The organism is Citrobacter sp. wls710, assembly GCF_005281115.1.
In the GTDB taxonomy this organism is placed as follows: Bacteria; Pseudomonadota; Gammaproteobacteria; order Enterobacterales; family Enterobacteriaceae; genus Citrobacter; species Citrobacter werkmanii.
The window spans coordinates 1-57,671 of record NZ_SZXD01000030.1; the positions used below are offsets into that span (position 1 = coordinate 1).

At 52.1% G+C, this 57,671-nt stretch carries 52 protein-coding genes (1 of these 52 running past the window's edge); 32 read left to right on the forward strand and 20 right to left on the reverse strand.

Features of this window, described 5'->3' with window-relative positions:
* From FDX14_RS12835 to FDX14_RS12915, 17 genes are all read left to right on the forward strand, one after another.
* Positions 1 to 380: fimbrial protein (locus FDX14_RS12835; protein WP_349290310.1), on the forward strand; the 380-nt coding region annotated here is incomplete at its 5' end.
* Between the two features lie 78 nt (positions 381 to 458).
* Entirely contained in the window at positions 459 to 1,202 is a 744-nt protein-coding gene (locus FDX14_RS12840) for a fimbrial chaperone (protein WP_061382978.1), read from the forward strand.
* A gap of 35 nt (positions 1,203 to 1,237) precedes the next feature.
* Complete coding sequence (locus FDX14_RS12845) at positions 1,238 to 3,841, forward strand: outer membrane usher protein (RefSeq protein WP_137349655.1); 2,604 nt, start codon at positions 1,238 to 1,240, stop codon at positions 3,839 to 3,841.
* A 16-nt stretch (positions 3,842 to 3,857) separates the two neighbouring features.
* Positions 3,858 to 4,430, forward strand: coding sequence for a fimbrial protein (locus FDX14_RS12850; RefSeq protein WP_170973593.1), 573 nt, complete (start codon positions 3,858 to 3,860; stop codon positions 4,428 to 4,430).
* A gap of 16 nt (positions 4,431 to 4,446) precedes the next feature.
* Positions 4,447 to 5,037 (forward strand): fimbrial protein, encoded by a 591-nt coding sequence (locus FDX14_RS12855; protein ID WP_042312234.1) that lies wholly within the window; start codon positions 4,447 to 4,449, stop codon positions 5,035 to 5,037.
* 6 nt (positions 5,038 to 5,043) lie between these two features.
* Positions 5,044 to 5,619 (forward strand): fimbrial-like protein, encoded by a 576-nt coding sequence (locus FDX14_RS12860; RefSeq protein WP_137349657.1) that lies wholly within the window; start codon positions 5,044 to 5,046, stop codon positions 5,617 to 5,619.
* 47 nt (positions 5,620 to 5,666) lie between these two features.
* Positions 5,667 to 6,923 (forward strand): fimbrial protein, encoded by a 1,257-nt coding sequence (locus FDX14_RS12865; protein WP_157716792.1) that lies wholly within the window; start codon positions 5,667 to 5,669, stop codon positions 6,921 to 6,923.
* Between the two features lie 110 nt (positions 6,924 to 7,033).
* Positions 7,034 to 7,828 carry a 3-methyl-2-oxobutanoate hydroxymethyltransferase gene (gene panB / locus FDX14_RS12870; protein ID WP_137349658.1) on the forward strand — a complete coding sequence of 265 codons (795 nt, stop codon included), beginning with the start codon at positions 7,034 to 7,036 and terminating at the stop codon, positions 7,826 to 7,828.
* Between the two features lie 11 nt (positions 7,829 to 7,839).
* Positions 7,840 to 8,694, forward strand: a complete 855-nt coding sequence (gene panC, locus FDX14_RS12875; protein WP_042312241.1) for a pantoate--beta-alanine ligase — start codon at positions 7,840 to 7,842, stop codon at positions 8,692 to 8,694.
* A gap of 95 nt (positions 8,695 to 8,789) precedes the next feature.
* Positions 8,790 to 9,170 carry an aspartate 1-decarboxylase gene (gene panD / locus FDX14_RS12880; protein WP_000621526.1) on the forward strand — a complete coding sequence of 127 codons (381 nt, stop codon included), beginning with the start codon at positions 8,790 to 8,792 and terminating at the stop codon, positions 9,168 to 9,170.
* Between the two features lie 572 nt (positions 9,171 to 9,742).
* Positions 9,743 to 10,345: a fimbrial protein gene (locus FDX14_RS12885; RefSeq protein WP_042312249.1), complete on the forward strand. Its 603-nt coding sequence runs from the start codon at positions 9,743 to 9,745 to the stop codon at positions 10,343 to 10,345.
* Between the two features lie 77 nt (positions 10,346 to 10,422).
* The gene (locus FDX14_RS12890; RefSeq protein ID WP_042312250.1) at positions 10,423 to 11,163 is read left to right on the forward strand and encodes a fimbrial chaperone; all 741 of its coding nucleotides are present in this window, start codon (positions 10,423 to 10,425) and stop codon (positions 11,161 to 11,163) included.
* Positions 11,164 to 11,239: 76 nt separating this feature from the next.
* Entirely contained in the window at positions 11,240 to 13,843 is a 2,604-nt protein-coding gene (locus FDX14_RS12895; RefSeq protein WP_137349659.1) for an outer membrane usher protein, read from the forward strand.
* Positions 13,844 to 13,869: 26 nt separating this feature from the next.
* Positions 13,870 to 14,463, forward strand: coding sequence for a fimbrial protein (locus FDX14_RS12900; protein WP_137349660.1), 594 nt, complete (start codon positions 13,870 to 13,872; stop codon positions 14,461 to 14,463).
* Between the two features lie 27 nt (positions 14,464 to 14,490).
* On the forward strand, positions 14,491 to 15,057 hold the full coding sequence (locus FDX14_RS12905) for a fimbrial protein (protein ID WP_042312256.1): 567 nt from the start codon (positions 14,491 to 14,493) through the stop codon (positions 15,055 to 15,057).
* A gap of 19 nt (positions 15,058 to 15,076) precedes the next feature.
* Entirely contained in the window at positions 15,077 to 15,688 is a 612-nt protein-coding gene (locus tag FDX14_RS12910; RefSeq protein ID WP_061382972.1) for a fimbrial-like protein, read from the forward strand.
* 14 nt (positions 15,689 to 15,702) lie between these two features.
* Positions 15,703 to 16,791 (forward strand): fimbrial protein, encoded by a 1,089-nt coding sequence (locus tag FDX14_RS12915; RefSeq protein WP_061382971.1) that lies wholly within the window; start codon positions 15,703 to 15,705, stop codon positions 16,789 to 16,791.
* Positions 16,792 to 16,793: 2 nt separating this feature from the next.
* Here the strand turns inward: FDX14_RS12915 and FDX14_RS12920 are convergent, their stop codons facing one another.
* From FDX14_RS12920 to FDX14_RS12935, 4 genes are all read right to left on the reverse strand, one after another.
* Positions 16,794 to 18,023, reverse strand: coding sequence for a polysaccharide deacetylase family protein (locus tag FDX14_RS12920; RefSeq protein WP_137349661.1), 1,230 nt, complete (start codon positions 18,021 to 18,023; stop codon positions 16,794 to 16,796).
* A gap of 66 nt (positions 18,024 to 18,089) precedes the next feature.
* Positions 18,090 to 18,530 carry a PTS sugar transporter subunit IIA gene (locus FDX14_RS12925; RefSeq protein ID WP_038637318.1) on the reverse strand — a complete coding sequence of 147 codons (441 nt, stop codon included), beginning with the start codon at positions 18,528 to 18,530 and terminating at the stop codon, positions 18,090 to 18,092.
* Positions 18,531 to 18,633: 103 nt separating this feature from the next.
* On the reverse strand, positions 18,634 to 19,404 hold the full coding sequence (locus FDX14_RS12930) for an ABC transporter permease (RefSeq protein WP_042312267.1): 771 nt from the start codon (positions 19,402 to 19,404) through the stop codon (positions 18,634 to 18,636).
* Positions 19,401 to 20,327 carry an ABC transporter ATP-binding protein gene (locus FDX14_RS12935; protein WP_042312269.1) on the reverse strand — a complete coding sequence of 309 codons (927 nt, stop codon included), beginning with the start codon at positions 20,325 to 20,327 and terminating at the stop codon, positions 19,401 to 19,403. Before FDX14_RS12935 ends, FDX14_RS12930 begins: the two co-directional genes overlap by 4 nt.
* Positions 20,328 to 20,435: 108 nt before the next feature.
* On the opposite strand from FDX14_RS12935, the gene can reads away from it, so the two are divergent.
* Positions 20,436 to 21,098 (forward strand): carbonate dehydratase, encoded by a 663-nt coding sequence (gene can / locus FDX14_RS12940; protein ID WP_038637306.1) that lies wholly within the window; start codon positions 20,436 to 20,438, stop codon positions 21,096 to 21,098.
* A 93-nt stretch (positions 21,099 to 21,191) separates the two neighbouring features.
* On the opposite strand, the gene hpt is transcribed toward can, so the two are convergent.
* Positions 21,192 to 21,728 (reverse strand): hypoxanthine phosphoribosyltransferase, encoded by a 537-nt coding sequence (gene hpt, locus FDX14_RS12945; RefSeq protein WP_042312274.1) that lies wholly within the window; start codon positions 21,726 to 21,728, stop codon positions 21,192 to 21,194.
* A 203-nt stretch (positions 21,729 to 21,931) separates the two neighbouring features.
* On the opposite strand from hpt, the gene FDX14_RS12950 reads away from it, so the two are divergent.
* Positions 21,932 to 24,322 (forward strand): glucose/quinate/shikimate family membrane-bound PQQ-dependent dehydrogenase, encoded by a 2,391-nt coding sequence (locus FDX14_RS12950; protein ID WP_137349662.1) that lies wholly within the window; start codon positions 21,932 to 21,934, stop codon positions 24,320 to 24,322.
* A gap of 85 nt (positions 24,323 to 24,407) precedes the next feature.
* On the opposite strand, the gene cueO is transcribed toward FDX14_RS12950, so the two are convergent.
* Positions 24,408 to 26,018, reverse strand: coding sequence for a multicopper oxidase CueO (cueO, locus tag FDX14_RS12955; protein WP_137349663.1), 1,611 nt, complete (start codon positions 26,016 to 26,018; stop codon positions 24,408 to 24,410).
* A 153-nt stretch (positions 26,019 to 26,171) separates the two neighbouring features.
* Between cueO and FDX14_RS12960 the strand changes: the two genes are divergently transcribed.
* A complete protein-coding gene (locus FDX14_RS12960) occupies positions 26,172 to 26,519 on the forward strand; it encodes a YacC family pilotin-like protein (protein WP_003018667.1) in 348 nt (115 codons plus the stop codon).
* Positions 26,520 to 26,552: 33 nt separating this feature from the next.
* On the opposite strand, the gene yacL is transcribed toward FDX14_RS12960, so the two are convergent.
* Both yacL and acnB read right to left on the reverse strand, forming a co-directional pair.
* On the reverse strand, positions 26,553 to 26,915 hold the full coding sequence (gene yacL / locus FDX14_RS12965) for a protein YacL (RefSeq protein ID WP_003018670.1): 363 nt from the start codon (positions 26,913 to 26,915) through the stop codon (positions 26,553 to 26,555).
* A gap of 174 nt (positions 26,916 to 27,089) precedes the next feature.
* Positions 27,090 to 29,687 (reverse strand): bifunctional aconitate hydratase 2/2-methylisocitrate dehydratase, encoded by a 2,598-nt coding sequence (acnB, locus tag FDX14_RS12970; RefSeq protein ID WP_072277008.1) that lies wholly within the window; start codon positions 29,685 to 29,687, stop codon positions 27,090 to 27,092.
* Between the two features lie 448 nt (positions 29,688 to 30,135).
* Here acnB and FDX14_RS12980 point away from each other — a divergent pair, with 448 nt between their 5' ends.
* Together FDX14_RS12980 and FDX14_RS12985 are read left to right on the forward strand one after the other, a co-directional pair.
* The gene (locus FDX14_RS12980) at positions 30,136 to 31,731 is read left to right on the forward strand and encodes a DUF3300 domain-containing protein (protein WP_137349665.1); all 1,596 of its coding nucleotides are present in this window, start codon (positions 30,136 to 30,138) and stop codon (positions 31,729 to 31,731) included.
* A gap of 10 nt (positions 31,732 to 31,741) precedes the next feature.
* Positions 31,742 to 32,536: a DUF2950 family protein gene (locus FDX14_RS12985; protein ID WP_042312284.1), complete on the forward strand. Its 795-nt coding sequence runs from the start codon at positions 31,742 to 31,744 to the stop codon at positions 32,534 to 32,536.
* A gap of 61 nt (positions 32,537 to 32,597) precedes the next feature.
* Here FDX14_RS12985 and traT read toward each other — a convergent pair whose 3' ends face one another.
* The 6 genes from traT to pdhR form a co-directional block, all read right to left on the reverse strand.
* Complete coding sequence (traT, locus tag FDX14_RS12990) at positions 32,598 to 33,329, reverse strand: conjugal transfer complement resistance protein TraT (RefSeq protein WP_061382962.1); 732 nt, start codon at positions 33,327 to 33,329, stop codon at positions 32,598 to 32,600.
* A 197-nt stretch (positions 33,330 to 33,526) separates the two neighbouring features.
* Entirely contained in the window at positions 33,527 to 33,811 is a 285-nt protein-coding gene (locus FDX14_RS12995) for a hypothetical protein (protein WP_060855471.1), read from the reverse strand.
* A 269-nt stretch (positions 33,812 to 34,080) separates the two neighbouring features.
* The gene (lpdA, locus tag FDX14_RS13000) at positions 34,081 to 35,505 is read right to left on the reverse strand and encodes a dihydrolipoyl dehydrogenase (protein ID WP_003018686.1); all 1,425 of its coding nucleotides are present in this window, start codon (positions 35,503 to 35,505) and stop codon (positions 34,081 to 34,083) included.
* Positions 35,506 to 35,680: 175 nt separating this feature from the next.
* Positions 35,681 to 37,573 carry a pyruvate dehydrogenase complex dihydrolipoyllysine-residue acetyltransferase gene (gene aceF, locus FDX14_RS13005; protein WP_137349666.1) on the reverse strand — a complete coding sequence of 631 codons (1,893 nt, stop codon included), beginning with the start codon at positions 37,571 to 37,573 and terminating at the stop codon, positions 35,681 to 35,683.
* A gap of 14 nt (positions 37,574 to 37,587) precedes the next feature.
* Positions 37,588 to 40,251, reverse strand: a complete 2,664-nt coding sequence (aceE, locus tag FDX14_RS13010) for a pyruvate dehydrogenase (acetyl-transferring), homodimeric type (RefSeq protein WP_137349667.1) — start codon at positions 40,249 to 40,251, stop codon at positions 37,588 to 37,590.
* Between the two features lie 162 nt (positions 40,252 to 40,413).
* Complete coding sequence (gene pdhR, locus FDX14_RS13015; RefSeq protein WP_003018699.1) at positions 40,414 to 41,178, reverse strand: pyruvate dehydrogenase complex transcriptional repressor PdhR; 765 nt, start codon at positions 41,176 to 41,178, stop codon at positions 40,414 to 40,416.
* Between the two features lie 564 nt (positions 41,179 to 41,742).
* Between pdhR and aroP the strand changes: the two genes are divergently transcribed.
* From aroP to FDX14_RS13035, 3 genes are all read left to right on the forward strand, one after another.
* On the forward strand, positions 41,743 to 43,116 hold the full coding sequence (gene aroP / locus FDX14_RS13020) for an aromatic amino acid transporter AroP (RefSeq protein ID WP_165406846.1): 1,374 nt from the start codon (positions 41,743 to 41,745) through the stop codon (positions 43,114 to 43,116).
* A gap of 157 nt (positions 43,117 to 43,273) precedes the next feature.
* Positions 43,274 to 44,680, forward strand: coding sequence for a glycoside-pentoside-hexuronide (GPH):cation symporter (locus FDX14_RS13030; protein ID WP_042312300.1), 1,407 nt, complete (start codon positions 43,274 to 43,276; stop codon positions 44,678 to 44,680).
* Positions 44,680 to 45,630 (forward strand): glycoside hydrolase family 43 protein, encoded by a 951-nt coding sequence (locus FDX14_RS13035; RefSeq protein WP_137349668.1) that lies wholly within the window; start codon positions 44,680 to 44,682, stop codon positions 45,628 to 45,630. Before FDX14_RS13030 ends, FDX14_RS13035 begins: the two co-directional genes overlap by 1 nt.
* A gap of 91 nt (positions 45,631 to 45,721) precedes the next feature.
* Here the strand turns inward: FDX14_RS13035 and ampE are convergent, their stop codons facing one another.
* Positions 45,722 to 46,576, reverse strand: coding sequence for a beta-lactamase regulator AmpE (gene ampE, locus FDX14_RS13040; protein WP_137349669.1), 855 nt, complete (start codon positions 46,574 to 46,576; stop codon positions 45,722 to 45,724).
* Positions 46,573 to 47,136 (reverse strand): 1,6-anhydro-N-acetylmuramyl-L-alanine amidase AmpD, encoded by a 564-nt coding sequence (gene ampD, locus FDX14_RS13045; protein ID WP_061382950.1) that lies wholly within the window; start codon positions 47,134 to 47,136, stop codon positions 46,573 to 46,575. Before ampD ends, ampE begins: the two co-directional genes overlap by 4 nt.
* An 87-nt stretch (positions 47,137 to 47,223) precedes the next feature.
* Here ampD and nadC point away from each other — a divergent pair, with 87 nt between their 5' ends.
* The 4 genes from nadC (at position 47,224) to hofC (ending at position 51,370) form a co-directional block, all read left to right on the forward strand.
* Positions 47,224 to 48,117, forward strand: a complete 894-nt coding sequence (nadC, locus tag FDX14_RS13050; protein ID WP_042312634.1) for a carboxylating nicotinate-nucleotide diphosphorylase — start codon at positions 47,224 to 47,226, stop codon at positions 48,115 to 48,117.
* A gap of 231 nt (positions 48,118 to 48,348) precedes the next feature.
* On the forward strand, positions 48,349 to 48,786 hold the full coding sequence (gene ppdD, locus FDX14_RS13055; protein WP_042312306.1) for a prepilin peptidase-dependent pilin: 438 nt from the start codon (positions 48,349 to 48,351) through the stop codon (positions 48,784 to 48,786).
* Between the two features lie 9 nt (positions 48,787 to 48,795).
* Positions 48,796 to 50,178: a type II secretion system protein GspE gene (gene gspE / locus FDX14_RS13060; RefSeq protein ID WP_137349670.1), complete on the forward strand. Its 1,383-nt coding sequence runs from the start codon at positions 48,796 to 48,798 to the stop codon at positions 50,176 to 50,178.
* The gene (gene hofC / locus FDX14_RS13065) at positions 50,168 to 51,370 is read left to right on the forward strand and encodes a protein transport protein HofC (protein WP_137349683.1); all 1,203 of its coding nucleotides are present in this window, start codon (positions 50,168 to 50,170) and stop codon (positions 51,368 to 51,370) included. Before gspE ends, hofC begins: the two co-directional genes overlap by 11 nt.
* 34 nt (positions 51,371 to 51,404) lie before the next feature.
* Here the strand turns inward: hofC and FDX14_RS13070 are convergent, their stop codons facing one another.
* Entirely contained in the window at positions 51,405 to 52,448 is a 1,044-nt protein-coding gene (locus FDX14_RS13070; protein WP_042312312.1) for a GMP reductase, read from the reverse strand.
* 225 nt (positions 52,449 to 52,673) lie between these two features.
* Here FDX14_RS13070 and coaE point away from each other — a divergent pair, with 225 nt between their 5' ends.
* The 3 genes from coaE to yacG are packed head-to-tail and all read left to right on the forward strand — an operon-like array spanning position 52,674 to position 54,241.
* A complete protein-coding gene (coaE, locus tag FDX14_RS13075) occupies positions 52,674 to 53,294 on the forward strand; it encodes a dephospho-CoA kinase (RefSeq protein ID WP_137349671.1) in 621 nt (206 codons plus the stop codon).
* Entirely contained in the window at positions 53,294 to 54,037 is a 744-nt protein-coding gene (gene zapD, locus FDX14_RS13080; protein ID WP_038637234.1) for a cell division protein ZapD, read from the forward strand. Before coaE ends, zapD begins: the two co-directional genes overlap by 1 nt.
* Positions 54,038 to 54,046: 9 nt before the next feature.
* Positions 54,047 to 54,241 carry a DNA gyrase inhibitor YacG gene (gene yacG, locus FDX14_RS13085; protein WP_003018740.1) on the forward strand — a complete coding sequence of 65 codons (195 nt, stop codon included), beginning with the start codon at positions 54,047 to 54,049 and terminating at the stop codon, positions 54,239 to 54,241.
* Between the two features lie 90 nt (positions 54,242 to 54,331).
* Here the strand turns inward: yacG and mutT are convergent, their stop codons facing one another.
* The 3 genes in view from mutT to secM are tightly spaced (at most 60 nt apart) and all read right to left on the reverse strand, a layout consistent with a single transcriptional unit that may run on beyond the window.
* Positions 54,332 to 54,721, reverse strand: coding sequence for an 8-oxo-dGTP diphosphatase MutT (gene mutT / locus FDX14_RS13090; protein ID WP_061382989.1), 390 nt, complete (start codon positions 54,719 to 54,721; stop codon positions 54,332 to 54,334).
* A gap of 56 nt (positions 54,722 to 54,777) precedes the next feature.
* The gene (gene secA / locus FDX14_RS13095; RefSeq protein ID WP_042312318.1) at positions 54,778 to 57,483 is read right to left on the reverse strand and encodes a preprotein translocase subunit SecA; all 2,706 of its coding nucleotides are present in this window, start codon (positions 57,481 to 57,483) and stop codon (positions 54,778 to 54,780) included.
* 60 nt (positions 57,484 to 57,543) lie between these two features.
* Positions 57,544 to 57,671 carry the 3' end of a secA translation cis-regulator SecM gene (gene secM / locus FDX14_RS13100; RefSeq protein WP_038637228.1) on the reverse strand. It continues 379 nt past the right edge of the window, so only the last 128 of its 507 coding nucleotides appear in the window; the start codon falls outside the window, past its right edge; its stop codon occupies positions 57,544 to 57,546.

The window sequence follows — 57,671 nt, forward strand, 5'->3', positions numbered from 1 at the left end:
GCAGTGCCGTCGGTATTCAGCCAGAACCGTTTTATATTACCGTTGACTGCGGAAAAACTAACACAAATACGAATGCGCACCTGAGCATGGCCTCGACGTTCTTCAGCAACAGCAATGGAACGCTCAACAACGATGACTCCATCACCAACCCGGCAACTGGCGTTAACCTGGCGATCCACCAGGTCGATAACTCCGGCGCCGCGCTGGCCTATACCCAGGTCAAAGTAAATGACGCTGCCGACATTCACAATACAACTTTTAATACTGACGGCGTGGCGAAATTTAACTTTGTCGTTTCTTACGTTAAGCAGTCTGGTGCTGTCCCTGTAACCGCAGGCTACGTCAAATCTAACACAGCATATACCGTTACCTACGACTAATCATTTGTGTTTCACAGGAGGAAGAGCGTGTGCTTCAACATGATCCTCCTCCTTATTTACCCTCATGGAGGAACAATTATGACCAGGACGTGTCGCTCTCTTTTTTGTGTCATCTTTACCATTACTTCACTATCAGCTATTCAACCCGTGTTCGCAGATATTGTCCTTTCCGGCACTCGTATTGTTTATAAAGAGTCACAAAAGGACACCACCATCCGTCTGGAGAATAAAGGTTCAACTCCAGCGCTGGTACAAAACTGGCTGGATGACGGCGACTCAAATGCAGACCCCAGCACCATTAATGTGCCTTTTAACGCAACTCCACCGGTGTCCCGCATCGAACCAGGACGCGGACAGACGGTAAAATTAACCTACACTGGCAGTCGTGCATTACCGAAAGATCGCGAAAGCATCTACTGGTTTAACGTGCTTGAAGTGCCGCCCAAAATGAAAGACGCTGACGTGAATGAAAAAAACGTCCTGCAATTAGCTTTTCGTACACGTATTAAACTGTTTTATCGCCCGGAAGGACTGGAGGGTGCCGCGTCAGAAGCGCCGCAGAAATTACAGTGGCGTATACAACAGAATGCGGGAAAAACGGTACTTCACGTCGCAAATCCCACTGGTTATTACATTTCGTTTAATAAAGTCGAAGCCGTTGTCAGCGGGCGAAAATATGCCGTTTCCTCTTCAATGGTTGCTCCCAAAGGAGAAGCCGACTTCATCATTCCTGGCTTAACAGGCGCGCCCGCCAAATCAAGTATTAACTATATCGCGATTAGTGATTTCGGCGGTGCAATCAACGGCAAGGTGGATATTTAACGCTTACCTATACCTATAAACTTTCGGATGCGCCAATGAAACAGCTGTCAAAAAATTTCAGGGTCACTTTCCTGGCTCGCTTTATTGTCTTTACGCTATTATCCGGCAGCGTCTGTGCCTGGGCCGAAAACGAAACGATTGAATTTGACAGCTCCTTTTTAATGGGCCCAGGTTCCAGTAAAGTCGACCTTAGTCGTTATTCCGACGGTAATACCATTGCTCCCGGCTTCTATGATGTCAGCGGCTATGTCAATAACGATCTGGTGACCACACTAAAGGTCGAATTTATTGATATTGCGAATAATGGCAAAACGCAGGCGTGTATTACACCCAAAATATTAAGCCAGTTGCATATCCGCATACCTGACGATCTGCCCGAAAAGGCGCTACTGTTGAAACGCGAAGAAAGCGTTAACAACTGCCTTGACCTGGCAAAAGCGATTCCTCTGTCGAAAAGCCATTACGACGGCGGCGACCAACGACTGGATATTGGCGTCCCGCAAATGTGGGTACAAAAAGGCTTCGCCAACTATGTCGATCCCTCTCTATGGGATGATGGCATCCCTGCTGCAATGCTGTCCTACAACATCAGCGCCTGGAAAAATGAAAACAACTATGGTACTGAAGACAGCGTTTACGCTGGTTTTAACAGTGGCATTAACCTTGGCGCATGGCATTTTCGCGCCCAAGGCAACTACTCCTGGCAAAAAGACGGCGACAGCAATATTGAGTATCAGAACCGCTATGTTCAGCGGGATATCGCCGCACTGCGTTCCCAACTGGTCATCGGTGAATCCGGTACCAGCGGCGAAGCTTTCGACACTGTCAATATACGCGGTGTTCGCCTGTATAGTGAATCACAGATGCTGCCACCACAGCTTGCCAGCTATGCGCCAACAATCCGTGGCGTAGCCAACAGTAACGCCAAAGTTACCATCACGCAGAACGGCTATAAAATTTACGAAACCACAGTACCACCAGGACCATTTGTCATTGATGACCTTTCGCCATCCGGGTATGGCGCCGATTTAGAAGTCACCATTACTGAAGCCGACGGCTCGAAACACAGCTTTAGCCAGGCGTTTTCATCGCTGGTGCAAATGATGCATCCCGGAGTCGGCAAATGGGACCTCAGTTTAGGCCAGGTCAATGACGACAGCCTGCATGATGAGCCGGGTCTGGCTCAGGGCACCTTCTATTACGGTTTTAACAGTACCTTCACCGGTTTTAGCGGTATTCAGGCCACAGATAATGGCTATTTTGCCGGGTTACTGGGACTGGGAATGAACACTCTAATCGGCGCCGTATCTTTTGACATAACCCAATCTCAGACCGACATTCCTGACGATAAAACCTATCGCGGTCAGAGCTATCGCGTATCGTGGAATAAATTCTTCGCGCCGACGGACACCTCGTTAAACATCGCCGCTTATCGCTATTCGACAAAAGACTATCTCGGTCTGAACGATGCGCTAAGCATTATTGATGATGTCAAACACAGTAACGATAACACTGATCACGGCATGAACAGCTATTCGCGAATGAAAAATCAGTTCACGATCAGCCTCAATCAAAGTCTGCAAAGCGAAGACACAAACTACGGCTCACTCTATCTGAATGGCAGTTGGGCCGACTACTGGGTGACCAATGATTCCCGCAGCAGTTTCTCAGCGGGCTACAGCAACAGCCTGGGCTGGGCCAGCTATAGCATCAACCTGCAACGGACATATGATGAAAACGATAAACGTGATGACTCCATCTATCTGAGCGTGACTATCCCCCTGGATAAATTGCTCGGTACTGACAGAGACAAGGGCGGCTTTCACACCCTAAACAGCAGCATCAGCAGTGATTTCGATGGCAGTAATCAGTTCAATACCAGCGCCAATGGTTACAGCGCCGATAACCGATGGAGCTACAGCGTCAGTACCGCCTACGACATGGAGAAAGAGGAGAAAGATCTCTCCACCATCAGCTCCTACGTCAGCTACGACTCCGACTATGGCAGTATCGCCGCGTCAGCTTCCGCCAGCAACGACAGCTCGCGTCAGTATTCCTTAAATACCGACGGGGGCTTTGTGCTGCACAGCGGAGGACTCACCTTCAGCAACCAGAGCTTTGGCGATAGCGATACGCTGGTCCTTATTGATGCACCAGGCGCGGAGGGTGCGCGCATCGATTATGGTAACAGCACTATCGACCGTTTCGGTTACGGTATTGGCAGTTCGTTAACACCGTACAGGGAAAATCTCGTCTCGCTCGATATTAACGAGCTGGATAATGATATTGAAATGAAAAGCACCAGTGCGACCGTGATTCCACGGCGTGGTGCGGTGGTGGTGAGTCAGTTCGAAACTGACCAGGGGCGCTCTGCAATTATTAACCTTATCCGTAGTGATAGCCAGCCGGTTCCTTTTACCGCCGAAGTCTTCGATATGAACAATACTCTGCTGGGAACCGTTGGTCAGGGTAGCCAGGCATTTGTTCGCGGAATCAATGAGAGCGGCGAGCTGGAGGTGCGCTGGAATCAGCAGAATAAAATGCAGAGCTGCCGATTGCACTACCAGACCACATCAGGCAATGAAAAGGTGGTGGGTAAAACCACCATTTTCAACGCCGTCCCTTGCAAGATGCAATAGATTACGAGGACACAGGATGAGAACACACCACGTAGTCAACTCACTGGCACTCACCAGCGCGCTGCTGACGCAGTCAGCCTTTAGCAGTACTCAGGGATTGAGTCTTAACTTCACCGCCGTCATTGAAGAAACGACCTGTCTCATGAAGGTCAGCCCCCTTAGTAATGCATCGCTCAGCGGTAGCGACGCACAGTATGCGCTCACTATTTCCAATATCGGGATCGCCGAACTGCTTAAGGCCACCACCAGCACCGAGGGCAGCTTTAAGCTCAAGCCGGAGGAGTGCAACAACGCAATCGCTTCAATCGCGATGACCATCAAAGGCGTCACGCTGTCGACGACCAACTTCATGATAAAAAACGACCTGACCGAGGGAAACGCTGAAAACGTTGGGCTAGGCTTTAAGCCCGCCGGCAGTGACGACAGCAGCCGCCTGAGACTCGATGGCACGCAACAAACCGACTGGAGCCAGAGCCAAATTGCCGACGGTATGGAGCTAAGCGCCTTTTTCCGCCGCGCAAGTACCTCAGTGACACCGACAACCGGTGATTTTCAGGCTAAGGCCATTTTTACCTTTACTTATAAATAAGCGGGAGGCTGCGTTGATGCGATATCTCATTCGGCTATGTAGCACACTGTCTGTTCTCCTTGCCGCCGCACCGGGCTACGCGGGCACAAACTCACTGGAAATGACGGTATCCACTACCATTACGCCGTCAACCTGCCAGGCCACGCTGCACGACGACAGCGGCAAAGCGAACGGGATTGTTGATATTGGCGACGTTTATATTCCGCAGGTTGTGAATAAAACCAACTCACGCGCCTTTTCGCTGGTATTCAGCGACTGCGTAGGTCTGGCTAAAAAGCAGGCGAATGTCACCCTGACGGCAAAAACCGGCTGCGATGGCGCTTCCGGCGGCGGCAATGGATTCCGCAATGCCTTAAACGGTAGCAACGACGCGGCAAACGTCTCTGCCGAGGTGTGGACCACCTCAACGCCGGGTAGCAGCGGCAGCAAACAGCTAAGCTGCGCCAACCCGGCGCAGCAACTGATCGATCTGGCGCAGGCCAGCGATGAAACCACGGTCGTCATGCCGCTCAGCGCCCGCATCGTGCTCGCCTCCGGCAGCACCGTCGCGGATTTACACACCGGCTCCTTCTCTACCCAGGGCCTGTTCACCATTACCTATGAGTAACATGTGATGAGCAAATTATTGTATGGCGCTGTCAGCATCGGCTTATCGTTGCTGGCCTCGCTAAGTCAGGCTGATACCGATGTGGAAATCAAAGCCAATATTGTCAATACCAGCTGTGAAGTCTCGCTTGACAATAATGGGCTCGTTGAGTTGGGCACCAAAGGCTATGACTACTTCGCCAGCGGCATCACCGCCGAAGATCTATACGATGGCGGCAGCACCTTCTATGTGCACGTGAAAGACTGCATGCCGGTCAGCGGCAAAGATCCGTCGAAAATTATCCTGCATTTCTCCCCATTGTCCGGCAGCTTTGCCCCCGGCTCTATGCAAATTTTCGCCAACGATGAAAGTAATGGAGCAGAAAATGTGGGGGTGGTGATTTTCTCCATTAACGATGCCAACAATATCTATAACGTGATGAACACCGACGGCACGCCGCGCAGCCAATATGACGTCACTGCCGCCGACTACGCCGATAGCCGCTATTCGTTTTACGCCCGGATGCAGAAGGTGCAGCCAGGGCAGTCAATTGTCAGCGGCCCGGTGAAGTCCAGCGTGCTGGTGTCAGTTTATTATGAGTAAAAATTCACCGGCTTGAGAAGGAGATTTCAATGAGAAGGAGCGCGCCGATGCAATATGATAAAAACAGAGGATGGCAGAGGTCATTTCCCTTCATTTTATCAATGTATTTAATAATACAGATATTTTTTTCTGCCACAGCCTGTGCCCAGACGGATACTTTCGTATTAGGCAACGGTAAGCAGAACTATGAATATGATGGCCCATCAAGAGATGGTACCTATAAGCTCATCTATCCTGCTGGACGCACCGTCTACTTCAGCCGGACAAACGAGCTGGCGCCTGCTAACGTCACCATCAACTGGAACGACTCTCATGGCTCAGCATCAGCAGATAATAGCCTTTTCTGCTACGTTTCAGAGCAGGGCCAAAGCACTACGGGTGCCCTGTCCATCGAGTCTGGCCTCGTTTCCGCAGGAAGCTACGGCGGAGTCGATATTTTTAAGACGAACATTACGGGTCTCTATTTCTCACTCACGCTACGCAGCTTCCATTCGTACGTTCTGCAGGTAAGCGGTCCATCAACGGCAATGCAAAACGGCATCATGCACAACCTGATTTCAGTCAGTGCGGGTAACGGAAGGGGATGTACAGGGCCAGATTTATCAGGACCAGGGCATTACTATACCTGGGGTGGGTTGTCGTTTTATGCCGCAATCACCTTTTATACCGATCAAACCTATACACCAGGCAATTCAAAGATCACCTTGCTCAAAAACGGCGACTATCATCTCCGCATATGGAATGAAAACCCAGCGGCAGGCGTTAATAGTTTTTATCAGAATGTAACCTTTGATATTAGCTCAGTAACCATCGCGGAGCCCACCTGCACCACACAGCCCGTCGCCAGCGGTAGCACCGTTAGCGGCACCACTGTCGATCTGGGCCGCTACAGTCCGAACGACATTATCAACGGTGCCACTGCTGTTCCATTTTCCATCCAGTTGGCAGGTTGCAAGGGTCTGCGCAATATTAATGTGACGCTCACCACCACCACGATGGCCAAAACGCCTACCCTGCTTGGCAATATTCTCACGATGAATAACGCCACCGGCGTGGGGCTGGAGATCAGCGGCGCGGCCAATAACTATAGTTCGCAAATGGTAATGATTCCAAACGACCCAACATCAGTCTATAACGATCAGCGCGATACTTCCGGCGATGATAATATCTACGGCAGCAGCGAAAACGGGAAGGTCCAGTCTCAAACTCTCAACTTCCTGGCCACGCTTAAACGTGATGGAACCCAGTCAATTGGGTCTGGAAATTTCAAAGCGAACGGTGTTTTTACCATCGACTATCCCTGATGACTGTTTAAGTGGTGGTCGATAAGATTCCCACAAAGGGCTAACGCTATTCCGCTTCATTCCCCTACAATGCGGCCATTCTATTCATCAATATTATGGCCGGAGAGGTTATGAGCAAACCCACTACTATCGCTGTGCTGCAGAAATGCAAACAAGAGAAAAAGCGCTTCGCGACGATTACCGCCTACGACTATAGCTTTGCCAAACTGTTCGCCGATGTTGGCATCAACGTGATGCTGGTGGGCGACTCCCTGGGCATGACAATTCAGGGGCACGACTCTACCCTGCCGGTCACCGTGGAGGATATCGCCTATCACACCCGCGCCGTACGCCGTGGCGCGCCCAACTGTCTGTTGCTCGCCGACCTACCGTTTATGGCTTATGCCACGCCGCAACAAGCGTTTGAAAACGCGGCCACGGTTATGCGAGCAGGCGCTAATATGGTCAAAATCGAAGGCGGCGCATGGCTTACGAATACGGTGAAAATGCTCACCGAACGCGCGGTGCCGGTTTGCGGTCATCTGGGATTAACACCCCAGTCGGTGAATATCTTCGGCGGCTATAAAATTCAAGGCCGCGGCGACGCCGGACAGATACTACTGGATGATGCGCTGGCCTTAGAAGCCGCGGGCGCTCAGTTGCTGGTACTCGAGTGCGTGCCGGTTGAACTGGCGAAGCGCGTCACTGAGGCTCTGTCGATTCCGGTAATCGGCATTGGCGCGGGCAACGTCACCGACGGTCAGATCCTGGTGATGCACGATGCGTTTGGCATCACCGGCGGTCATATTCCAAAATTCGCGAAAAATTTCCTTGCCGAAGCGGGCGACATGCGCACCGCCGTACGGCAGTATATGGCTGAAGTGGAGTCCGGCGTTTATCCGGGCGAAGAACACAGTTTCCATTAAGGAGTCTCGTTGTGTTGATTATTGAAACCCTGCCGCTGCTGCGCCAGCATATTCGCCGTCTGCGTCAGGAAGGCAAACGCGTCGCACTGGTTCCCACAATGGGCAACCTGCACGACGGCCATATGAAGCTTGTCGATGAGGCAAAAGCCCGGGCAGATGTGGTGATCGTCAGCATTTTCGTCAATCCGATGCAGTTTGACCGGCCGGACGATCTGGTGCGTTATCCGCGCACGCTGCAGGAAGACTGCGAAAAGCTGAACAAGCGCAAAGTCGATTATGTATTTGCCCCAGCCGTGGAAGAAATTTATCCTCAGGGTCTGGAAGGCCAGACTTTCGTTGATGTTCCCGGTCTCTCCACCATGCTGGAAGGCGCCAGCCGCCCAGGCCACTTCCGTGGCGTTTCCACGATCGTCAGCAAGCTGTTTAACCTGATCCAGCCAGATATCGCCTGCTTCGGTGAGAAAGATTTCCAACAACTTGCGCTGATCCGCAAAATGGTGGCGGATATGGGTTATGACATTGAGATCGTTGGCGTGCCAATTATCCGCGCCAAAGATGGTCTGGCGCTTAGCTCACGTAACGGTTATCTGACCGCAGAGCAGCGCAAAATTGCGCCAGGTCTGCACAAAGTGATGAACGGCATCGCTGAAAAACTGATTGCGGGTAATCGTGAGCTGCAAGAGATTATTGCCATTGCCGAGCAGGAATTGAATGAAAAAGGCTTCCGTGCCGACGACATTCAAATCCGTGATGCCGACACGCTGCAGGAACTGACGGAAACCAGTAAACGAGCGGTAATTCTGGCCGCCGCCTGGCTGGGTCAGGCGCGTCTGATCGATAATCAAAGCGTTACATTAGCCCAGTAGACAGGGGTTAAAAATCAGGCAATACTGCCTGAGAATTTCTCAAAGCAGGCCATTCGCGCCTGCTTAGCCAAGGTAAACGACAGGGTATAGAAGTTATGATTCGCACCATGCTGCAAGGCAAGCTCCACCGCGTAAAAGTCACGCAGGCGGACCTGCACTACGAAGGCTCCTGCGCCATCGACCAGGATTTCCTCGATGCCTCTGGTATTCTGGAAAACGAAGCTATTGATATCTGGAACGTGACCAACGGGAAACGTTTTTCAACCTATGCTATTGCGGCTGAACGCGGCTCCAGAATCATCTCGGTGAACGGTGCGGCGGCGCACTGTGCTGAAGTCGGCGACATTGTGATTATCGCCAGCTTCGTCACTATGTCTGATGAAGAAGCCCGTACCTGGCGGCCGAAAGTGGCCTACTTTGAAGGCGACAACGAAATGAAGCGCACCGCGAAAGCTATTCCGGTCCAGGTTGCCTGATATTCTTACACTTCTCATTTAAGTCATCGATAGCCTCCAATGTATTATGGATGGAGGCTATTTAAGATGGTTCAATCTGGCTTACCTACTTTATTGCTTTACTTTTATTGCTGACAGACCATAAAGGTGACGCAAGCAAAAGATAAGTTAATACGTTTAGTTTTACATAAAGCACAAGCAGATTAATGGCTTTCACTTCTTTTATATTTATTACTCGGACCTTTAATACCAAAACCAATTTCCCGCCTGCTAATGATATTAGAAGAAACTGTATCTAGAATATAATATTAATTTTTTAAAATTTATTTTTACATCATATCAAAATAGATGAACCCCCTCAATTAAAACATAAAAATCCAGTCGTTTCATAAATACAGAAAGCAGAAAAAGGCACGGCAACCCATTGAAAACAAATAACATTATTTTTCATTAAAAATTATTTAAGCAATTCTAATTATTAGAAAGGGAAAGTATTACTATATACTAAAAAAGTTAATATTATTAATGGCTAACGCTATGTAAATTAACCTCATTCTCGAGACGAGAAATATTTTTTTATATGGATATTAATCATGGCTTTTAAAAAATATACCTTAGCTGCATTCGTTTTGGCTGCATTCTCTGGTTCTGCGCTAGCCGCTAACACCGATGCAGGTACGATTACTTTCCACGGTCTGGTTTCTGGCAACACCTGCCAAATCTCACTGAAAGATGATCCAATCAATACTCAGGCAGCAACTAACGATTTCAACGTTACTCTGCCAACGGTATTTGTGAAAGACTTCGTGACCGGCTCGACTGACAGCGTTGATAGCGCGCTGGGGAAAACGCCGTTTACCCTGGTACTCTCGAACTGTGATGCCAGCGCAAAAGGCGCCAGCGCCCAATTTGACTCCTGGTCAGGCTCAAGCGCAAGCACCGCTGGTGCACTGGTCCCTCAAAGCGGCCTGCAAGGCGCCGCCTCCAACGTTAACCTGGTTCTGCACAACGCCGGTAACGGTGCAAGTGATCTGATCAAAATCGATCAGACCAACAACACTCAGCACGTCACCTGGGATCCAGATAATAATGAAAGCGGCGGTGAACTGATTTACAACGTAGCGTATATGAACACTGGCGCAGTCAGCAGTGGCGTTGTGCAGGCGCAGGTTGCTTTCACCATGCAGTACGAATAAGTCTCATCATTATGCTTCACTCCTCTGGCGTCTGGTCAGAGGAGTTTTGCCAGATCCAACAGAGAGTGGATATTTCCATGCGTAATTTGACCTTCAGTACCGGCTTAAAAAGCTTTATTGTAGCAATGACTTGTGTCGCAGCCTTTCAGGCAAGCGCTGATATTGTCATTTCCGGCACTCGTATTATTTATCCGCAGTCTGTAAAAGATGTCGTTATTTCATTAGAAAATCGTGGGCAACGGCCGCTGCTGGTTCAAACCTGGTTGGATGACGGCCGTGATACAACCAACCCACAAGAACTCAAGCTGCCTTTCGTTATTACACCGCCTGTTTCGCGCGTCGATCCACACAAAGGGCAGTCAATACGTATTACCTATCTCGGGCAACCTTTGCCACAAGATAAAGAATCCATGTTCTGGTTTAACGCCCTGGAAATTCCCCCCAAAGCTAAACTAAAAGAAGGGGAATCCCCCAATCAGCTACAGTTGGCATTTCGTACCCGGATTAAACTTTTCTTCCGTCCTGATGGTTTAAAAGGAACGCCGGGACAGGCGGTCAAAGATCTGAAATGGTCGCTGCAAAAACAAAACGGTAATTATGCACTGGTCGCTCAAAATAACTCACCGTGGAACGTCTCTCTTTCCGCGGTCACCTTTAAGGTCGGTACCAGAGAGTTCCCGGTGAGCAGTAAATCTATTTTACCCTTTTCCAGTAGCGAAATGCCGGTTACCGACCTAAACAGCCAAACCTCAGGCACTGTGAAATATATGTCAATAAACGATAATGGTGGTGTGGAAGAGAATAACGCCTCAATATAACTCGGCGATAATCACCCTTATTACATAATAATATTATGCCGGTAGTGAGTACTGGCGTTGACGATTTGGGCTCATCATGCAGTTTCGATTTTCATTATTATCTCTGGCTATCTTTGTCTCGTTGCCACAATATGTTCTGGCAGATGGCAAAATTGCGCCATCTTCAAAATCAGATACCGTAGACGTAGAAGAAGCCATCGAATTTAATGAGCAATTCTTGCTTAATAGTGGTGGCGCCATTGATGTTAGCCGTTATACCTTAGGCAACCCAATCCCTGCAGGAAAATACCGTGCGACCGTCAATTTAAACGGTAAAATAAAAACTACAGTTGATATTGAATTTAAAGATAATGGCACGCCGCGCGCATCCCCTTGCCTGACGCCTCTGTTATTAGCGCAGGCAGGTATTGATACCAGTAAATTAAACGAATCACATGATGATACGGTGACGTGTATTGATATCAAAGCGCAATATCCAGGCGCCAGCGTGAGTTACGATACGGGAAAACAATCACTTGATCTGAACTTTCCGCAACTGTATGTACTTAAACTCCCGCAAGGATATGTTGACCCTTCACTTTGGGACAACGGTATCCCGGCGGCGCTATTATCTTATGATCTCAACGCGTGGCACAACGAAAGCAGTAGCAGTACTTCGGATACGGCGTATATGGGGCTGCATTATGGCCTGAATATGGGGCCGTGGCGCTTACGCTCACGCGAAAATATTGACTGGAACAGCGATAATGGTAGCCATTATTCCAGTCAGGATATCTATCTACAGCGTGATATTGCTCCGCTACGCGCGCAAATGGTCGCTGGCGACTCCTACACGCGCGGCGATACATTTGACTCTGTCAGCCTACGCGGTCTGCGCATGTACAACGATGACCGCATGTTGCCCGGCGCCAGTTCCACCTTCGCCCCAGTGGTTCGCGGAGTCGCTAACAGCAACGCCAAAGTCACCATTACTCAGAGCGGGAACAAGATTTATGAAACCACGGTTCCGCCTGGCGCATTTGAAATCAGCGATATCAGCACCACGGGGTATGGTAACGATCTGAACGTCACCATCGAAGAGTCCGACGGTAGCAAGCGAACGTTTTCGATCCCTTTTTCCTCCGTCACCCAGATGCTTCGTCCGGGCTCGGTTCGCTGGGATATCGGCGCCGGCGAACTCAATGACGATAGCCTGAGCGACAGGCCGAATGTGGCTTACGGTACACTGTATTATGGGATTAATAACACCTTTACTGGTTATCTCGGCGCTCAAGCAACGGATGACCACTTCTTTGCCGGACTGTTAGGGATTGCCATTAATACGTCCGTCGGCGCCTTCGCCTTTGACGTTACCCAATCGCAAGCCAAAATCGACGAAATTGGCACGTTAACCGGCCAGAGCTATCGCCTGAACTACAGCAAAATGGTCGAGATGACGAAAACCTCGTTTAACGTTGCCGCCTACCGTTTCTCTACTGAAGACTATTTGAGCCTGCACGATGCGGCTTCGCTGGCTAACGACGTCAAACATGGCGAATACCGGAATCAGTCCTACACTTCCGGCGAAGAGCTGTATAACCACTTTCAGCGGATGAAAAACCAAGTACAGATCAGCGTGAATCAACCGTTATCCACGGTCGATAGCGCATACGGCTCACTGTATATCAGCGGTAGCTGGCAGGATTACTGGAACGAAAGCGATGCCACCTCAAACTACAGCATCGGTTATAACAACAGTTTCCGCTACGGCAGCTATAGCTTGTCCGTGCAACGAACCTATGATGACAATGGCGACAAGGACGACAGCGTCTATTTAAGCCTCAATATCCCCTTTAACACCCTATTTGGCCAGGACAGCGCGACAGCCGGTTTCTCCAGTCTCAACGTCGGTATGCGCTCCGACCTCAGCGGGAGCAACAGCATAAATACCACTGCCAGCGGCAGCACAAAGGACACCAGCCTGAGCTACTCCGTTACTACCTCATCCAGCGGCGGAGATTATGGCGACATTAACCAAATTGGCGGTTATGCGACCTGGAACAGCCCATATGGGCCTCTGGGGACATCGATCTCCGCCGGCGACGACGGCAGCAAACAATATTCCGCAAGCTACAACGGCGGCATGGTTATCCATTCCGGCGGTATCACGCTGGCGCCGGGTAGTATCGGCGATAACGACGCGCTGGCGCTAATCAATGCCAACGGAGCCAAAGGGGCGCGGCTGAACTATGGCCATGGTGAGATTGGCAGTTCCGGCTACGGCATTTTGCCTTATATGTCGCCTTACCGTGAAAACCGCGTGGGTATTGATATTACCACCCTGGAAAACGACGTTGAACTTAAGAGTACCAGCACGGTTGTCGTGCCACGCGATGGATCCGTAGTCCGTGTCGATTTTAAGACTGACGAAGGTAAGTCGCTGATTCTGGAGCTATCACGTAACGATGGGGGCTTTATTCCTCTGGGCGCAGACGTACTCAATAGCAAAGGCGAGCTGGTCGGTAGCGTCGGTCAGGCAGGCCAGGCCTATGTTCGCGGGATAGAACAACAAGGAACACTACGAGTTGTCTGGGGTAATGCCAATGATAACGCCTGCGTAGTTCATTACCGGATCGCTGCAAACGCACCGAAAGCAGGGCTCACCACCGTTCTGGATAACCAAACATGTCAGATGCAATAAGCCATTTTATACAGGGAGTTCCCTTTATGACTTTTAACACATCCAAGTACCTCGCCCGCTTCTCCGCAGCGGCGTTAGCGCTGGCGATATCCCAGCCCGTATGGGCGAATGGTGATAGTCTGCAAGTCACCTTTAAAGCGACGATCCGCGAAACCACCTGCGATATGACCATTGACGGCGCCAGCGGCGCTGACAATACGATCACCCTTGGCGATAGCGGCCAGACGCGGCTGGATAATATTCTCTCAGGCACAGGCAATATTAGCGCGCCATTTACGCTTAAAATCGTCGAATGCCCGGATTCGCTGAACGCCATCAAAACCACAATTAAAGGTACCGGTTCAACAAGAATATCTACCGCCCTGATAAATACCTACGCCGGTACCTCTCCAGCACCGACGTCTTATGTTGGCTTAACGATTGCCCGCGCCAGCGCGCTGAATGCCCCTTTCGTCATCAACAGTACAACCGACAGCGAAAGATTGGTATGGACAACCAATGAAATCAAAACGGCAAAAGCCGTCCCACTGGTCGCCACAATGGTGGCAACAGGTACCTCTACGCAGGTTAAAGCGGGCCGATTTGAATCCACCGCAACATTTGAATTTACTTACGAATAATTTCCCCAGCGCAATGGAGTCATTAAGATGAAACATACCCCCTTTTTTCTTGCACTGGCCCTCTGCGGTGGATTATTCACCCATACAGCGCATGCAGATATCGTCGGTACCCCCAGTCTGTCGGCTAAATTTGTCACAACAGTGGTTGCAGGCACCTGCTCCGCCACGGTGAAACAGGGCTCAACCACCACGGACACCATCAATTTTGGCGATGTCTTTAAGTCTGATATTGGCACCCGTACCGAACCTTTTAAGATTGCTTTCACCGGTTGCGCAGGCGTCGATTCGGCAAAAATCGCCGCCCAGGCCGGTAGCGGGAATACGTGCGATAGCAATAGCGCCTCATTCGCCACCACCGGTACTGTCAATACCCATACGGCTGTTGAAATCTGGGGCGGCGCGGCCGGGAGCGGTACGCAACTGGCATGCACCAGCGGTACGCCTTCAAATACGGTCACAACCGCAATTAAAGGCGCTTCCACAGCGGAATACGCGATGAACGCGCGTTGGGTAGCGGCCAGCGGTTATACCGCCGCGCAGGCCGTTGCTGGCGACGCCTCGTCGGCAATTACCTTTGTTGTAACTTACGAATAAACCAGAACGGCAGGTGACGATGCGATATTTATTATTTTCTGTTCGCCCCACGACACTGGCTCTGTTCATGGGGTTGGCTACCGGGCAGTGGTCAGCGGCCAGCTATGCGGGCGATGGCCTGGATGTTAATTTCTCAGCAAGGATCGTCAATAACACCTGTCAAATCAGCCTGGACAATGGCGGAGACATTACGCTACCTACCGTCATGCGCAGTTGGTTTTATAATAGCGATGGCAGCGACCGCCTTCAGCCCACCACGGACGCAGGCGGCACACCTTTTACCATTCGGGTGGAGCAATGTGATGCCGTCGGTTCCGGCGGGAATACACTCCAGTCGCTGCATTTCCAGTTTAGTCCCCAGTCCGGCATCACCGCCGGAAATAAACAAGTCTTTATAAATGAAGCGGGAAATGGCGCAGCAACTAACGTCGGGGTAGTCATTTTCTCCGCAACTTACCACACCAACGTACTGAATAACGATGGCGAATCAGATGTCGAATATGACGTAAAAGGGAAATCAGCCGATGACTATTTGACTGAATATGCCTTTTACGCCCGCTATCAAAATACCGGCGCGGTGAGCAGCGGGAAGGTGCTCAGCAACGTCGTCGTCAACGTGACTTACGAATAATAAAAGAACTTATTATGCAAAAGCGTTATTTATTTCTCCTCCTGGGCTGCGCCTCGTTAGCTTTTTCCGGCAGCGTGATGGCATCAAGCGAATGTTATATTACCGCTGGCGCAGCGGGGGATTACCACGTCATTATCGAACCGACCATCATTCAGCTACCTGTTACCTATATTGGCTCCAATGTTGTCAACATGGGCGTTCCCGCGAGCTATACCATTCCCTTACGAGGGGGGATGGACTGCAATAACAGCAGAAGCAACAGCAACCAAATAACCTTAGGTGAAGCCGATGCAAGCCTGATGGATGTTTATACGGTTCCAGGAACAGGAGGCGGGTTACTCAAAACCGATATTGAGGGCATCAGCTATACTTATATGCTGCGTTGCGTTAAAGGCAGCGGGTGCAATCACTCATCGGACGTTGGCGATGTTTATCTCAATTTCCCCGCCAGCGGATTAGCCACCGTACCGTCACAAACCGGCGCGCCCTGGAAAGATGCCGACAGCAACTGGGATCTGTTTTTCGATGTTTATCAGACCCCAAATTATCAACCCAGAGTCGGCCAAACTGATGGCTATGCCAAACCGGGTAAAATCGGCACTTTCCGTATGGGTTCAGTGGACCAGCCAAATACAATCACCTTCTCTGTTGACGCCTCCTCTTTGCATTTCAAGGTGATGGAACCCACCTGCCAATGGGCCTCAGTCAACGATGCGTATTCAACGACGGTGGATCTTGGGCATTTCTTCGTTTCTGATATTAATAAAAATACCGCTCGCGAGATCCCTTTCACCTTTGAATTAACCAACTGCCTGATGACCAAGGTGACCGTCAAAATGAGTGGCAATTACCTGGCTGGCGACCCTACGATTCTGACGCAAAGCGGCGGTAATGCGAGCGGCGTCGGCGTAAAAGTTTACTCCGTGAAAGATGGCTACAAACAGATGAAAGCCGATGGCTCCAATTCATCAGGCACCGCCTTTTCTACCTGGGGCAACAATAGCGTCAGCCTTGATTATGCCGCGAAACTGGTCCCTACCGGAGCGACCGTCAAAGCCGGTGATTTCGAATCCGTCGCCACGTTTACTTTTACCTACGAATAAGCTTACCCCTGCGGCTGATTGACTATCAGCCGCGACATCGTCTCCAGCGAATCCGTTCTTAAAATATAAAGTCTTTTCAATAAGAACGGATTATCCCCCGGCTTCACCTTCCCTCTCACCGTGGTGACCGCCATGTGGAATCCCGCGTCGCCTGCCGCTTTTACCGCCGTAGCGTTATAACCGCCAAACGGATAGGAAAGATACAGGACGTGAGGATTGAACTGGGACAGCGCCCGGCGCGAACGGGCAAAATCAAACAGAATGTTGTGATAGCTGCGACTCAAAAGGATTGGCCGGTGATTGGCATCCACCCGATGTAAAAAATGAGTATGCGACTGGAAGTCGAACACGTCGCGGATCTCGTTCAGTTCAGAAAGGCTCATAAACTGCAGCGATTTCGGATCCCACTTCTGCGGGTGGCGCTTGATGCGTGAGGAAATGATAAACGCCGTTGCCTTCATGCCGTGCTGCTTCAGAATCGGGTAAGCATAACGGCTCACCGACTTCAGCCCATCATCAAAAGTCAGCACCACCGCCCGCGCCGGGAGGTTCATATTGTTGCGGATATAGCCTTCCAGTTGATACATAGTCAACGTCGTGTAGCCGCGGTCGTGTAGCCAGGCCATCTGGTTGCTAAACGCGCGTACAGAGGTTGTCGTGGAGGTGTGGCGAAAGCGGGTATTCTCTTCATCGCGCAGAATATGATGATAGGTTAACACCGGTATACCGTTGTCTTCCTGCGCATCCAGAGCACTGATATAGGCCAGTCTGCCGCCAATGCGGATCTGGTACCACGTCTGGTTGAGTCGGTCTTTAAGCTTACTGATAATGGGATAGCGCAGATTATCCGCCAGCACGCCAAACGGGGCGCTACCGACATCCGGAGCATTATAAACCGGGGTATCTTTCCAGGTAATCAAGCTTTGATTGCTGAGCGGTTTATTGAGATCGCCCAGACCATCATCAACTTTCTGCCGCCCCTGAACAGGCTCCAGATGTCCCTTATCAATAAACCCGGTACCCAAGCCAAAGGTGAATTCGTAATAGTCTGCCGCAATCGGCTCTACGGCAAGGATCTGCCCGGCGCGAATATTCCCCACCGTCACCATTTTATCACCTATCTGCGCCCACACGGCAGCCGCTTCGGTAGTTTGCATGTAGCGAGCAGGCAAAGCCGCAGCTACGCTGCCAGAAGACAGGAGCAACAAAATAAGCACAACGCGCATAACCATATGAGATAACCGAACCGAGGCGAGAAACCTCGGCTATTGTAGCAAAAGCACCATCAATACCAACGATTAATACTCATACAAATCATGCTTCAATACGAAGGGGGGATTTTTTTGTTGTTGATGCCAGAGACTTGAGACTTCCGGCCCGCCAAGCGTAACAATGCAATCGCGAAACGCAGAGCTGCTCATTGATTCCCGCGACGAAAGCATTCTCTCAAGCAATGAATAGCTGATACCTGAAATCACTTCACACTGGGGGTGTTTGTGGCTCATTAACGAGGCCACGCGGTATGGTGCGGCCCCCGCGGTATCCGTCAGGAAGATCACGCCCTCGCCTGAGTCAGTAGCATGCAGAGCGTGGCACATCATGCGGCTCAACATATTTGAGCTGAGTCCACGCCAAAAACTTACCGCCTGGCATTGGGCCAACGGGCCGTGCTTCTGCTCCAGACGATGCAGCATATCCTGTGCCTTATCGTCATGACAGGTAATTACCCAACCTAACATTGCCTACCTCCTTAGCAGGCAAGTAGTTTATCAGTGTGATAAATACATAATGGTGATAAGCGTCAAAAGTCTTCCTCTCCCGAGCAGAGAGAGGAAGAAAGAATTAACTGCGCAAACCGCGCCCACGCTGGATCAGGTACCAGCACAGCAAATAAAACACCGCGATGAACACCACCAGCACGCCAAACGTGGTGACCAGCGGAACATCATGGATACCCAGGAAACCGTAGCGGAACCCGCTGATCATGTAGACAATTGGGTTCAGGTGCGACAGCCCCTGCCAGAACGGCGGCAGCAGCGTTAACGAATAGAAAACGCCCCCCAAATAGGTCAGCGGCGTCAGCACAAAGGTTGGGATCAGGCTGATATCGTCAAAGGTTTTGGCGAAAACCGCGTTCAGCAGCCCGGCCAGTGAAAACAGTACCGCCGTTAACACTAGCGTGAGCGCAACAAAGACCCAGGAGTGCACCTGGAACGGCACGAAGAAAAGTGAAATAGCCGTTACAAGGATCCCTACGCACAGGCCACGCGCCACGCCACCGCCGACAAAACCCGCGATAATGACGTGCGTCGGTACCGGAGCGACCAGCAGTTCTTCAATATTGCGTTGAAACTTGGCGCTAAAGAATGACGATGCCACGTTAGCGTACGAGTTGGTGATCACCGCCATCATAATCAGCCCCGGCACAATAAATTGCATGTAGCTAAAACCATGCATTTCGCCGATACGCGAGCCAATCAAATTACCAAAAATAATAAAATAGAGCGTCATGGTGATGACGGGAGGAACCAGAGTCTGGACCCAGATACGCATAAAGCGGTGGATCTCTTTCGCCCAGATGCTTTTTAGCGCAACCCAATAAAGCTGCATCATGCGCGATCTCCTTGTTTTTCATGCACCAGAGAAACAAACAGTTCTTCCAGTCGGTTCGCTTTGTTACGCATACTTAATACCTGAATACCCTGGGCGCTCAGTTGTGAGAACACGCTGTTAACCCCTTGCTCACGCAGAACTTCCACTTCCAGCGTCGAGGTATCAACCAGACGATACTGATACCCTTCCAGTTTTGGCAGCGGGCTTTTTGGCGCCAGATCGAGGATAAAAGTTTCAGATTTCAGTTTAGAGAGCAGACTCTTCATTGAGGTATTTTCCACCAGCTCACCGTGCTGAATAATACCGATATTACGACACAGCATTTCCGCTTCTTCGAGATAGTGGGTAGTCAGAATAATCGTGGTGCCTTTGTCGTTTAAATCTTTTAAAAAGCCCCACATTGAACGACGTAGCTCAATGTCGACGCCCGCCGTCGGTTCATCGAGAATCAACAGCTTTGGCTGATGCATCAGCGCCCGCGCGATCATCAGACGACGTTTCATCCCACCGGAAAGCATACGCGCACGTTCGTTACGTTTTTCCCACAAGTCGAGCTGTTTTAGATATATTTCGCTACGCTTAACGGCTTCTTTATGCTCAACGCCATAGTAGCCTGCCTGGTTGACCACGATCTGCTGCACGGTTTCAAACGGGTTAAAGTTAAACTCCTGTGGCACCAGACCAAGCTGACGTTTAGCGTTAACCGTATCTTTATCGAGATCGTATCCGAAGACGCTTACCCGTCCGGAAGTTTTATTCACCAGCGAACTGATAATGCCGATGGTGGTAGATTTACCTGCGCCATTCGGTCCCAAAAGCGCATAAAAATCACCCGCTTCGACTTGCAAATCTATGCCGCGTAGCGCCTGCACGCCACCGGGATAGGTTTTCTTAAGTTCTTGAAGTTCCAGAGCAATGGTCATGGTTTTTTACTTACCTTACGTTCTGACATTTCATATATAGTTTAATTAATGCTGGAGTTACCCTATATTAGCCCATCGAATTTATCTGGTTTCGGGTCGTACAACTCCATGAAAGACATAGATACACTCATCAGCAACAATGCACTATGGTCAAAGATGCTGGTAGAAGAGGATCCCGGATTTTTTGAAACGCTGACACATGCGCAGAATCCACGTTTTCTATGGATTGGATGTTCCGATAGCCGCGTTCCCGCTGAACGATTGACCGGTCTGGAACCGGGCGAATTATTCGTCCACCGTAATGTTGCCAATCTGGTTATTCACACCGACCTGAACTGCCTCTCAGTGGTTCAGTATGCGGTGGATGTGCTGGAAGTGGAACATATTATTATTTGCGGCCACTACGGATGCGGCGGCGTCCAGGCAGCGATTGAAAATAAAGAACAGGGGCTGATTGATAACTGGTTACTGCATATTCGCGATATCTGGTTTAAACACAGCTCACTGCTTGGCGAAATGCCGCAGGAACGCCGCATGGACACCCTGTGCGAACTGAATGTCATGGAGCAGGTCTATAACCTGGGTCATTCAACGATTATGCGATCCGCCTGGAAGCGCGGTCAGAAAGTCACCATTCACGGCTGGGCCTACGGTATTCATGATGGCCTGCTGCGCGATCTCGACGTCACCGCCACCAGCCGCGAAACGCTGGAGCAGCGCTATCGCCAGGGCTTATCTAACCTCAGCCAGAAACACTGCAACCATAAATAATGAGACATTGCCGGGAGGCGGCTATGCCTTACCCGGCCTACAAACCTGCGCCGTAGGCCTGATAAGTGAAGCGCCATCAGACACTCCAGCCAATTACTCGTCCAGCAGCACCACTTTGCCAACGTACGGCAGATGGCGATAACGCTGAGCATAGTCAATGCCGTAGCCGACCACAAACTCATCTGGAATAGAGAATCCGATAAACTCAACCGGGACATCCACTTCACGACGGGAAGGTTTATCCAGCAGCGTACAGATAGCCAGGGATTTCGGCTCGCGCAGGCTCAGAATCTCACGCACTTTAGACAGCGTGTTGCCGGAGTCGATGATGTCTTCGACAATCAGCACGTCCTTGCCACGAATGTCTTCATCCAGGTCTTTCAGGATTTTAACATCACGCGTGGTAGACATTCCGCTGCCATAACTGGATGCAGTCATGAAATCGACTTCGTGGGAGACATGCACTTCACGGCACAGGTCCGCCATAAACATAAATGAGCCGCGTAACAGACCAACCAGCACCATATCGCTGCCGCTGTCCTTATAACGTTCGTTAATCTGACGTCCCAGTTCAGCAATACGCGCTTTGATCTCCGCTTCCGGGATCATGACTTCAACAGTATGTTTCATATCTCTAACCATATGATTTAAAAACAAATCACTCAATGCTTACTTTTAATAAGCGAGCATCTAAGCGCAAGGCACGCAGTATACCAGCAAAAGCATTCATCCGCGGCATCTGTTGATAAAGTTCATAATGTGACAATCGTCACGCGTTTTAACTCCTATAATTAACTGCTATTAAAGAAATAACACCTGTGATGGTATTTTTTATGGCAAATAACAACGTACGATCCCAACGACTTATCGTGACACTGAGTGCTCTGTTCGCCGCACTTTGTGGACTCTATCTTCTGATTGGCGGAGGCTGGCTGGTCGCCATCGGTGGCTCCTGGTATTACCCGATAGCGGGTCTGGCCATGCTCGGCGTGGCCTTCCTGCTATGGCGTAGTCAACGCTCCGCGCTTTGGCTGTATGCTGTCCTGCTTCTCGCCACCATGATTTGGGGCGTATGGGAAGTCGGCTTTGATTTCTGGGCATTAACACCGCGTAGCGACATCCTAGTCTTCTTCGGTATCTGGCTGGTTCTGCCGTTCGTCTGGCGTCACCTGATCGTCCCTTCCAGCGGCGCGGTAACGGCGCTGGTCGTCGCACTACTGATTAGCGGCGCGATCCTGACCTGGGCGGGTTTCAACGATCCGCAGGAAGTACACGGCACGCTGAGCGCGGATACCACCCCGGCCGAAGCAATTTCACCGGTGGCCGACAAGGACTGGCCCGCTTACGGGCGCAATCAGGAAGGTCAACGCTACTCACCGTTAAAACAAATTAACGCCGACAACGTACATCAATTGAAAGAAGCCTGGGTATTTCGCACCGGTGATTTAAAACAGCCAAACGATCCGGGTGAAATCACCAATGAAGTCACGCCGATCAAAGTTGGTGATACGCTCTATCTGTGTACCGCCCACCAGCGTCTGTTTGCGCTCGATGCGGCGAGTGGTAAAGAGAAGTGGCATTTCGATCCCCAACTCAATACCAACACCTCTTTCCAGCACGTAACCTGTCGCGGCGTTTCTTATCATGAAGCACGTGCCGATAACGCCAGCCCGGAAGTGGTGGCTGACTGTCCGCGCCGCATCATCCTGCCGGTGAACGATGGCCGTCTGTTTGCCCTGAACGCGGAAACCGGCAAGCTGTGCGCAACCTTCGCCAATCAAGGCATCCTCAACTTACAAACCAACATGCCGGATACCACGCCGGGTCTGTATGAGCCGACGTCACCGCCCATCATCACTGATAAAACCATCGTGATTGCCGGGTCGGTGACCGATAACTTCTCCACCCGCGAAACTTCCGGCGTTATCCGTGGCTTCGATGTGAATACCGGTAAGCTGCTGTGGGCATTCGACCCAGGTGCCAAAGATCCCAATTTCATCCCGTCAGATGAACATACGTTCACCTTTAACTCACCAAACTCCTGGGCCCCTGCGGCCTATGACGCGAAGCTGGATCTGGTGTATCTGCCCATGGGCGTCACCACACCGGACATCTGGGGCGGTAACCGCACGCCGGAACAGGAACGTTATGCCAGCGCCATCCTGGCGTTAAATGCCACTACCGGGAAGCTGGCCTGGAGCTATCAAACCGTTCATCACGATCTATGGGATATGGACTTACCGGCGCAGCCAACGCTGGCGGATATCACCGTTAAAGGCCAGAAAGTCCCGGTCATTTACGCCCCGGCGAAAACCGGTAACATCTTCGTGCTCGACCGCCGTAATGGTGAACTGGTGGTACCTGCCCCGGAAAAACCGGTGCCGCAGGGTGCAGCCAAAGGTGATTACGTCAGCAAAACCCAGCCGTTCTCCGACCTTACCTTCCGTCCGCAGAAAGATTTGAGCGGCGCGGACATGTGGGGCGCCACCATGTTCGACCAGTTGGTGTGTCGCGTAATGTTCCACCAACTGCGTTATGAGGGCATCTTCACCCCACCTTCAGAGCAGGGCACGCTGGTGTTCCCTGGCAACCTGGGGATGTTCGAATGGGGCGGAATCTCCGTTGATCCCAACCGTCAGGTGGCGATAGCCAACCCGATGGCGCTGCCGTTTGTCTCGAAGCTGATCCCACGCGGCCCAGGTAATCCGATGGAGCCGCCGAAAGATGCCAAAGGCACCGGCACAGAATCAGGAATTCAGCCACAGTACGGCGTGCCGTTCGGCGTCACGCTGAATCCGTTCCTGTCGCCATTTGGTCTGCCGTGTAAGCAGCCAGCCTGGGGCTACATCTCCGCCGTGGATCTGAAGACCAATGAAGTGGTGTGGAAAAAACGTATTGGCACCCCGCAGGACAGCATGCCGTTCCCAATGCCGGTTCAGGTACCGTTCAATATGGGAATGCCAATGCTGGGAGGGCCTATCTCCACCGCCGGTAACGTGCTGTTCATTGCCGCAACCGCCGACAACTATCTGCGCGCCTACAATATGAGTAACGGTGAAAAACTGTGGCAGGGCCGTCTACCGGCAGGTGGACAGGCGACACCGATGACCTATGAAGTGAATGGCAAGCAGTATGTGGTGATCTCCGCCGGAGGCCACGGGTCGTTTGGCACGAAGATGGGCGATTATATCGTGGCGTATGCATTGCCGGACGACGCTAAATAACTGAAAAGCCCGGTGGTGCTAAGCTTACCGGGCCTACGGATGCGACATGTCGGCCGGGCAAGGCGAAGCCGCCCCCCGGCTTTTTTTATACCGTGAATCCGAGCATCATGCCGGTATCTTCATGCTCTAACAGATGACAGTGCGCCATATAGGCATGCTCTTTCGGCGCGTCGTGGTCAAACTTCACCAGCACCTCGCTGACGCCGCCTTCTACCCGCACCGTATCCTTCCATCCCGCGCGGTGCGCGGCAGGCGCTTTGCCATTCTCAGACAAAATGCGGAACTGGGTGCCGTGAATATGGAACGGATGCAGCATCATGTCGCCCTGACCGGAAATCACCCAGCGCTCATGCTGACCTTTCGCCGCGGCGAACATGGGTTTATTCATATCAAACGCCAGACCGTTAATCCGGTTGGCATTATGGAAATCAAATGATCCCGCCTGCTTCATGTTGCCATGCTGCATATTCCCCATGTTGCCATGGTTCATATTGCCATGATTCATCTTCCCGTGGCCCATATTGTCATTATTCATATGGTCCATCATCTTCCCATGATCCATACCCGCCATCGCCTGACCGCCGTATTTCTTCATCAGCATTTGCATGCCCATCATGTCGAGCATCGGATCCATAGACAGCTGTAGTTTGCGCACCGTCAGGCCATCCAGTGACGGCAATGACGGCATGGATGTCAGCGAATCAGGCAGCGTTGCGGAAGCAGTAATCAGCAGCGGCTGAACGCGCATCACCGGGTGCGGCTTATCAAATGGCGCAACCGCCATCCCCATCTGGCTGACAGGAAGAGTGACCAGATCAAACGCCTTACCGTCGCTCACATCCACCAGCACTTCAAAGCGCTCGCCCATCAGCATAGGAAGTTCAGTTACTTTGACCGGTTCCGCCAACAGTCCACCATCGCTGGCAATAACGTACAGAGGACGATTGTCGCTGGTGGCAATATTCAGCGAGCGAGCGTTACACCCGTTCAGCAGGCGCAAACGCAGCCAACCGCGCGGCGCGGCATGTTGAGGATAAATCGCGCCGTTGGTCAGCAGCGTATCGCCAAACCAGCCGACGGCAGCGGTCATCATGTCCAGTTGATAGTTGATCTGTCCATCGGTGGAAAACTGCTTGTCCTGAATAATCACCGGCACATCATCAATGCCCCACTGCTTCGGCAGCAGCAGTTTGTGGATCTCTTCATCTTCAATCAGCACCAGTCCGGCCAGCCCCATCGCCACCTGGCGACCGGTTTTACCATGCTGATGTGGATGGAACCAACAGGTTGCTGCCCGTTGATCCGGTGTGAAAGTGACGGAACGTTTCCCGCCTGCCGGGATAATACCTTGCGGCCCACCATCAACTTCACCAGGAATTTCCAGCCCGTGCCAGTGCAACGTCGTCTCTTCGGCAAGCTGGTTGTGGATATCCACCGTCACCGATTGCCCTTTGTTTAGCTTTAGCGCCGGTCCGAGCAAATTGCCGTTATATCCCCACGTCGTGGCGGTTTTACCTGCAAAGTTCGACTGCCCGGCTTGTGCAATCAACTGAATGCGATTAGAAGCATCGGCGGTTAACAGGTCTGGAATGGGTAATGCCGGACGGTCGGCGGCAAATACGCTACGGCTCCACAGAGGTAATGCTGACGCGACGCCCAGCGCCACGGAGTACTTTAAAAAGTCACGACGTTGCATAATCACTTCCTTATATTCAGCAGCTTAAGCAGGCTATCTTTTAAGCATAAGCCTTCCCCTTACGGGAAGGTCAAGTAAACGGCTAATAATAAAGGTCGTCGCTTCGCTCGCAGTGTGCTAACGTTTAAATTCCGTGATGCAGTGGTAGAAGCAATGAAGACGTTTTTCAGAACAGTTTTGTTCGGCAGCCTGATGGCCGTATGCGCAAATAGCTACGCGCTGAGCGAGTCCGAAGCCGAAGATATGGCCGATTTAACGGCAGTTTTTGTTTTTCTGAAAAATGACTGTGGATACCAGAATTTGCCAAATGGGCAGATCCGTCGCGCACTGGTCTTTTTTGCCCAGCAAAACCAGTGGGACCTGAGCAATTACGACACCTTCAACATGAAGGCACTGGGTGAGGACAGCTATCGCGATCTCAGCGGTATCGGCATCCCAACGGCAAAAAAATGCAAAGCGCTGGCGCGTGACTCGTTAAGCCTGCTGGCGTACGTGAAGTAACAGACATAGCGGAGCCCGCTGGCTCCGCATGGATTAACGCTGTTGCACAAATTCGCGGTACGCCGCGACCACTTGCAGAAAATCCTCTACGCCGCAGAGCGAAAAGCTCTCTTCGTCGTAGTAGCTCATCCCCTCTTCCATTTCATCGCCCGAGAACTCGAGCTGATTGGCGCGAACCATCACCTCTTCGCCATCCAGCCAGAGCGTGTATTCATGCCCTGCTCGCTGCCAGGAGCGCTCACTGCCCTTCACCGCACGCGCCGCCTGTTCCACTTCATCAAGTAAGGCCAGGTTCTCTTTCACTTCCTCATTAAACCAGTGCCCCACCACCTCGTGGCCCATGGACATACGCACTTTTACCACTCCGGTAATATCGCGCAGAAATTCGTAATCCATAATGTCTTCCTCTGCTCCCGGCAATGCGCCAATACCGCATTGCGCCTTGCTGTAATTATCGCAGCAGCGCGGCAGAAAAAAAGCGTAGCGGGTATAAGGAATAGAAATAAAAATGCCCGGAGAAGCTGACTTCTCCGGGCATTGATGCGTTTTTACACAAAACGCGTTAACGCATTAGACTGCGGTCTGGAAAATCACGCCGTCCGCTTTCTCGGTGTACTGAGAAAGCTGGTCGAAGTTCAGATAACGGTAGGTATCCACCGCCGTCTTATCCACCTGAGCCACATAGGTCTGGTACTCTTCCGGCGTCGGCAGCTTGCCGATCAGCGCCGCAACCGCCGCCAGCTCCGCAGAGGCCAGGAAGACGTTCGCCCCGGTCCCTAAACGGTTCGGGAAGTTACGGGTAGAAGTGGAAACCACCGTCGCACCGTCGGCCACACGCGCCTGGTTCCCCATACACAGGGAACAGCCCGGGATCTCAATACGCGCGCCGCTCTTACCAAACACGCTGTAGTAGCCTTCTTCGGTCAGCTGCGCCGCGTCCATACGGGTCGGCGGTGCCACCCACAGGCGCGTCGGCAGCTGGCCTTTGTGCGCATCCAGCAGCTTACCAGCAGCGCGGAAGTGGCCGATGTTGGTCATGCAGGAGCCGATGAACACTTCGTCGATCTTCTCGCCCTGCACGTCAGACAGCAGACGCGCGTCGTCCGGATCGTTCGGCGCACACAGGATTGGCTCTTTGATATCCGCCAGATCGATGTCGATCACCGCCGCGTATTCCGCATCAGCATCGGCTTCCAGCAACTGCGGATCCGCCAGCCATTTTTCCATGCCCTGCACGCGACGTTCCAGCGTACGACGGTCGCCGTAGCCTTCTGCAATCATCCACTTCAGCAGCACGATGTTGGAGGTCAGGTACTCGATAATCGGTTCTTTGTTCAGCTTGATGGTACAACCGGCAGCGGAACGCTCGGCGGAAGCATCGGTCAATTCGAACGCCTGCTCGACTTTCAGATCCGGTAGACCTTCAATTTCCAGAATGCGGCCAGAGAAGATGTTTTTCTTCCCTTTTTTCTCAACGGTCAGCAGACCCTGTTTGATCGCGTACAGCGGGATGGCGTGTACCAGATCGCGCAGCGTGATACCCGGCTGCATTTTGCCTTTGAAGCGCACCAGAACGGATTCCGGCATATCCAGCGGCATCACGCCGGTCGCGGCAGCAAACGCCACCAGACCAGAGCCCGCCGGGAAGGAAATACCAATCGGGAAACGGGTATGGGAGTCACCGCCAGTACCCACGGTATCCGGCAGCAGCATGCGGTTCAGCCAGGAGTGAATAACGCCATCGCCCGGACGCAGCGACACACCGCCGCGGTTCATGATGAAGTCTGGCAGCGTGTGATGCGTGTTCACGTCAACCGGCTTCGGATACGCGGCAGTGTGACAGAAGGACTGCATCACCAGGTCAGACGAGAAGCCCAGACATGCCAGGTCTTTCAGTTCGTCACGGGTCATCGGGCCAGTGGTATCCTGGGAACCCACGGAAGTCATCTTCGGTTCGCAGTACGCGCCCGGTCGGATGCCTTTCACGCCGCAGGCACGGCCAACCATTTTTTGTGCCAGAGAGAAGCCACGGCTGCTTTCTGCCACGTCTTTCGCCTGACGGAAAACGTCTGAGTGCGGCAGACCCAGCGCTTCACGCGCTTTGGTGGTCAGGCCACGGCCGATAATCAGCGGGATACGGCCACCGGCGCGGACTTCGTCGAGCAGCACGTCGGTTTTCAGTTCGAAGGTTGCCAGCAGCTCACCGGTTTCGTGGTTGCGCACTTCACCACTGTAAGGGTAAACGTCAATCACGTCGCCCATGTTCATGTTCGACACGTCGACTTCAATCGGCAGCGCGCCCGCATCTTCCATGGTATTGAAGAAGATAGGCGCAATTTTGCCGCCGAGGCACAGACCGCCGCCGCGCTTGTTCGGCACATGCGGGATATCATCGCCCATAAACCACAGTACGGAGTTGGTCGCCGATTTACGGGAGGAACCAGTGCCGACAACGTCACCGACGTAGGCCAGCGGGTAGCCTTTTTTCTGTAATGCTTCGATTTGTTTGATCGGGCCAACTACGCCCGGCTGATCCGGGTCAATGCCTTCACGGGCGTTTTTCAGCATCGCCAGCGCGTGCAAAGGAATATCCGGGCGGGACCAGGCATCCGGGGCCGGAGAAAGGTCATCGGTGTTGGTTTCACCCGTCACTTTAAAGACGGTAACGGTAATTTTTTCAGCAAGCTGAGGACGGTTCAGGAACCATTCGGCATCAGCCCAGGACTGCATTACCTGCTTCGCATATTCGTTGCCCGCTTTGGCTTTTTCTTCTACATCGTAGAAGTTATCGAACATCAGCAGCGTTGAAGAGAGCGCTTTGGCGGCAATCGGCGCCAGTTTTGCGTCGTCCAGCGCATCGATCAGCGGATGAATGTTGTAACCACCCTGCATGGTGCCCAGCAATTCAATGGCTTTTTCTGGCGTGACCAGTGGGGAGGTGGTGTCGCCTTTCGCGACAGCAGCGAGAAAACCGGCTTTAACATATGCGGCTTCATCTACGCCAGGAGGAACGCGGTTGATCAACAGGTCTAACAGGAATTCTTCTTCGCCCACAGGCGGGGTCTTCAGCAGCTCGACAAGTGCGGCCATTTGGGTTGCGTCTAAAGGTTTTGGCACAATCCCCTGGGCAGCACGCTCAGCTACGTGCTTACGGTATTCTTCTAGCACGACGATATCTCCTCGCTCTCATTGTCATAATGCGGCGCTTTTGTTGATGGGCGATTCTCTTCACGCTCCTGTGAGACAGTAGTTAGTAGGGTAAATGCCCGGTACCGCATAAGGCACAATAACAGGATTTTCTTTAAGTGTTAATCTGTTTACAAAAAAGCAACATAAAAAATTGGCTGAATCGTTAAGAATGGTGTAGCGGCGAGGCGAGGCGCATTTCAGAGGGATTAAGATTGCCGTAAAGCGGTTGATTTTCAAGCGCGACATGCTGAATTTTCCAGCGTTTTTTAAGCCATCAGATATAATTGTGTAATAAATACTCACACTCTTTTTCCGGACCTGCCGGCTGAATCCCCAATAAAAGTCAAAACTGTCAAACACGGGTGCATGATACTCGCGACAACAGGAACGCCTCACGGCACAGCACTTGTCTCGTTGGAGTCATTTTATGAAGTTGCCATTTAAGCCACACCTGCTTGTTCTTCTGTGCAGTGCCGGGTTGTTTGCCGCCTCTGGCGTCATGTTCGTTAAAAGTCGCGTAACGGAGCCCGCTGCTCCGGCCCCCGTCGCACAACAACCTTCAGCGCCGGCTCCCGCCCCCGTAGCGGCCCCTGCTCCCGTTGACCAACCTGCGCCTGCTGCTGCGCCGACATACTCGGCTGCGCAAATCGATCAGTGGGTGGCACCTATCGCGCTCTATCCGGATTCACTGCTGTCACAAATTTTGATGGCCTCAACCTATCCGGCTAACGTCATCCAGGCCGCGCAGTGGTCAAAAGATAATCCCAAAATGCAGGGCGATGCCGCCATTCAGGCCGTTGCTGGTCAACCCTGGGATCCCAGCGTGAAATCACTGGTCGCCTTCCCACAACTGATGTCGCTGATGGGCGAAAATCCGCCGTGGGTACAAAGCCTGGGTGACGCTTTCCTCGCGCAACCGAAAGATGTCATGGACTCTGTGCAACGTCTGCGCGCGCTGGCGCAACAAACCGGGGCGTTGCAATCAACACCGCAACAGACCGTCACTACTGTGACAAAAGCAGCACCGGCTAAAACCGTCACCAGCGAGTCAACAACCAGTTCTACTACCACGACCGCCACGACAAGCCCAACGGTTATCAAAATTGAATCCGCCGATCCGCAGGTGGTGTACGTCCCCACCTATAATCCGAACACGGTTTACGGTACCTGGCCCAATACCGCCTATCCACCAACCTATCTGCCGCCAACGCCCGGCGAACAGTTTGGCAACAGCTTCGTGAACGGTTTAGGCTTCAGCCTCGGTGTCGCCACAACCTATGCCATCTTCAGCAATATCGACTGGGATGATGACGATGACTGGGACCACCATCATCACGATGACTGGGATAACCATGGCGGGTATAACCGCAACGGCGATAACAACATCAATATAAACGTTGATAACTTCAATAAAATCAGCGGGCAACGGCTGACGGACGCCAACCGTACCTGGCAGCACAACCCGGCCTATCGCGAGGGTGTGCCGTACCCTAATAGCCAGCTTAATAACCGCTTTCACCCCACTAACACGGCAACGGGCTTAAGCTCAACCCAGCAACGACCAGTCAACCGTGATAGCCAGCGTCAGGCAGCCCTGAGCCAGATGGAAAAATCAACGGGGAAAACATTCCCGCAAACGGCGCGTACGGGCACGAGAGACGCCCAGCGTCAAGCATCCAGCCAACAGCTGAAGCAGATTTCCCAGCGTAACAACTACCGTGGTTACGATACCAAACCACAAACGGCGCAACGGGCAAACACTCAGCAGCGTGAAAATCGCCAGGCTGCCACCCAGCGCCAGGAGAAACGGATCACACAACCGGCGCAGCAACGCAATGTGCAGCAGCGTAATCTTCAACAGTTCCAGCCGCGCGCCAATGCGCTGAGCGGTAATGACAGTCGCTCCGCCAACTGGCAGGCACAGCAGCAGCGAGGGGCCCAAAGCAGGCAGTTCGCCCGCAACCAACCATCTCGCCAGCTATCCGGCGGTCGTGCTGAACACCGTGAATTCCGTCATCGTTAAGGGAACCGACATGAAAAATAAACTACTCAGTGGAATGGTGTTGTTCATGGTTTCGGCCACCGCGATGGCACAGCAATCCTTCAGCACGCCGGACCAGGCCACCGATGCGCTGGCAAACGCTATCAGTGAGCAAAATGAAAGTGCGATGAACAACCTGCTTGGGGAAAACTGGCGCGAGTTTCTGCCGCCGGAAGGCGTCGACCCCGATGCGGTAGACCGCTTCCTGCGCGACTGGAAGGTTCGCCATAACACCGTTGTCGACGGTAATACCGCGCACCTGGTGGTCGGGGACAGCGACTGGCAACTGCCGATCCCGGTGGTTAAAACCACTTCTGGCTGGCAATTTGATATTAAGGAAGCGGCCGAAGAGATCCTGACCCGTGAGATTGGGCGCAACGAACTCGCTGCCATCGAGGCATTACATGCCTATGTCGATGCTCAGCAAAGCTACTTTGCGATGAACCAGACGTACGCACAAAAGATTGTCAGCTCTGAAGGGAAAAAAGATGGTCTGTACTGGCCCGTTTCACCCGGTGAAGCGCCAAGCCCGCTGGGGCCAGCCTTCAGTCCGCAGGAACCCGGCACAGGCTATCACGGTTATCATTTCCGTATTCTTCCCGACAAAGCCAGCGGCTTTGCGATGGTTGCCTGGCCCGTCAGCTACGATCATACTGGCGTGATGAGCTTTATGGTCAACGGTGATGACAAGGTCTATCAGGCGGATCTTGGCGAGGAGTCGCAGCGAAAAGCACAGGCGTTAACCGCCTACCACCTGGATAAAACCTGGCAGCCTGTCGCGCCCTGAATCCCCAGAATCGAAGGATGAGTTGCCGGGTAAGCGTAGCCACCCGGCAACTCGCAACAAATTACAGGATGTTAGCGACAGATTTCGCCAGTTGAGCTTCCAGAACCGGCTTCGCTTCTTCGAACTTCAGGTTCACTTTATTGGCATTAGATACTACTCGGGTCTGATATTTGGCGCGATCGCCTTGCGCAGTGCTGGTTTGCAGCTTGATGCCGGACGTCCCCTGACGCAGCGCGGCAACGTTATCTGTTGTCACTTTCGCTTTGCTGCGCTCGGAGATTTGCAGGTCAGTGACCATGGTGTAGTTTACGTCTTCCACCATCGCATCAGCAGCCATACCGATCAGTCCCGCTGCCAGGCCAACGCCCAGCGCCGCACCGGAGGAGTTGCTGTTATAAGCGGTAATCCCCGCGCCTAAAGCAGCTCCCATCGCCGCCCCTTCATAACCGGTCTTCAGGAAGCCCTGAGCTTCGCGCAGATCCATTTTGTCCGCTTTCAGTACGTTCGCCTGCACCCAGTAGTAAGCGCTGTCCGGTGAACTGGTCACTTTATAGCCCTTCGCGGACAGGTCATTTGCCAGCAGGGTTTGCAGGTTGCTCATGTCTTTATCGGAAGTGTTTTTCACCTGAATGTAGACGGTCTTCTCGCTGGAAGGCTCCAGCCAGATGGTCTCACTCATCTGCGTTTTCACTTCAAGATTACGTTTTTTAACGGCGGTGGTCATGGCGCCACACCCGGTCAGCGTCATTGTCGCGACAACCATGCCAACAACCGCGATTTTTTTTAAAGACATGTTTTTTCCTTTTTTCGTGTAATAGAGAGTCCAGAGCCTCTTAACCGCGCGGCCAGTAGCCACACAATGGCGAAAAAAGTATCGGCAGTTGCGCAATTTTTTTTAGCGGAAATATCAATAAGATGACTACCAGAACTGGTAGTTTGGAATTGGCGACGCTCACGTCAGCGTGAATTTGTCTGACGTGAGCGGGAGAGTTAATTCTGATGCGGCATTAATTCAGGATAACCTTTAAACGCCGGCTTCGTGCTGGTAAGTGCTACTTCATCAGCTCGAATGCTGCCAGAGTTTGTGGCCCACACACCTTCCTGTGTCTGGCTAATCTGCTGATGCTGCGCATTCAAATTTTGTCCCATTGCTGCAATATGCGTGCTTTCGGTACCACCGCTGTTGGTAGCCCATGGGATGACGGCGTCCTGCGCCAGCGCCATGCCGGAAATAAACACGGTAGTCATTACTGCTGCTTTTAAAAAACGTTTCATCATTTCCCCTCTCAATTTGTTATCACGCTATTAGTTTAGAGGGTTATTAATTTCATCTAATGACAAGATAAGGTGATTTATTTCTTGTGAAACAGTACGTTGACTTGGAATGGAGATTTCATGCGGTTCGGGCGTATCGTGCGGTACGGGAAAAAACATTTTCTGGCAATTCGGCGATTTACCTTAATTTTTGCCAGATTTTGACACTATTGTGTAACAAACACATAAAAAAAGCGGCCATTCAGCCGCTTTTTATCATTTTGGAAAAATTACTTTTTCTTCGCTTTCGGGTTCGGCAGGTCGGTGATGCTACCTTCGAACACTTCAGCTGCCAGGCCAACGGACTCGTGCAGAGTCGGGTGAGCGTGGATGGTCAGCGCGATGTCTTCAGCGTCACAGCCCATTTCGATCGCCAGACCGATTTCACCCAGCAGCTCGCCGCCGTTGGTACCGACAATCGCCCCACCGATCACACGGTGAGATTCTTTGTCGAAAATCAGTTTGGTCATACCGTCTGCGCAGTCAGAAGCGATAGCACGGCCAGAAGCAGCCCACGGGAAAGTGGCGGTTTCGTAGCTGATGCCTTTTTCTTTCGCTTCTTTCTCAGTCAGACCAACCCATGCAACTTCTGGTTCAGTGTACGCGATGGATGGGATAACTTTCGGGTCGAAGTAGTGTTTCTTACCGGCGATAACTTCAGCGGCAACGTGACCTTCGTGAACACCTTTATGCGCCAGCATCGGCTGACCGACGATATCGCCGATAGCAAAGATGTGCGGCACGTTGGTGCGCAACTGCTTGTCAACGCGGATGAAGCCACGGTCGTCAACTTCCACGCCAGCTTTGCCCGCATCGAGGTTTTTGCCGTTCGGTACACGACCGATAGCCACCAGCACGGCATCGTAACGCTGTGCTTCAGCAGGCGCTTTTTTGCCTTCCATGGAAACGTAGATACCGTCTTCTTTCGCTTCAACGGCGGTCACTTTGGTTTCCAGCATCAGGTTGAATTTCTTGCTGATGCGCTTGGTGAAGACTTTAACCACGTCTTTATCGGCAGCCGGGATAACCTGATCGAACATTTCAACCACGTCGATCTCTGAACCCAGCGCATGGTACACGGTACCCATTTCCAGACCGATGATACCGCCGCCCATAACCAGCAGGCGCTTAGGAACCGTTTTCAGTTCCAGCGCGTCAGTGGAATCCCACACACGCGGATCTTCATGCGGAATAAACGGCAGTTCGATCGGACGGGAACCCGCCGCGATGATCGCGTTGTCGAAGTTGATCACGGTTTTGCCGTTTTCGCCTTCAACTTCCAGGGTGTTCGCCCCGGTAAATTTACCCAGACCGTTAACCACTTTCACTTTACGGCCTTTAGCCATACCAGCCAGACCGCCGGTCAGTTGAGTGATAACTTTTTCTTTCCAGGTACGAATCTTGTCGATATCGGTTTTCGGCTCGCCAAAAACGATACCGTGTTCAGCCAGCGCTTTGGCTTCTTCGATAACTTTTGCTACGTGCAGCAGCGCTTTAGAAGGGATACAGCCGACGTTCAGACAAACACCACCGAGGGTGCTGTAACGTTCTACGATGACGGTCTCCAGACCTAAATCTGCGCAACGGAAGGCAGCAGAGTAACCTGCAGGGCCTGCCCCAAGTACCACGACCTGAGTTTTGATTTCAGTGCTCATCATGACCTCTTAATTTATACCCGTCGTCCACCGGGTCGTTCTATCCGCCCGTATTTTACAAAATTGTTAACAATTTTGAAACAACAAACGGCAACCGATTTGTCTTTCGCACAATAACCTCACTGACTTCATGAGATTACCAGAAAAAAGCCGGCCGTCGGGCCGGCTTTTTCGCTTACATCACCAGGCGGCGAATGTCAGACAGCATGTTGTTGATGATGGTGATAAAGCGTGCACCATCCGCACCGTCAATTACACGGTGGTCGAAGGAGAGCGAAATCGGCATCATCAGACGCGGCATAAACTCTTTACCGTTCCACACTGGCTCCATAGAGGACTTGGAGACACCGAGGATCGCCACTTCCGGCGCATTCACAATCGGCGCGAAGTGGGTAGTACCCAGGCCACCGATGCTGGAGATGGTGAAGCAACCGCCCTGCATTTCGCCAGCGGTCAGCTTGCCATCACGCGCTTTCTTAGAGATGGTGGTCAGTTCGCGAGACAGCTCGGTAATGCTCTTCTTGTTCACGTCTTTGAAGACCGGAACAACCAGACCATTCGGGGTATCTACCGCAACGCCGATGTTGATGTATTTCTTCAGGGTCAGACGCTGACCGTCTTCGGACAGAGAGCTGTTGAAGCGCGGCATCTGTTCCAGAGCGGCAGCAACGGCTTTCATGATGAAGACTACTGGGGTGAATTTCACGTCCAGTTTACGTTTTTCAGCTTCGGCGTTCTGTTGTTTACGGAACGCTTCCAGATCGGTGATATCGGTCTTGTCGAAGTGAGTAACGTGCGGGATCATCACCCAGTTACGGCTCAGGTTAGCACCAGAGATTTTCTGGATACGGCCCAGTTCCACTTCTTCGATTTCACCAAACTTGCTGAAGTCCACTTTCGGCCAGGGCAGCATGCCCGGGATACCGCCGCCAGCAGATGCTGCCGGTGCAGACTCGGCGCGTTTAACCGCTTCTTTCACGTAAGCCTGAACGTCTTCACGCAGGATACGACCTTTACGACCGGTGCCTTTCACTTTCGCCAGGTTCACACCAAACTCGCGCGCCAGGCGGCGAATCAGCGGAGTAGCGTGGACGTAAGCGTCGTTTTCAGCGAAGTCAGATTTACCTTCCGCTTTTGCAGCTGGAGCCGCTGGCTTCTCAGCTTTCGCCGCAGGAGCCGGAGCCGCCGCTTCCTGTTTAGCCGGAGCGGCCGCAGGTGCTGCGCCTTCAACTTCGAAGACCATAATCAGAGAACCGGTTTTCACTTTGTCGCCGGTGCTGATTTTGATTTCTTTCACGGTACCCGCGAACGGAGCCGGAACTTCCATAGAGGCTTTGTCGCCTTCTACGGTGATCAGTGATTGTTCAGCGGCAATTTTATCGCCCACTTTAACCATCACTTCAGTGACTTCAACTTCATCACCGCCGATGTCCGGTACGTTAACTTCTTTGGATCCAGAGGCTGCCGGAGCCGGAGCTGCTGCTGGGGCCGCTTCAGCTTTCGCCGGGGCAGCCGCGCCAGCAACGCCCGCCACTTCAAAGATCATAATCAGGGAGCCGGTAGACACTTTGTCGCCGGTGCTGACTTTGATTTCTTTCACGGTGCCTGCGAACGGCGCCGGAACTTCCATAGAGGCTTTGTCGCCTTCAACGGTGATCAGAGACTGCTCAGCCGCAACGGTGTCGCCCACTTTAACCATCACTTCGGTCACTTCGACTTCGTCGCCGCCGATGTCCGGTACGTGTACTTCTTTCGCCGCTGCCGCAGCAGGTGCTGCTGCCGGAGCCGCTTCTTTCTTCTCTTCTGCCGGAGCAGGTGCAGCTGCTGCTGCACCATCGGCGGAATCGAAAATCATGATCAGTTTGCCGGTCTCAGTTTTGTCGCCAACAGAGACTTTAATCTCTTTAACGATACCAGCCTGAGGAGACGGAACTTCCATAGAGGCTTTGTCGCCTTCTACGGTGATCAGCGACTGTTCAGCTTCAACTTTGTCGCCCACTTTGACCAGGATCTCGGTGATTTCAACTTCATCAGCCCCGATGTCCGGTACATTGATTTCGATAGCCATTATTCTTTTACCTCTTACGCCAGACGCGGGTTAACTTTATCTGCATCGATGTTGAATTTGGTGATTGCGTCAGCAACCACTTTCTTATCGATTTCGCCACGTTTAGCCAGTTCGCCCAGGGCCGCTACAACCACGTAGGAAGCATCAACTTCGAAGTGGTGACGCAGGTTTTCACGGCTGTCAGAGCGACCGAAGCCGTCAGTACCCAGTACGCGGTAATCATCAGCCGGTACATAAGTACGAACCTGTTCGGCAAACAGTTTCATATAGTCAGTAGATGCTACTGCCGGTGCATCGTTCATCACCTGAGCGATGTACGGAACGCGCGGCGTTTCCATCGGGTGCAGCATGTTCCAGCGCTCACAATCCTGGCCATCACGCGCCAGTTCAGTGAAGGAGGTTACGCTGTACACGTCAGAACCAACACCGTAGTCGTTCGCCAGGATCTGGGCAGCTTCACGCACGTGACGCAGGATAGAACCGGAGCCCAGCAGCTGAACTTTACCTTTGCTACCTTCGATGGTTTCGAGTTTGTAGATACCTTTACGGATACCTTCCTCGGCGCCTGCTGGCATTGCCGGCATGTGGTAGTTTTCGTTCAGGGTGGTGATGTAGTAGTAAACGTTCTCTTGTTTCTCACCGTACATACGCTCCAGACCATCGTGCATGATGACCGCAACTTCGTACGCGTAAGACGGATCGTAAGAGATACAGTTCGGGATAGTCAGAGACTGAATATGGCTGTGACCATCTTCGTGCTGCAGACCTTCGCCGTTCAGCGTAGTACGACCGGAAGTACCACCAATCAGGAAGCCACGAGCCTGCTGGTCGCCTGCCTGCCAGCACAGGTCGCCGATACGCTGGAACCCGAACATGGAGTAGTAGATGTAGAACGGAATCATCGGCAGATCGTTGGTACTGTAAGAAGTCGCAGCAGCCAGCCAGGATGCGCCGGCACCCAGTTCGTTGATACCTTCCTGCAGGATCTGACCTTTCTCGTCTTCTTTATAGTAAGCAACCTGCTCACGGTCCTGCGGGGTGTACTGCTGACCGTTCGGGCTGTAGATACCGATCTGACGGAACAGACCTTCCATACCGAAAGTACGCGCTTCGTCAGCGATGATCGGAACCAGACGATCTTTGATCGACTTGTTCTTCAGCATCACGTTCAGGGCACGAACGAATGCGATAGTGGTGGAGATTTCTTTGTTCTGCTCTTCCAGCAGCGCACCGAAGTCTTCCAGAGCCGGCAGTTCCAGCTTCTCGGTGAAGTTCGGCTGACGAGCAGGCAGGTAGCCGTGCAGTTTCTGACGCTGAGCGTGCAGATAGGTGTGCTCTTCAGAACCTTCCGGGAAGGTGATGTAAGACAGGTTTTCAACCTGCTCATCGGTCACTGGAACGTTGAAACGGTCGCGGATATAACGCACGCCGTCCATGTTCATTTTCTTAACCTGGTGAGCGATGTTTTTACCTTCAGCAGTGTCACCCATGCCGTAACCTTTAATGGTATGGGCGAGGATTACAGTTGCTTTGCCTTTGGTTTCCTGCGCTTTTTTCAGTGCAGCGTAGACTTTCTTCGGATCGTGACCACCACGGTTCAGAGCCCAAATCTGCTCATCGGTCCAGTCAGCAACCAGAGCTGCGGTTTCCGGGTATTTACCGAAGAAATGCTCACGTACGTATGCGCCATCTTTGGATTTGAAGGTCTGGTAGTCGCCGTCAACGGTTTCGTTCATCAGCTGGATCAGTTTACCGCTGGTGTCTTTACGCAGCAGCTCATCCCAACGACCGCCCCACATGACTTTGATAACGTTCCAGCCAGCACCTGCAAAGATGCCTTCCAGTTCGTTAACAATCTTGCCGTTACCGGTGACCGGGCCGTCAAGACGCTGCAGGTTACAGTTGATAACAAAGACCAGGTTGTCCAGTTTTTCACGGGTCGCGATAGTGATCGCACCTTTAGATTCTGGCTCATCCATCTCGCCGTCGCCGAGGAAGGCGTAAACGGTTTGTTTAGAGGTATCTTTCAGGCCACGGTGTTCCAGATATTTCAGGAATTTAGCCTGGTAGATAGCACCGATTGGGCCCAGACCCATAGAGACGGTCGGGAACTGCCAGAATTCTGGCATCAGTTTCGGGTGCGGGTAGGAAGACAGGCCTTTGCCGTGAACTTCCTGGCGGAAGTTGTTCATCTGCTCTTCGGTCAGACGACCTTCCAGGAATGCGCGTGCGTAGATACCCGGAGAGATGTGACCCTGGAAGTACACCAGATCGCCGCCATCTTGCTCGTTGCGTGCGCGGAAGAAGTGGTTGAAGCAAACATCATATACCGTTGCGGAGGACTGGAAGGATGCCATGTGGCCACCCAGCTCGAGGTCCTTTTTAGACGCGCGCAGTACGGTCATGATGGCGTTCCAGCGGATAGCAGAACGGATACGACGTTCCAGATCCAGATTACCCGGATATTCCGGTTCATCTTCAACGGCAATAGTGTTTACATAATTGCTGGCCCCTGCACCTGCCGCTACTTTCACGCCGCCTTTGCGCGCTTCTGAAAGCAGTTGGTCGATCAGATACTGAGCACGCTCAACACCTTCTTCACGGATGACCGATTCGATCGCCTGTAGCCAGTCGCGAGTTTCGATCGGATCCACGTCATTTGGGAAACGTTCTGACATGGGGGTATTCCTTATCTATCTAATACGTTGAGTTATCTGGAACCTGTCCCATTACGTTCTCGTCAGAGAGCGTAATAAGACAGGTTCTGCGTTTAGTTGCCGCGCTTTTAGTTCGCGCTTGATTTACAACATCTTCTGGTTAACGTTCTGCCAGAAAAATCACTAATTCTTTCGTTGCTCCAGACGGCGTAAGGCGCGTTCACGACGGCTTTCCTCACGGCTTCTGTCCAGTAAAATCTCTTCGATAAACGCCAGGTGACGGTGAGACGCTTCACGCGCCTCTTCAGGCTTCCCGGCGATGATTGCTTCAAAGATACGGGTACGGTGACTGCTTACCAGCGGCAGCATCTCGCGACGCGCGTACAGCAATTCGAAGTTTTGCCGAACATTCTGGGCCAACATCGGCTCCATACACCTTAGCAGATGGAGCAGTACCACATTGTGTGCGGCTTCGGTGACAGCAATTTGATACTGGAGTACCGCATCGGATTCGCCGTCCAGATCGCCGGACTGTTGCGCAAGCTCGATCGCATGGTGGAGTTCACGGATACGCGTTTTGTCTTCATCCGTGCTGCGTAATGCAGCGTAATAGGCTGCAATACCTTCCAACGCATGGCGCGTCTCAAGCAGGTCAAACTGGGATTCAGGATGGTCAGAGAGCAGCTCTACCAGTGGGTCGCTAAAGCTCTGCCACAGGCTGCTCTGAACAAAAGTGCCACCGCCCTGACGACGAAGCAGTAACCCCTTCGCTTCAAGGCGTTGGATCGCCTCGCGTAAGGAGGGGCGGGAGACGTCAAACTGTTTTGCCAGCTCGCGTTCCGGTGGGAGTTTTTCTCCGGGGCGAAGTGTCCCCTCAAGAATTAAAAACTCCAGCTGCTGCTCAATCACATCGGAGAGTTTTGGTTGGCGGATTTTGCTGTAGGCCATGATTTCCTGTCTTAAGCCATTTGCCCGGAGTCAATTGGTCTTACCAATTTCATGTTCTTGACGCTAAAGTAACAAAGTATTCACCTTCTGTCCATACAGGTTTTGATTGAAATCAGTAAAGGGGGCATATTTTAACAACATTACAGAAATAACGTTTCAAACATGTAACTATGCACAAATGTTAAATTTACCCACCATGGGGTAGTTTTAACCGAATTGAAACGAAAAAATATATTATCTGAACCGATTCACCTACCTAATTATCGACTTTTAAAGCGAAATTAATGAATAAAAATTCAAAATGGAAATTTTGAGGTAGATAAACTCGCATTTACAAATGGTTTCTTTTTATTCAACTCGTCAACACCCTCGCATAAAGCAGGTGCATTCGCGCTCGCATAACATTATTCTGATCAAGACAAAAGTATTGAGGCAACATTTCCTTATTGGCATCTGTAAACAAATTAATACAACAAACGGAATTGCAAACTTACACACGCATTGCTGCGTAGTTCAAAAAATAAGTACTCGAAATATGAAGAGTAAAACCACACACGAGGTTTAATGATGGAAAGTCAACCGCATGGCGATCAGCTCAAGCGCGGCCTTAAAAACCGCCATATACAGCTAATCGCGCTGGGTGGCGCGATTGGTACCGGGTTATTCCTTGGTAGCGCATCCGTTATCCAGTCTGCAGGACCGGGGATTATTCTCGGTTACGCTATTGCCGGCTTTATCGCCTTTTTGATTATGCGTCAGTTAGGTGAAATGGTGGTTGAAGAGCCGGTTGCAGGCTCCTTTAGCCACTTTGCTTATAAATACTGGGGCGGTTTCGCGGGTTTCTCTTCCGGCTGGAACTATTGGGTACTGTACGTTTTGGTTGCCATGGCAGAGCTGACTGCCGTAGGTAAATACATTCAGTTCTGGTATCCGGAGATCCCAACCTGGGTTTCTGCGGCGGCCTTCTTCGTGCTGATCAACGCCATCAACCTGACCAACGTGAAGGTGTTTGGCGAGATGGAGTTCTGGTTTGCCATTATTAAAGTCATTGCCGTAGTTGCGATGATCCTGTTCGGCGGCTGGTTGCTGTTTAGCGGTAACGGCGGCCCACAGGCCAGCGTCAGCAACTTGTGGAGCCAGGGGGGCTTCCTGCCACACGGCTTCACCGGTCTGGTGATGATGATGGCGATTATCATGTTCTCCTTTGGTGGGCTGGAACTGGTCGGCATCACCGCAGCAGAAGCCGATAACCCGGAGCAAAGCATTCCGAAAGCGACTAACCAGGTTATCTACCGCATCCTGATTTTCTATGTCGGTTCGCTGGCGGTTCTGCTTTCCCTGATGCCGTGGACACGCGTCACGGCTGATACCAGCCCGTTTGTCCTTATTTTCCACGAGCTGGGCGACACCTTTGTTGCCAATGCGCTGAACATCGTGGTGTTGACCGCCGCCCTTTCTGTCTATAACAGCTGTGTATACTGCAATAGCCGCATGCTGTTCGGTCTGGCGCAGCAGGGCAACGCGCCGAAAGCGCTGATGAACGTCGACAAGCGCGGCGTACCGGTAAACACCATTCTGGTCTCCGCGCTGGTAACGGCTCTGTGTGTGTTGATCAACTATCTGGCGCCGGAATCCGCCTTTGGCCTGCTGATGGCATTGGTGGTTTCCGCCCTGGTGATCAACTGGGCGATGATCAGCCTGGCGCACATGAAGTTCCGCAAAGCCAAACAGCAGCAGGGCGTAACCACCCGCTTCCCGGCTCTGCTCTACCCGCTTGGTAACTGGGTGTGCCTGCTGTTCATGGCCGCAGTGCTGGTGATTATGCTGATGACGCCGGGCATGGCGATCTCAGTGTACTTAATCCCGGTATGGATTGGTATTCTTGGCATCGGCTATCTGTGCAAGCAGAAAACGGCCCGCGCGGTTAAAGCGCATTAAACTTCCCTCCCCCACCTGGACCGGGTGGGGGTTGTTACCTGCCTCACACTTTCCCATTCACGACTGTTTCGTCCATATCAGCGGCGTTATCCTGCAACGTAAAAACACCGGTACCAGACAATAATTCTCTCCATATCTCATTAATGGAGTGCAGTTGATGGAAACCAGTAAGCTCACGGTGAAAGAAAAGATCGGCTATGGAATGGGCGACGCCGGATGCAACATCATCTTTGGCGCCATCATGTTGTTTGTTAACTACTTTTACACAGATATTTTTGGTCTGGCGCCTGCCCTGGTCGGCGTATTACTACTCTCAGTACGCGTTATCGATGCCGTTACCGACCCTATAATGGGCGCGATGGCCGACCGCACACGCAGTAAATATGGTCGATTTCGTCCATGGCTTTTGTGGATGGCTTTCCCTTACGCATTATTCAGCGTGCTTATGTTTACCACCCCTGAGTGGACGTATAACAGCAAAGTTATCTATGCCTTCGTCACCTACTTCCTGCTCTCTATTACCTATACGGCGATCAACATTCCCTACTGTTCGCTCGGCAGCGTTATCACCAACGATCCCAAGGAACGCGTCGCCTGTCAGTCATATCGCTTTGTATTGGTAGGGATTGCAACCCTGCTACTCTCCCTCACCCTGCTGCCGATGGCTGACTGGTTTGGCGGGGAAGACAAAGCTAAAGGGTATCAGATGGCGATGGCGGTGCTCGCCTTCATCGGCATGTGTATGTTCCTGTTTTGCTTTGCATCAGTCCGTGAACGCGTTCGCCCCGCCGTGCAGACTAACGACGATTTAAAAGCCGACCTGAAAGATGTGTGGAAGAACGATCAGTGGGTAAAAATCCTGCTGTTAACCCTGTGCAACGTCTGCCCGGGCTTTATTCGCATGGCCGCCACCATGTACTACGTTACGTGGGTTATGCAACAAAGCACGCAGTTCGCCACGTTGTTTATCAGCCTCGGCGTCGTCGGCATGATGATCGGCAGCATGCTGGCGAAGGTATTAACCGATCGCTGGTGCAAACTGAAGGTGTTCTTCTGGACCAACATCATCCTGGCGATTTTCTCCGCTGCATTTTATTTCTTCGACCCGAAAGCCACCATGATGATCATGGTGCTCTACTTCCTGCTCAACATCCTGCATCAGATCCCTTCCCCGCTGCACTGGTCGTTGATGGCGGATGTCGATGACTACGGTGAGTGGAAAACCGGTAAGCGCATCACCGGGATCAGTTTCTCCGGTAACCTGTTCTTCCTCAAGCTGGGCCTGGCGATTGCCGGGGCGATGGTTGGCTTCCTGCTCTCCTGGTACGGCTACGACGCAGGGGCGAAAGCGCAAAGCGACTCTGCCATCAACGGTATTATGCTGCTGTTTACCATCATACCCGGCGTAGGCTACCTGATTACCGCAGGCGTGGTTCGCCTGCTAAAAGTTGACCGCGAGTTTATGCAGCAAATCCAGACCGATCTGGAAAAACGCCGTACCAACTACCGTGAACTGAATGAATACCACGATATAAAAACGACTGAACCCGTAAGGAAAGCCTAATGAATCAGTGGCCAAATCCCTTTATCGAGCAACGCGCCGATCCGTTTATCTTACGCGACGGTAGCCACTACTATTTCATTGCGTCAGTGCCAGAATATGACCGGCTGGAGATCCGTCGGGCCGACTCTCTGGAGGGTTTGCGCTCCGCCACTCCCGTTGTTGTCTGGCGTAAGCCGGAAAGTGGTCCTATGAGCCAGCTCATCTGGGCGCCGGAACTTCATCATCTGGCGGGCAAGTGGTACATCTATTTTGCCGCTACCCATACTCAGGCGCTTGATAAGCTGGGAATGTTCCAGCACCGCATGTTTGCTTTGGAGTGCGCAGACGCCGATCCGTTGACCGGCAAGTGGACAGAGAAAGGCCAGATTAAAACGCAGTTTGATACCTTCGCCCTGGATGCCACCACCTTTAATCATCAGGGGAAACAATGGTATCTATGGGCACAAAAATCACCCGATATCGCCGGAAATTCCAATATTTATCTCGCAGAGCTGGAAAACCCATGGACGATTAAAGGCGAGCCGGTCATGCTCAGCCATCCTGAGTATGACTGGGAATGCCGGGGTTTCTGGGTCAACGAAGGTCCGGCCGTCGTGGTGCATGGCGACAAGCTATTTATCAGCTATTCGGCCAGCGCCACCGATGAGAATTACTGTATGGGGTTGCTGTGGATTGACCTCAACGCCGATCCGCTCACCCCGCAGAACTGGCAAAAATCACCGCGCCCGGTCTTTACCACCAGCTATGAAAATCGCCAGTATGGACCGGGACACAACAGCTTTACGCAAACGCCGGAAGGTGAAGATGTACTGGTGTACCACGCGAGAAATTACACCGAAATTGAAGGCGATCCGTTGTACGATCCAAACCGCCATACGCGTCTGAAACTGGTGCGCTGGGACGAAAACGGGATGCCTGATTTTGGCATCCCACCTGCTGATACGCTCTAAGCCGTTGCACTGCCCGGTGGCGCTAATGCTTACCGGGCCTACACGTTTTACATTACAGGCCGGATAAGCGTTAGCGCCATCCGGCACAACGCTACACTAATGTGCCATAAATGGTGAGCAATGCGATAATCACCACCACCACAAAAGAGGTCTTCTTCGCCATTGAAACAGCCGCTTTTGGCGTTTCGACTTTATCAGTATGCGGTTCACGCGCCAGAGAGAACTGCGCCAGACGCGTTAACACCTGATATTGCGAAGTATGCAGATCCGCCAGTGAGGCAAACCAGGCCGGCAGCGCTTTCTCGCCGTGTCCCAGCAGCGCATAGACTACGCCAGCCAAACGAACCGGGATCCAGTCCAGCACATGCAGGATCGCATCAATACCCGATTGCAGACGCTGATGCGGCGTCTGATAGCGCGCCAGCCAAGACTGCCAGGCGCGTAAAAAGGCATAACCAACCAGCGTCACCGGTCCCCAAGGACCACCAATAATCAACCAGAATAACGGCGCCAGATAAAAGCGGAAGTTGTTCCATAACAGCGCGTTCTGCAGTTCACGCAGGAACTCACGCTCATCACAGTCCGGCGGAACACCATGGATAAGCGTCAGCTCGCTGGCCATCGCCTCACGAGCATGTACATCATCACGAGATGCCGCCTGTAAATAGGCGTGATAGTGGAGACGCGCCTTGCCTGCTCCAATGCACAGCAAGCCAATTAAGATCCACGCCACCAGTAACGGAACGTTAAACAGCAGCCCATGAACCGCGCGCAGCAGCAGGAATGTCAGCCCCATTGCAATCAGGGTCATGCCCACCGTACGCATCATCGAGAAGTGCTTAATTCGGCGGAAAAAAGCTTCCACCCGATGATCAAGCTGCCAGTGCTCACCCAGCTTAAACAGGCGTTCAACAATCAACACCAGTAATGTTGTAAACAACGTCATGTCATCTCCTTGTGCGACGAGGGGGTGACCAGGGCGCGAAATTTTGCCCAGTCAAAAGACGGCCCGGGATCGGTCTTACGCTCGGGGGCAATGTTGCAGTGTCCAGTTATATTGCTGGCAATGGTCGGATAACGCGTAATCAGTGCATTCGTCACGGCGGCCAGTTGCTTATACTGTGCATCGGTATAGGCCAGCGTATCCGTTCCTTCCAGCTCGATACCAATTGAAAAATCATTACAGCGCTCACGCCCCTGATAATTTGACACGCCCGCATGCCAGGCTCGTTTATCAAAAGGGACGTACTGCACAATCTCACCATCACGGCGGATCAAACAATGGGCCGAGACGCGCAAATGGGCGATCTCAGCAAAAAAAGGATGGGCCTTGGGATCAATCGTGCCGGTAAACAACGCGTCTATCCACGGGCCGCCAAATTCGCCGGGCGGCAGACTGATATTATGCACCACCAGCAGAGAAGGGGTTTCGTCATCCGGGCGGCAATCGTAATGAGGAGAGGGAACGCGTCGCGCCTCTGCCAGCCAACCCTCATCTAACAACATGCAGAATCTCCTTATTGGTGGTGCTCATATCAGGTTCAGGGTAGCATGTTTCTACCTTATGATTCGTTAGCAATTTGGAGTTTTATCATGCCGCCTCGCCGCTATAACCCTGACTACCGACGTGACGCGCTGTTGGAACGCATAAATCTGGATATCCCTGCCGCTGTAGCCCAGGCACTGCGCGAAGATTTAGGCGGAGAAGTTGATGCCAATAACGATATCACCGCACAGCTTTTACCCGAAGACATGCGCTCCCACGCCACCGTGATCACCCGAGAAAATGGCGTTTTTTGCGGGAAACGTTGGGTGGAAGAGGTCTTTATTCAATTGGCTGGCGATGATGTCAACATCACCTGGCATGTCGAGGATGGCGACAGCATTAAAGCTAATCAACCGCTGTTTGAGCTGGACGGACCTTCCCGCGTACTGCTGACCGGCGAACGTACCGCGCTTAATTTTGTGCAGACGCTTTCGGGTGTGGCGAGCGAGGTGCGTAAATACGTCGATCTGCTGGCGGGGACAAAAACCCAACTACTGGATACACGTAAAACGCTGCCAGGGCTGCGTACTGCCCTGAAATACGCCGTGTTATGCGGCGGCGGCGCGAATCATCGTCTGGGGCTTTCTGACGCCTTCCTGATTAAAGAAAACCATATTATTGCTTCTGGTTCGGTACGCCAGGCCGTTGAAAAAGCCTTCTGGTTGCATCCGGATGTACCCGTTGAAGTTGAAGTTGAAAGCCTGGAAGAACTGGACGACGCGCTGAAAGCCGGGGCGGACATCATCATGCTCGATAACTTCGAAACTGAGCAAATGCGCGAAGCGGTAAAACGCACCAACGGCCAGGCGCGTCTGGAAGTCTCGGGTAACGTCACCCATGAAACACTGCGAGAATTTGCCGAAACCGGTGTGGACTTTATCTCCGTTGGCGCACTGACCAAGCACGTCCGCGCGCTCGATCTCTCCATGCGTTTTCGTTAATTTCTAATAGCAAGGCCCGATGGCGCATCGCTTATCGGGCATCCCCAGCCGGATAAGGCATTTACGCCGTCATCCGGCAGTTTCTTCGAGCCCCTTCGCAAATACGTTGTCTGATGCTGTAATTTCGTAAATATCCTCTGAACCCGCCTTCCCGTTCTGTTTTTTGTCTCTCGCCAAAGATCCGTTCGATTTGCCAAAGTAGCGCTAGCTAACTCCAGGAGCGAATCAACAATGGATAAACAACGAGGCTTCACGCTTATCGAACTGATGGTGGTCATTGGCATCATTGCCATTCTTAGCGCCATCGGTATTCCGGCTTATCAAAACTATCTACGCAAAGCCGCCCTGACAGACATGCTGCAAACCTTTGTCCCCTATCGCACCGCGGTCGAACTCTGTGCGCTGGAGCATGGTGGAACGGAGACTTGCGATGCCGGGACCAATGGCATCCCCTCCCCCACAACCACCCGTTATGTCTCAGGCATGAGTGTTGAAAAAGGCGTTGTCAGTCTCACAGGCCAGGAAAGCCTGAACGGGCTAAGCATCACGATGACGCCGGGTTGGGATAATGCCAACGGTATTACCGGCTGGAGCCGTAACTGCGCCATTCAAAATGACAGCGCACTGCAACAGGCTTGCGAAGACGTTTTCCGCTTCGATACCTACTAAGGAAAAGAGATGAATACCACGCAACTTAAGGCGCTATGCCAACGTTATCAGGGAATATTACTCGATGCAGACAATGAAGTAGTACACATCGCCGTGGTGGATGCACCGTCCCATGAGCTGCTGGATGCCCTGCATTTTGCCACCACCCGACGTATCGACATTGTTTGCTGGACGCGCCAGCAAATGGAAGGGCACACGCATACGCCACAGAAAATGTTACCGGTCGTAGTGTCTGAAAGCAGCGCTACCGCAGCCGGGTTGCTGAATCAGACGTTTCAATCCGCCCTGGCTCAACGGGCTTCTGATATTCACTTTGAACCCGCGGAACATCGCTATCGGATCAGATTACGCGTGGATGGCGTATTACACGCTTTGCCGGAAGTCACAACTGAGATGGGCATCGCTATCACTGCGAGATTAAAAGTATTAGGCAGTCTGGATATCGCCGAGCACCGGCTGCCACAAGACGGACAATTTACCGTTGAGATTTCAGGGCAGCCCATTTCGTTTCGTATCTCCACCCTGCCCTGTCGCTGGGGTGAAAAGGTAGTGCTGCGGCTACTTCAACAGGTCGATCAGACGCTGGATATCACTACGCTGGGAATGCAGGACGAACAGCTGGCAGCATTTTCGCAAGCGTTGCAGCAGCCTCAAGGGCTGATTCTGGTTACCGGGCCTACCGGGAGCGGTAAAACGGTCACCCTGTACAGCGCGCTACAAACCCGAAATACATCAGATGTGAATCTTTGTAGCGTAGAGGACCCGGTAGAGATCCCGATCGCAGGCCTTAACCAGACACAAATTCACCCACGCGCAGGTCTTACTTTTCAGGGAGTATTGCGCGCTCTGCTGCGCCAGGATCCCGACATCATTATGGTCGGCGAAATCCGCGATGGCGAAACGGCTGAAATAGCGCTTAAGGCAGCACAAACCGGCCATCTGGTTCTGTCAACACTGCATACAAATTCCACCAGTGAAACCCTGGTGCGCCTGCAGCAAATGGGGGTTGCGCGTTGGATGATCGCCTCCGCGCTGACGCTCGTCATTGCCCAACGGCTGGTCAGAAAGCTATGCCCCCATTGCCGACAACGCCTGGAGACATCCATCACGCTCCCCAAAGCAATCTGGCCCATGCCACTGCCACGTTGGCATGCGTCTGGTTGCGAACATTGTTATCACGGGTTTTATGGCCGTACCGCATTGTTTGAAGTGCTGCCCGTTACTCCTGCATTACGCCAGAATATCGCCAGCGGCACATCCACAGACGGGGTCGAGTCAGATGCTCAGCTATCAGGGCGTACGCTTTTCGAGAATGGCTGTCAGGCTGTCGAACAAGGCTTAACGACATATGAAGAACTTATTCGCGTACTGGGCATGCCGCATGTCAGCTAAACAGCTTTGGCGCTGGCAAGGTATTAACAACGAAGGTGAGCCGTCGGAAGGCGTATTATGGGCTGAAACCCGACTCTCGCTGATACAAGCACTGGAGCAGCGGCATATCACGCCGTTACGTATTAAACGTATCCGTGTCAAAAACTCTCACTGGAGCCGTGAAAGAAGCGCCGAAACCATACATCAGTTGGCAACCTTACTGAAAGCAGGGCTAACACTCTCGGCAGCGCTAACCCTGCTGGCTGAACAGCATCCCAGCAGCCAGTGGCAGGCGCTACTGCGCACACTGGCTCACGATATGGAGCAGGGCATTTCCCTCTCCACCTCACTCGCAACATGGCAACACGTTTTTCCGCCACTTTATCAGGCAATGATCCGTACCGGAGAGCTTACAGGTAAGCTGGATGATTGCTGTTTTGAACTCGCCAGACAGCAAAAAAACCAGCAGCAACTCGCTGATAAAGTTAAAAAAGCCCTGCGCTATCCGATTATCATCATCACGATGGCGGTAATGGTCGTATTTGCGATGCTGCAGTTTGTGCTCCCTGAGTTTGCCGCCATCTACCAAACGTTCAACACCCCACTACCGGCGCTCACTCGGGGGATTATTGCCATCGCCGACTATAGCAGCCAATGGGGGTGGCTAGTGGTAGCATTCACTATGCTCTCGGTTATGACATATCACGTGATCAAACAAAAACCGTATTGGCTCATTCTGAGTCAGAAATGGTTGCTTGGTCTCCCTGTTACAGGAGCAATGGTCAGAGGGCAAAAACTCGCACAGATTTTTACCGTTCTGGCGTTAACACAAAACGCTGGCATTCCCTTTTTACAGAGTCTTGAGAGTGTTAGTGAAACGCTTGCCAGCCCTTTCTGGTCTCAACGTTTAGCGCAGGTTCATCACGATATCAGCGCCGGGAAACCTGTCTGGTTGGCGCTGAAAAATTGCGGTGAATTCAGTCCATTATGTATACAGCTGGTAAGAACGGGGGAAGCATCAGGTTCGCTGGATGCAATGCTGCGTAATCTCGCCCACCATCACGGAGAGAAAACGCTGTCTCAGGCGGAAAATCTGGCTGCGCTACTTGAGCCCGCGTTACTGGTCATTACGGGTTTGATCATCGGTACGCTGGTTGTCGCGATGTATTTACCGATTTTCCATTTGGGAGATGCAATGAGCGGCGTGGGATAAAGCTGGCGCATTACCACACGCCAGCTTGATCATGTTACAGACTATTGAAAACGCGGTTTTCTTGTTCCTGTACACGAATAAACGTTGTACGTTTGGTCAGCTCTTTCAGACGAGATGCACCGACATAAGTACAGGCTGAACGCAGGCCGCCGAGGATATCGCGAGCGGTATTATCAACCGGACCACGCAGCGGCAGCTTAACGGTTTTACCTTCTGCGGCGCGGTACTGTGCAACACCACCTACGTGACGCGTCATGGCAGATTCAGAGCTCATACCGTAGAACAGCATGAATTTCTCACCGTTCTCTTCAACAATTTTGCCGCCACTTTCTTCATGACCGGCCAGCATCCCGCCGAGCATAACGAAGTCCGCACCGCCGCCGAACGCTTTTGCCACATCACCCGGCATTGTGCAGCCACCGTCGCTGACAATCATACCGCCCAGACCGTGGGCTGCATCGGCACATTCAATCACTGCTGAAAGCTGCGGATAGCCAACGCCGGTTTTTACACGCGTGGTACATACAGAACCTGGCCCAATACCGACTTTGACAATGTCCGCACCGGAAAGCACCAGCTCTTCACACATTTCGCCGGTAACTACATTGCCCGCACAGATCGTTTTCGTCGGCCATGCTTCACGCGCTTTTGAGACAAACTGAACAAAATGCTCTGAGTAGCCATTTGCCACATCAATGCAGATAAAGTTCAGCGCCGGGTTGAGCGCCAGAATCTGTTTGGTTTTTTCGAAATCAGCGTCAGAGGTGCCGGTTGAAACCATCACATGCTTGAGCACATCGGTAGAAGTCTCTGCGATAAAGGCAGACCAGTCTTCAACAGAATAGTGTTTGTGCACAGCCGTCAGGATGTCGAAAGATGCCAGAGCCTTTGCCATGGCAAACGTCCCGACAGTGTCCATGTTCGCAGCGATAATCGGTACGCCGGACCAGGTCTGACCTGAATGCTTAAAGGTAAATTGACGTTCCAGCTCAACATCGGAACGGCTTTTGAGAGTAGAACGCTTAGGGCGGATAAGAACGTCTTTGAAACCTAACTTCAGATCTTCTTCGATACGCATGTGCGGATTCCTGGGGTTAATGGCGAAAAATCGAAACTCACAACTCCAGTGACGCTATCATACGCACTAATCAATGCCGCGCAAGACTGCGAAATTCTCTTTTTTTACGCTACAATCCCATAAATTTACCTGGCGAATAGTAGGTTAATCCTGCAGCAGCCTCGCCTTCACGCGCTTAACTTTTAACTGTTTGATAATCAAACTTAAACTCCAGGATCTGCATCTATGAGGTATACAGTAGCCTTAACCGGCGGCATTGGCAGTGGTAAAAGCACCGTTGCAAATGCGTTCGCTGACCTCGGAATAAACGTGATTGATGCAGATATCATTGCGCGTCAGGTGGTTGAACCAGGTAAGCCTGCCCTCGTGGCGATTAAAGAACATTTTGGTTCCGACGTGATAGCCGCTGACGGGTCGCTACAGCGACGCATTTTACGCGAACGTATTTTTTCCAATCCTGAGGAAAAAAGCTGGCTAAATGCGCTGCTCCATCCGCTTATTCAGCAGGAAACACAGCGTCAGTTTGATCAAGCGACCTCGCCCTATCTGTTATGGGTTGTCCCGTTGCTGGTAGAGAATTCGCTGTATATAAAAGCCAACCGCGTGCTGGTGGTGGATGTCACCCCTGAGACCCAGCTCAGACGAACCATGCAGCGTGATGATGTGACACGCGAGCATGTTGAACAAATTCTTGCTGCCCAGGCAACGCGTGAAGCGCGTCTGGCCGTGGCAGACGATGTTATTGATAATAATGGCGCACCGGAAGCCATCGCCTCGGATGTCGCCCGCCTGCACGCGCTCTATTTGCAATGCGCGTTGCAGTTTGTCTCACAGGAAAAACCGTAATGCACACCCAGGTCCTTTTTGAACACCCTCTCAATGAGAAGATGCGTACATGGCTGCGCATAGAGTTTTTGATCCAACAGCTCTCCGTTAATTTACCTATTGCAGACCATGCAGGGGCGCTGCATTTTTTCCGTAATATCGGCGACTTACTGGATGTCTTTGAACGCGGTGAAGTCCGAACCGAACTCCTGAAAGAACTTGAACGACAACAGCGTAAACTCCAGGCCTGGGTTGAAGTTCCCGGCGTCGATCAAAGCAGAATCGACGCATTGCGCCAACAGTTAAAAAGCGCGGGCAGCATTCTGATTTCGGCCCCACGCATTGGACAAACGCTGCGTGAAGATCGTCTGATTGGCCTCGTGCGTCAGCGTTTAAGCATTCCTGGCGGATGCTGCAGTTTCGATCTTCCCACCCTGCATATCTGGTTACATTTACCGCAACCGCAACGCGACGCGCAGGTTGAAACCTGGCTTGCCAGCCTGAATCCGCTCAACCAGGCGTTGTCGCTGGTGCTGGATTTAATTCGTAACTCGGCGCCGTTTCGTAAACAAACCAGCCTGAATGGTTTTTACCAGGATAACGGCGAAGATGCCGATTTGCTGCGCTTGCAGCTGCCGCTGGATTCGCAGCTTTATCCGCAAATTTCTGGTCATAAGAGCCGTTTTGCCATTCGTTTTATGCCGCTGGATAGCGAGAATGGCCAGGTGCCTGAGCGTCTCGATTTTGATCTGGCGTGCTGTTAAGGAGTCAACATGTCTGAACAAACTATCGTCAACTGCCCAACCTGTGGCAAACCCGTGGTGTGGGCTGAAGTCAGTCCGTTTCGCCCATTCTGCAGCAAACGCTGCCAGTTAATCGATCTGGGTGAGTGGGCCGCGGAAGAGAAACGCATCCCAAGCTCTGGCGATCTGTCGGAAAGCGACGACTGGAGTGAAGAGCAGAAATAATTCTGTTAAAACGGGATAAGGCAACGCCACATCCGGCATTGTATGTTGTTTTGCCTGATGGCGCTGCGCTTATCCGGCCTACGAACACCATTAGCCCGCAATCAGCTTTTCAATTACCGGCGCATTCGCGGGCGGGAAATCCTCCGCATTCAGAGTATCTTGCGCAATCCACTGCGCCGGTTGTCCCTCTTTGCCCCACGGTTCGCCTTCCCAGCTCTCAACCAGCCAGAACCATAGAGTGATGTGCCGGTCCGGAAACTGATACTCCAGCTTTTCGAACAGTGAATTCTGAGTCGGTGTGATCCCGACTTCTTCCTGTAGTTCGCGAATCAGCGCCTGCTCTGGCGTTTCACCCGCTTCAATTTTCCCGCCGGGGAATTCCAGCTTATTTGCCATATGGGCATCCGCCGCACGCTGGGTGATAAAAATTTCATTGTGCTGGTTACGAATAATCCCGACGGCGATCTGTAGTATTTTCATTTTCATCGTCCATAAAAAAGGCGCAGAAGTCTGCGCCTTTTCAATAAGTTATTTTCTTAGCTCAGACGGCCATGACACTGTTTGTATTTCTTGCCGGAACCGCAAGGGCACGGATCGTTACGACCCACTTTACGATCGCCGGTTTGTGCTGCCAGCTCTTCTGCCGCGGCGGAATCGTCACCTTTATGGCTCAACTGCTGCATCTGCGCTAAACGCTCAGCTTCTTCACGACGCTGCTGCTCCATCGCTTCTACTTCTTCTGGCATACGTACCTGAACTTTGCTCAGGGTACTGATCACTTCATACTTCAGTGATTCCAGCATTGATGCAAACATAGAGAAGGATTCGCGCTTATATTCCTGCTTCGGATCTTTTTGCGCATAACCACGCAGATGGATACCCTGACGCAGGTAATCCATTGCCGCAAGGTGCTCTTTCCACAGCGAGTCGAGCGTTTGCAGCATCACGCCTTTTTCGAAGTGACGCATCATCTCTGCGCCCACAACTTCTTCTTTGCGCTGATAAACTTCCACCGCGTTTGCCAGAATACGTTCACGCAGCGTTTCTTCGTGCAGCTCAGGTTCTTTATCCAGCCACTCTGAAATCGGCATATCCAGATCGAAGTCGTTTTTCAGGCGCTCCTGCAGACCAGGAATATCCCACATTTCTTCCAGAGACTGCGGCGGAATATAGGCATCAATCGTCGCTTTGAAGACGTCTTCGCGGATACTGTTAATGGTTTCGCTAACGTCAGAGACGTCCAGCAGTTCGTTACGCTGGGTGTAGATTGCACGGCGCTGGTCGTTTGCAACGTCATCATATTCCAGCAGTTGCTTACGAATATCGAAGTTGCGGCTTTCCACTTTACGCTGCGCGTTTGCAATCGCTTTCGTCACCCATGGGTGTTCAATCGCTTCACCCGGCTTCATACCCAGTTTACGCATCATGCCGGACACGCGGTCAGAGGCAAAAATACGCATCAGCGCATCTTCCATCGACAGGTAGAAACGAGACGAACCTGCATCCCCCTGACGACCGGAACGGCCGCGCAGCTGGTTATCGATACGACGAGATTCATGGCGCTCAGTACCGATAATATGTAAACCACCGGCCGCTAACACCGCGTCATGACGAACCTGCCAGTCAGCTTTGATCTGGGCAATCTGTTCCGGAGTTGGGTCTTCCAGCTCGGCAACTTCCGCCTGCCAGCTACCACCCAACACGATATCGGTACCACGACCCGCCATGTTTGTCGCAATAGTTACGGCTGACGGATAACCCGCCTGAGCAACGATATCCGCTTCGCTGGCGTGGAACTTGGCGTTCAGTACGTTGTGCTTGATCCCCGCTTTGGTCAGCTCGTTAGAGACCACTTCCGATTTTTCAATGGAGATAGTACCCACCAGCACCGGCTGGCCATTTGCGGTACGCTCTTTAATATCTTCAATAATCGCCTGAATTTTTTCCGCTTCGGTCATGTACACCAGATCCGGTAAATCCTTACGGATCATCGGACGGTTGGTCGGAACGACCACGGTATCCAGTTTGTAGATGGAGCTGAATTCAAACGCTTCAGTGTCTGCAGTACCGGTCATACCGGCCAGTTTTTCGTACAAACGGAAGTAGTTCTGGAAGGTAATGGATGCCAGCGTCTGGTTTTCGTTCTGGATCTCCACGCCTTCTTTCGCTTCAACAGCCTGGTGCAGGCCATCGGACCAGCGACGCCCCTGCATCGTACGACCAGTGTGTTCGTCGACAATGATAACTTCGCCGTCTTTCACGATGTAGTCGACGTCACGGGTAAACAGCACGTGCGCGCGCAGTGCGGCAGTCACGTGGTGCATCAGCATAATGTTGCCCGGAGAGTACAGCGACTCGCCCTCATCCATAATGCCTTCGTTCACCAGCAGTTCTTCAATCAGCACCAGACCACGCTCGGTCAGGTTAACCTGGCGCGCTTTCTCATCAACGGAGAAGTGGCCTTCACCCTGGAACGTGTCGGAATCTTCCTTCTCCTGACGGATCAGGTGCGGAATGATTTTGTTCACTTTTTTATACATTTCCGAGCTATCTTCAGCCGGACCGGAAATGATCAGCGGCGTACGCGCTTCATCGATCAAGATGGAGTCGACTTCATCGACCAACGCATAGTGCAGTTTACGCTGAACGCGCTCTTCCGGGCTAAACGCCATGTTGTCACGCAGGTAATCAAAACCGTATTCGTTGTTGGTACCGTAAGTAATATCAGCGTTGTAGGCTTCACGCTTGGCTGGTGCTGGCAGGCCAGACATGTTGATACCCACGGTCATGCCGAGGAATTCAAACAGTGGACGGTTATTTTCAGCGTCACGCTGAGCCAGGTAGTCGTTCACGGTAACCACGTGTACGCCTTTGCCACTTAACGCGTTCAGGTACGCCGGCAGCGTTGCGGTCAGGGTTTTACCTTCACCGGTACGCATTTCCGCGATGCAGCGGTCGTTCAGGACCATACCACCCAGCAGCTGAACATCGAAGTGGCGCATGCCGAACACACGCTTACTCGCTTCGCGGACCACCGCGAACGCTTCCGGGATCAGGCTCTCAACGCTGGCGCCTTTTTCCAGACGGGCGCGGAATTCAGCGGTCTTCGCTTTCAGCTCATCATCGGAGAGTTTTTCCATCTCCGGTTCCATCGCGTTGATGACATTGACCACTTTACGCATACGACGCAGCGTACGTTCGTTACGGCTACCGAATACTTTTGTTAATAATTTGATTAGCATAATAAAATCTCAAACGCCCCGCGGTGCGGAGTCAAAAATTATAAGTTGGAAGGTTCTTTTTTAGCTGAGGCGTTGAGGGCCAGCGCGGATACCCTGCAGCTGGCTGATCCAGACCGGAACGCTAAACGCGGCCTGAGAGGTAAAATGGGAGTATGTCACGCGACTCACGGTCGCGGGCGGTCTGCCCT

Bases quoted from the DNA above. Each gene is read 5' to 3' on its own strand.
- FDX14_RS12840 (WP_061382978.1), top strand. From the start codon at position 459: ATGACCAGGACGTGTCGCTCTCTTTTTTGTGTCATCTTTACCATTACT.
- FDX14_RS12845 (WP_137349655.1), top strand. From the start codon at position 1,238: ATGAAACAGCTGTCAAAAAATTTCAGGGTCACTTTCCTGGCTCGCTTT.
- FDX14_RS12850 (WP_170973593.1), top strand. From the start codon at position 3,858: ATGAGAACACACCACGTAGTCAACTCACTGGCACTCACCAGCGCGCTG.
- FDX14_RS12855 (WP_042312234.1), top strand. From the start codon at position 4,447: ATGCGATATCTCATTCGGCTATGTAGCACACTGTCTGTTCTCCTTGCC.
- FDX14_RS12860 (WP_137349657.1), top strand. From the start codon at position 5,044: ATGAGCAAATTATTGTATGGCGCTGTCAGCATCGGCTTATCGTTGCTG.
- FDX14_RS12865 (WP_157716792.1), top strand. From the start codon at position 5,667: ATGCAATATGATAAAAACAGAGGATGGCAGAGGTCATTTCCCTTCATT.
- panB (WP_137349658.1), top strand. From the start codon at position 7,034: ATGAGCAAACCCACTACTATCGCTGTGCTGCAGAAATGCAAACAAGAG.
- panD (WP_000621526.1), top strand. From the start codon at position 8,790: ATGATTCGCACCATGCTGCAAGGCAAGCTCCACCGCGTAAAAGTCACG.
- FDX14_RS12885 (WP_042312249.1), top strand. From the start codon at position 9,743: ATGGCTTTTAAAAAATATACCTTAGCTGCATTCGTTTTGGCTGCATTC.
- FDX14_RS12890 (WP_042312250.1), top strand. From the start codon at position 10,423: ATGCGTAATTTGACCTTCAGTACCGGCTTAAAAAGCTTTATTGTAGCA.
- FDX14_RS12895 (WP_137349659.1), top strand. From the start codon at position 11,240: ATGCAGTTTCGATTTTCATTATTATCTCTGGCTATCTTTGTCTCGTTG.
- FDX14_RS12900 (WP_137349660.1), top strand. From the start codon at position 13,870: ATGACTTTTAACACATCCAAGTACCTCGCCCGCTTCTCCGCAGCGGCG.
- FDX14_RS12905 (WP_042312256.1), top strand. From the start codon at position 14,491: ATGAAACATACCCCCTTTTTTCTTGCACTGGCCCTCTGCGGTGGATTA.
- FDX14_RS12910 (WP_061382972.1), top strand. From the start codon at position 15,077: ATGCGATATTTATTATTTTCTGTTCGCCCCACGACACTGGCTCTGTTC.
- FDX14_RS12915 (WP_061382971.1), top strand. From the start codon at position 15,703: ATGCAAAAGCGTTATTTATTTCTCCTCCTGGGCTGCGCCTCGTTAGCT.
- FDX14_RS12920 (WP_137349661.1), bottom strand. From the start codon at position 18,023: ATGGTTATGCGCGTTGTGCTTATTTTGTTGCTCCTGTCTTCTGGCAGC.
- FDX14_RS12925 (WP_038637318.1), bottom strand. From the start codon at position 18,530: ATGTTAGGTTGGGTAATTACCTGTCATGACGATAAGGCACAGGATATG.
- FDX14_RS12930 (WP_042312267.1), bottom strand. From the start codon at position 19,404: ATGATGCAGCTTTATTGGGTTGCGCTAAAAAGCATCTGGGCGAAAGAG.
- FDX14_RS12935 (WP_042312269.1), bottom strand. From the start codon at position 20,327: ATGACCATTGCTCTGGAACTTCAAGAACTTAAGAAAACCTATCCCGGT.
- can (WP_038637306.1), top strand. From the start codon at position 20,436: ATGAAAGACATAGATACACTCATCAGCAACAATGCACTATGGTCAAAG.
- hpt (WP_042312274.1), bottom strand. From the start codon at position 21,728: ATGAAACATACTGTTGAAGTCATGATCCCGGAAGCGGAGATCAAAGCG.
- FDX14_RS12950 (WP_137349662.1), top strand. From the start codon at position 21,932: ATGGCAAATAACAACGTACGATCCCAACGACTTATCGTGACACTGAGT.
- cueO (WP_137349663.1), bottom strand. From the start codon at position 26,018: ATGCAACGTCGTGACTTTTTAAAGTACTCCGTGGCGCTGGGCGTCGCG.
- FDX14_RS12960 (WP_003018667.1), top strand. From the start codon at position 26,172: ATGAAGACGTTTTTCAGAACAGTTTTGTTCGGCAGCCTGATGGCCGTA.
- yacL (WP_003018670.1), bottom strand. From the start codon at position 26,915: ATGGATTACGAATTTCTGCGCGATATTACCGGAGTGGTAAAAGTGCGT.
- FDX14_RS12980 (WP_137349665.1), top strand. From the start codon at position 30,136: ATGAAGTTGCCATTTAAGCCACACCTGCTTGTTCTTCTGTGCAGTGCC.
- FDX14_RS12985 (WP_042312284.1), top strand. From the start codon at position 31,742: ATGAAAAATAAACTACTCAGTGGAATGGTGTTGTTCATGGTTTCGGCC.
- traT (WP_061382962.1), bottom strand. From the start codon at position 33,329: ATGTCTTTAAAAAAAATCGCGGTTGTTGGCATGGTTGTCGCGACAATG.
- FDX14_RS12995 (WP_060855471.1), bottom strand. From the start codon at position 33,811: ATGAAACGTTTTTTAAAAGCAGCAGTAATGACTACCGTGTTTATTTCC.
- lpdA (WP_003018686.1), bottom strand. From the start codon at position 35,505: ATGAGCACTGAAATCAAAACTCAGGTCGTGGTACTTGGGGCAGGCCCT.
- aceF (WP_137349666.1), bottom strand. From the start codon at position 37,573: ATGGCTATCGAAATCAATGTACCGGACATCGGGGCTGATGAAGTTGAA.
- aceE (WP_137349667.1), bottom strand. From the start codon at position 40,251: ATGTCAGAACGTTTCCCAAATGACGTGGATCCGATCGAAACTCGCGAC.
- pdhR (WP_003018699.1), bottom strand. From the start codon at position 41,178: ATGGCCTACAGCAAAATCCGCCAACCAAAACTCTCCGATGTGATTGAG.
- aroP (WP_165406846.1), top strand. From the start codon at position 41,743: ATGATGGAAAGTCAACCGCATGGCGATCAGCTCAAGCGCGGCCTTAAA.
- FDX14_RS13030 (WP_042312300.1), top strand. From the start codon at position 43,274: ATGGAAACCAGTAAGCTCACGGTGAAAGAAAAGATCGGCTATGGAATG.
- FDX14_RS13035 (WP_137349668.1), top strand. From the start codon at position 44,680: ATGAATCAGTGGCCAAATCCCTTTATCGAGCAACGCGCCGATCCGTTT.
- ampE (WP_137349669.1), bottom strand. From the start codon at position 46,576: ATGACGTTGTTTACAACATTACTGGTGTTGATTGTTGAACGCCTGTTT.
- ampD (WP_061382950.1), bottom strand. From the start codon at position 47,136: ATGTTGTTAGATGAGGGTTGGCTGGCAGAGGCGCGACGCGTTCCCTCT.
- nadC (WP_042312634.1), top strand. From the start codon at position 47,224: ATGCCGCCTCGCCGCTATAACCCTGACTACCGACGTGACGCGCTGTTG.
- ppdD (WP_042312306.1), top strand. From the start codon at position 48,349: ATGGATAAACAACGAGGCTTCACGCTTATCGAACTGATGGTGGTCATT.
- gspE (WP_137349670.1), top strand. From the start codon at position 48,796: ATGAATACCACGCAACTTAAGGCGCTATGCCAACGTTATCAGGGAATA.
- hofC (WP_137349683.1), top strand. From the start codon at position 50,168: ATGTCAGCTAAACAGCTTTGGCGCTGGCAAGGTATTAACAACGAAGGT.
- FDX14_RS13070 (WP_042312312.1), bottom strand. From the start codon at position 52,448: ATGCGTATCGAAGAAGATCTGAAGTTAGGTTTCAAAGACGTTCTTATC.
- coaE (WP_137349671.1), top strand. From the start codon at position 52,674: ATGAGGTATACAGTAGCCTTAACCGGCGGCATTGGCAGTGGTAAAAGC.
- zapD (WP_038637234.1), top strand. From the start codon at position 53,294: ATGCACACCCAGGTCCTTTTTGAACACCCTCTCAATGAGAAGATGCGT.
- yacG (WP_003018740.1), top strand. From the start codon at position 54,047: ATGTCTGAACAAACTATCGTCAACTGCCCAACCTGTGGCAAACCCGTG.
- mutT (WP_061382989.1), bottom strand. From the start codon at position 54,721: ATGAAAATACTACAGATCGCCGTCGGGATTATTCGTAACCAGCACAAT.
- secA (WP_042312318.1), bottom strand. From the start codon at position 57,483: ATGCTAATCAAATTATTAACAAAAGTATTCGGTAGCCGTAACGAACGT.